Source organism: Luteimonas dalianensis, from assembly GCF_049339425.1.
GTDB classification, from domain to species: Bacteria; Pseudomonadota; Gammaproteobacteria; order Xanthomonadales; family Xanthomonadaceae; genus Luteimonas; species Luteimonas dalianensis.
In genome coordinates this window covers 224,184-279,039 of the sequence record NZ_JBMPPO010000002.1, presented here as the reverse complement: position 1 = coordinate 279,039, position 54,856 = coordinate 224,184, and the positions used below count along the sequence as shown (strand labels likewise).

55 protein-coding genes, 1 tRNA gene, 2 pseudogenes and 1 riboswitch (2 of these 59 only partly in view) are annotated in these 54,856 nt (G+C 71.1%); of the genes and pseudogenes, 34 read left to right on the top strand and 24 right to left on the bottom strand.

Annotated features, from left to right (window positions below):
- On the bottom strand, window positions 1-657 hold the 5' portion of the coding sequence (locus ACOZ90_RS03515) for a hypothetical protein (RefSeq protein WP_422892245.1). Its footprint begins 21 nt before the window's first position; 657 of the gene's 678 nt are visible here — the first part of the coding sequence; its start codon is at window positions 655-657; its stop codon lies off the left edge, out of view.
- A gap of 120 nt (window positions 658-777) precedes the next feature.
- On the opposite strand from ACOZ90_RS03515, the gene ACOZ90_RS03510 reads away from it, so the two are divergent.
- Together ACOZ90_RS03510 and ACOZ90_RS03505 are read left to right on the top strand one after the other, a co-directional pair.
- Entirely contained in the window at window positions 778-1,749 is a 972-nt protein-coding gene (locus ACOZ90_RS03510) for a pyridoxal-phosphate dependent enzyme (protein WP_422892244.1), read from the top strand.
- 35 nt (window positions 1,750-1,784) lie between these two features.
- Window positions 1,785-2,366 (top strand): YdcF family protein, encoded by a 582-nt coding sequence (locus ACOZ90_RS03505; protein ID WP_422892419.1) that lies wholly within the window; start codon window positions 1,785-1,787, stop codon window positions 2,364-2,366.
- Here the strand turns inward: ACOZ90_RS03505 and ACOZ90_RS03500 are convergent.
- The 6 genes from ACOZ90_RS03500 to bioB all read right to left on the bottom strand — a co-directional run bounded on the left by ACOZ90_RS03500 (window position 2,363) and on the right by bioB (window position 7,446).
- Entirely contained in the window at window positions 2,363-2,968 is a 606-nt protein-coding gene (locus ACOZ90_RS03500; protein WP_422892243.1) for a periplasmic substrate-binding domain-containing protein, read from the bottom strand. The genes ACOZ90_RS03505 and ACOZ90_RS03500 overlap by 4 nt on opposite strands.
- Before the next feature lie 91 nt (window positions 2,969-3,059).
- Complete coding sequence (bioC, locus tag ACOZ90_RS03495) at window positions 3,060-3,956, bottom strand: malonyl-ACP O-methyltransferase BioC (RefSeq protein WP_422892242.1); 897 nt, start codon at window positions 3,954-3,956, stop codon at window positions 3,060-3,062.
- A 93-nt stretch (window positions 3,957-4,049) separates the two neighbouring features.
- The gene (gene bioH, locus ACOZ90_RS03490; RefSeq protein ID WP_422892418.1) at window positions 4,050-4,829 is read right to left on the bottom strand and encodes a pimeloyl-ACP methyl ester esterase BioH; all 780 of its coding nucleotides are present in this window, start codon (window positions 4,827-4,829) and stop codon (window positions 4,050-4,052) included.
- Window positions 4,830-4,839: 10 nt separating this feature from the next.
- A complete protein-coding gene (bioF, locus tag ACOZ90_RS03485) occupies window positions 4,840-6,039 on the bottom strand; it encodes an 8-amino-7-oxononanoate synthase (protein WP_422892241.1) in 1,200 nt (399 codons plus the stop codon).
- Window positions 6,032-6,394, bottom strand: a complete 363-nt coding sequence (locus ACOZ90_RS03480) for a hypothetical protein (RefSeq protein ID WP_422892240.1) — start codon at window positions 6,392-6,394, stop codon at window positions 6,032-6,034. The genes bioF and ACOZ90_RS03480 overlap by 8 nt, the downstream gene beginning before the upstream one ends.
- Window positions 6,391-7,446 carry a biotin synthase BioB gene (gene bioB / locus ACOZ90_RS03475; RefSeq protein WP_422892239.1) on the bottom strand — a complete coding sequence of 352 codons (1,056 nt, stop codon included), beginning with the start codon at window positions 7,444-7,446 and terminating at the stop codon, window positions 6,391-6,393. The genes ACOZ90_RS03480 and bioB overlap by 4 nt, the downstream gene beginning before the upstream one ends.
- Before the next feature lie 49 nt (window positions 7,447-7,495).
- Between bioB and ACOZ90_RS03470 the strand changes: the two genes are divergently transcribed.
- Window positions 7,496-8,257, top strand: coding sequence for a ComF family protein (locus ACOZ90_RS03470; protein WP_422892238.1), 762 nt, complete (start codon window positions 7,496-7,498; stop codon window positions 8,255-8,257).
- 51 nt (window positions 8,258-8,308) lie between these two features.
- Complete coding sequence (locus tag ACOZ90_RS03465) at window positions 8,309-8,863, top strand: HdeD family acid-resistance protein (RefSeq protein WP_422892237.1); 555 nt, start codon at window positions 8,309-8,311, stop codon at window positions 8,861-8,863.
- Between the two features lies 1 nt (window position 8,864).
- Here ACOZ90_RS03465 and ubiA read toward each other — a convergent pair whose 3' ends face one another.
- On the bottom strand, window positions 8,865-9,761 hold the full coding sequence (ubiA, locus tag ACOZ90_RS03460; protein ID WP_422892236.1) for a 4-hydroxybenzoate octaprenyltransferase: 897 nt from the start codon (window positions 9,759-9,761) through the stop codon (window positions 8,865-8,867).
- A 92-nt stretch (window positions 9,762-9,853) separates the two neighbouring features.
- On the opposite strand from ubiA, the gene ACOZ90_RS03455 reads away from it, so the two are divergent.
- From ACOZ90_RS03455 to ACOZ90_RS03405, 11 genes and pseudogenes are all read left to right on the top strand, one after another.
- Window positions 9,854-9,930 (top strand) — tRNA-Arg (locus ACOZ90_RS03455).
- Between the two features lie 41 nt (window positions 9,931-9,971).
- Entirely contained in the window at window positions 9,972-11,108 is a 1,137-nt protein-coding gene (locus ACOZ90_RS03450; RefSeq protein ID WP_422892235.1) for a Fic family protein, read from the top strand.
- 281 nt (window positions 11,109-11,389) lie between these two features.
- Window positions 11,390-11,905, top strand: coding sequence for a c-type cytochrome (locus tag ACOZ90_RS03445; RefSeq protein ID WP_422892234.1), 516 nt, complete (start codon window positions 11,390-11,392; stop codon window positions 11,903-11,905).
- Window positions 11,889-13,349, top strand: coding sequence for an ExeM/NucH family extracellular endonuclease (locus ACOZ90_RS03440; RefSeq protein ID WP_422892233.1), 1,461 nt, complete (start codon window positions 11,889-11,891; stop codon window positions 13,347-13,349). Before ACOZ90_RS03445 ends, ACOZ90_RS03440 begins: the two co-directional genes overlap by 17 nt.
- Window positions 13,350-13,528: 179 nt before the next feature.
- The gene (locus tag ACOZ90_RS03435; protein WP_422892232.1) at window positions 13,529-14,197 is read left to right on the top strand and encodes an alpha/beta hydrolase; all 669 of its coding nucleotides are present in this window, start codon (window positions 13,529-13,531) and stop codon (window positions 14,195-14,197) included.
- The gene (zapE, locus tag ACOZ90_RS03430; RefSeq protein WP_422892231.1) at window positions 14,190-15,341 is read left to right on the top strand and encodes a cell division protein ZapE; all 1,152 of its coding nucleotides are present in this window, start codon (window positions 14,190-14,192) and stop codon (window positions 15,339-15,341) included. The genes ACOZ90_RS03435 and zapE overlap by 8 nt, the downstream gene beginning before the upstream one ends.
- 73 nt (window positions 15,342-15,414) lie before the next feature.
- A riboswitch (cobalamin riboswitch) is annotated at window positions 15,415-15,647 on the top strand.
- 233 nt (window positions 15,648-15,880) lie between these two features.
- The gene (locus tag ACOZ90_RS03425) at window positions 15,881-18,364 is read left to right on the top strand and encodes a ribonucleoside-diphosphate reductase subunit alpha (RefSeq protein ID WP_422892230.1); all 2,484 of its coding nucleotides are present in this window, start codon (window positions 15,881-15,883) and stop codon (window positions 18,362-18,364) included.
- Window positions 18,365-18,589: 225 nt separating this feature from the next.
- Window positions 18,590-19,651, top strand: coding sequence for a ribonucleotide-diphosphate reductase subunit beta (locus ACOZ90_RS03420; RefSeq protein WP_422892229.1), 1,062 nt, complete (start codon window positions 18,590-18,592; stop codon window positions 19,649-19,651).
- A gap of 3 nt (window positions 19,652-19,654) precedes the next feature.
- Window positions 19,655-20,125, top strand: a pseudogene (locus ACOZ90_RS03415) (flavodoxin); the annotation flags it as partial.
- Window positions 20,126-20,137: 12 nt separating this feature from the next.
- A complete protein-coding gene (locus ACOZ90_RS03410) occupies window positions 20,138-20,479 on the top strand; it encodes a thioredoxin family protein (RefSeq protein WP_422892417.1) in 342 nt (113 codons plus the stop codon).
- On the top strand, window positions 20,476-20,877 hold the full coding sequence (locus ACOZ90_RS03405; protein WP_422892228.1) for an acyl-CoA thioesterase: 402 nt from the start codon (window positions 20,476-20,478) through the stop codon (window positions 20,875-20,877). The genes ACOZ90_RS03410 and ACOZ90_RS03405 overlap by 4 nt, the downstream gene beginning before the upstream one ends.
- 103 nt (window positions 20,878-20,980) lie before the next feature.
- On the opposite strand, the gene ACOZ90_RS03400 is transcribed toward ACOZ90_RS03405, so the two are convergent.
- Window positions 20,981-21,874 carry a fructose bisphosphate aldolase gene (locus ACOZ90_RS03400; RefSeq protein WP_431472825.1) on the bottom strand — a complete coding sequence of 298 codons (894 nt, stop codon included), beginning with the start codon at window positions 21,872-21,874 and terminating at the stop codon, window positions 20,981-20,983.
- A gap of 439 nt (window positions 21,875-22,313) precedes the next feature.
- Here ACOZ90_RS03400 and ACOZ90_RS03395 point away from each other — a divergent pair, with 439 nt between their 5' ends.
- From ACOZ90_RS03395 to ACOZ90_RS03375, 5 genes are read left to right on the top strand one after another with little or no spacing between them, the layout of a single operon-like run.
- Window positions 22,314-22,997, top strand: a complete 684-nt coding sequence (locus tag ACOZ90_RS03395; RefSeq protein ID WP_422892227.1) for a DUF3348 family protein — start codon at window positions 22,314-22,316, stop codon at window positions 22,995-22,997.
- A 10-nt stretch (window positions 22,998-23,007) separates the two neighbouring features.
- A complete protein-coding gene (locus ACOZ90_RS03390; protein WP_422892226.1) occupies window positions 23,008-24,966 on the top strand; it encodes a DUF802 domain-containing protein in 1,959 nt (652 codons plus the stop codon).
- Window positions 24,963-25,604, top strand: a complete 642-nt coding sequence (locus ACOZ90_RS03385; RefSeq protein WP_422892225.1) for an OmpA family protein — start codon at window positions 24,963-24,965, stop codon at window positions 25,602-25,604. The genes ACOZ90_RS03390 and ACOZ90_RS03385 overlap by 4 nt, the downstream gene beginning before the upstream one ends.
- A complete protein-coding gene (locus ACOZ90_RS03380) occupies window positions 25,537-26,013 on the top strand; it encodes a DUF2894 domain-containing protein (protein ID WP_422892224.1) in 477 nt (158 codons plus the stop codon). Before ACOZ90_RS03385 ends, ACOZ90_RS03380 begins: the two co-directional genes overlap by 68 nt.
- Window positions 26,014-26,052: 39 nt before the next feature.
- Window positions 26,053-28,071 (top strand): alpha/beta fold hydrolase, encoded by a 2,019-nt coding sequence (locus ACOZ90_RS03375; RefSeq protein WP_422892223.1) that lies wholly within the window; start codon window positions 26,053-26,055, stop codon window positions 28,069-28,071.
- A 135-nt stretch (window positions 28,072-28,206) separates the two neighbouring features.
- On the opposite strand, the gene ACOZ90_RS03370 is transcribed toward ACOZ90_RS03375, so the two are convergent.
- Both ACOZ90_RS03370 and ACOZ90_RS03365 read right to left on the bottom strand, forming a co-directional pair.
- Complete coding sequence (locus ACOZ90_RS03370) at window positions 28,207-29,592, bottom strand: amino acid permease (protein WP_422892222.1); 1,386 nt, start codon at window positions 29,590-29,592, stop codon at window positions 28,207-28,209.
- Window positions 29,593-29,735: 143 nt separating this feature from the next.
- Window positions 29,736-29,879 (bottom strand): annotated as a pseudogene (locus ACOZ90_RS03365) (3-oxoadipyl-CoA thiolase); the annotation flags it as partial.
- A 44-nt stretch (window positions 29,880-29,923) separates the two neighbouring features.
- On the opposite strand from ACOZ90_RS03365, the gene ACOZ90_RS03360 reads away from it, so the two are divergent.
- The 10 genes from ACOZ90_RS03360 to ACOZ90_RS03315 all read left to right on the top strand — a co-directional run bounded on the left by ACOZ90_RS03360 (window position 29,924) and on the right by ACOZ90_RS03315 (window position 37,610).
- Window positions 29,924-30,556, top strand: a complete 633-nt coding sequence (locus tag ACOZ90_RS03360) for a mechanosensitive ion channel domain-containing protein (protein WP_422892221.1) — start codon at window positions 29,924-29,926, stop codon at window positions 30,554-30,556.
- 52 nt (window positions 30,557-30,608) lie between these two features.
- The gene (locus tag ACOZ90_RS03355) at window positions 30,609-31,940 is read left to right on the top strand and encodes an amidohydrolase (protein WP_422892220.1); all 1,332 of its coding nucleotides are present in this window, start codon (window positions 30,609-30,611) and stop codon (window positions 31,938-31,940) included.
- A 48-nt stretch (window positions 31,941-31,988) separates the two neighbouring features.
- Window positions 31,989-32,807, top strand: a complete 819-nt coding sequence (queF, locus tag ACOZ90_RS03350; RefSeq protein ID WP_422892219.1) for an NADPH-dependent 7-cyano-7-deazaguanine reductase QueF — start codon at window positions 31,989-31,991, stop codon at window positions 32,805-32,807.
- Between the two features lie 92 nt (window positions 32,808-32,899).
- Entirely contained in the window at window positions 32,900-33,268 is a 369-nt protein-coding gene (locus tag ACOZ90_RS03345) for a LysM peptidoglycan-binding domain-containing protein (RefSeq protein ID WP_422892218.1), read from the top strand.
- A gap of 39 nt (window positions 33,269-33,307) precedes the next feature.
- Window positions 33,308-33,805, top strand: a complete 498-nt coding sequence (locus tag ACOZ90_RS03340) for a lipoprotein (protein ID WP_422892217.1) — start codon at window positions 33,308-33,310, stop codon at window positions 33,803-33,805.
- Window positions 33,806-33,986: 181 nt separating this feature from the next.
- Window positions 33,987-34,448 carry a DUF2231 domain-containing protein gene (locus ACOZ90_RS03335; RefSeq protein WP_422892216.1) on the top strand — a complete coding sequence of 154 codons (462 nt, stop codon included), beginning with the start codon at window positions 33,987-33,989 and terminating at the stop codon, window positions 34,446-34,448.
- Window positions 34,445-35,851, top strand: coding sequence for a PQQ-dependent sugar dehydrogenase (locus ACOZ90_RS03330; RefSeq protein ID WP_422892215.1), 1,407 nt, complete (start codon window positions 34,445-34,447; stop codon window positions 35,849-35,851). Before ACOZ90_RS03335 ends, ACOZ90_RS03330 begins: the two co-directional genes overlap by 4 nt.
- A gap of 33 nt (window positions 35,852-35,884) precedes the next feature.
- Window positions 35,885-36,721, top strand: a complete 837-nt coding sequence (locus tag ACOZ90_RS03325; protein ID WP_422892214.1) for a prolipoprotein diacylglyceryl transferase family protein — start codon at window positions 35,885-35,887, stop codon at window positions 36,719-36,721.
- A gap of 2 nt (window positions 36,722-36,723) precedes the next feature.
- Entirely contained in the window at window positions 36,724-37,128 is a 405-nt protein-coding gene (locus tag ACOZ90_RS03320; RefSeq protein WP_422892213.1) for a sigma-70 family RNA polymerase sigma factor family protein, read from the top strand.
- Window positions 37,129-37,280: 152 nt separating this feature from the next.
- Window positions 37,281-37,610 carry a putative hemolysin gene (locus ACOZ90_RS03315; RefSeq protein ID WP_422892212.1) on the top strand — a complete coding sequence of 110 codons (330 nt, stop codon included), beginning with the start codon at window positions 37,281-37,283 and terminating at the stop codon, window positions 37,608-37,610.
- A gap of 9 nt (window positions 37,611-37,619) precedes the next feature.
- Here ACOZ90_RS03315 and ACOZ90_RS03310 read toward each other — a convergent pair whose 3' ends face one another.
- The 8 genes from ACOZ90_RS03310 to arsH form a co-directional block, all read right to left on the bottom strand.
- A complete protein-coding gene (locus ACOZ90_RS03310) occupies window positions 37,620-38,759 on the bottom strand; it encodes an ABC transporter permease (RefSeq protein ID WP_422892211.1) in 1,140 nt (379 codons plus the stop codon).
- Complete coding sequence (locus ACOZ90_RS03305) at window positions 38,756-39,946, bottom strand: ABC transporter permease (RefSeq protein WP_422892210.1); 1,191 nt, start codon at window positions 39,944-39,946, stop codon at window positions 38,756-38,758. Before ACOZ90_RS03305 ends, ACOZ90_RS03310 begins: the two co-directional genes overlap by 4 nt.
- Window positions 39,931-40,962, bottom strand: a complete 1,032-nt coding sequence (locus ACOZ90_RS03300) for an HlyD family secretion protein (RefSeq protein ID WP_422892209.1) — start codon at window positions 40,960-40,962, stop codon at window positions 39,931-39,933. Before ACOZ90_RS03300 ends, ACOZ90_RS03305 begins: the two co-directional genes overlap by 16 nt.
- Window positions 40,959-42,401 carry a TolC family protein gene (locus ACOZ90_RS03295; RefSeq protein ID WP_422892208.1) on the bottom strand — a complete coding sequence of 481 codons (1,443 nt, stop codon included), beginning with the start codon at window positions 42,399-42,401 and terminating at the stop codon, window positions 40,959-40,961. Before ACOZ90_RS03295 ends, ACOZ90_RS03300 begins: the two co-directional genes overlap by 4 nt.
- A gap of 67 nt (window positions 42,402-42,468) precedes the next feature.
- A complete protein-coding gene (locus ACOZ90_RS03290) occupies window positions 42,469-42,825 on the bottom strand; it encodes an HVO_A0114 family putative DNA-binding protein (RefSeq protein WP_422892207.1) in 357 nt (118 codons plus the stop codon).
- Between the two features lie 223 nt (window positions 42,826-43,048).
- Window positions 43,049-43,405, bottom strand: a complete 357-nt coding sequence (locus tag ACOZ90_RS03285; protein ID WP_422892206.1) for an NAD-dependent epimerase/dehydratase family protein — start codon at window positions 43,403-43,405, stop codon at window positions 43,049-43,051.
- A 7-nt stretch (window positions 43,406-43,412) separates the two neighbouring features.
- The gene (locus ACOZ90_RS03280; RefSeq protein WP_422892205.1) at window positions 43,413-44,072 is read right to left on the bottom strand and encodes a 2-hydroxychromene-2-carboxylate isomerase; all 660 of its coding nucleotides are present in this window, start codon (window positions 44,070-44,072) and stop codon (window positions 43,413-43,415) included.
- Window positions 44,069-44,812, bottom strand: coding sequence for an arsenical resistance protein ArsH (arsH, locus tag ACOZ90_RS03275; protein ID WP_422892204.1), 744 nt, complete (start codon window positions 44,810-44,812; stop codon window positions 44,069-44,071). The genes ACOZ90_RS03280 and arsH overlap by 4 nt, the downstream gene beginning before the upstream one ends.
- Window positions 44,813-44,851: 39 nt before the next feature.
- Here arsH and ACOZ90_RS03270 point away from each other — a divergent pair, with 39 nt between their 5' ends.
- Window positions 44,852-45,148, top strand: coding sequence for an ArsR/SmtB family transcription factor (locus ACOZ90_RS03270; RefSeq protein WP_422892203.1), 297 nt, complete (start codon window positions 44,852-44,854; stop codon window positions 45,146-45,148).
- Between the two features lie 69 nt (window positions 45,149-45,217).
- Here the strand turns inward: ACOZ90_RS03270 and ACOZ90_RS03265 are convergent, their stop codons facing one another.
- On the bottom strand, window positions 45,218-45,574 hold the full coding sequence (locus tag ACOZ90_RS03265) for a DMT family protein (protein ID WP_422892202.1): 357 nt from the start codon (window positions 45,572-45,574) through the stop codon (window positions 45,218-45,220).
- Window positions 45,575-45,760: 186 nt separating this feature from the next.
- On the opposite strand from ACOZ90_RS03265, the gene ACOZ90_RS03260 reads away from it, so the two are divergent.
- Window positions 45,761-47,980 carry an NADP-dependent isocitrate dehydrogenase gene (locus tag ACOZ90_RS03260; protein ID WP_422892201.1) on the top strand — a complete coding sequence of 740 codons (2,220 nt, stop codon included), beginning with the start codon at window positions 45,761-45,763 and terminating at the stop codon, window positions 47,978-47,980.
- A gap of 112 nt (window positions 47,981-48,092) precedes the next feature.
- On the top strand, window positions 48,093-48,983 hold the full coding sequence (locus ACOZ90_RS03255; protein ID WP_422892200.1) for a class I SAM-dependent methyltransferase: 891 nt from the start codon (window positions 48,093-48,095) through the stop codon (window positions 48,981-48,983).
- 27 nt (window positions 48,984-49,010) lie between these two features.
- On the opposite strand, the gene ACOZ90_RS03250 is transcribed toward ACOZ90_RS03255, so the two are convergent.
- The 4 genes from ACOZ90_RS03250 to folE all read right to left on the bottom strand — a co-directional run bounded on the left by ACOZ90_RS03250 (window position 49,011) and on the right by folE (window position 53,220).
- Entirely contained in the window at window positions 49,011-50,216 is a 1,206-nt protein-coding gene (locus tag ACOZ90_RS03250; RefSeq protein WP_422892199.1) for a lytic murein transglycosylase, read from the bottom strand.
- Window positions 50,217-50,293: 77 nt separating this feature from the next.
- On the bottom strand, window positions 50,294-51,274 hold the full coding sequence (gene egtD / locus ACOZ90_RS03245) for an L-histidine N(alpha)-methyltransferase (RefSeq protein WP_422892198.1): 981 nt from the start codon (window positions 51,272-51,274) through the stop codon (window positions 50,294-50,296).
- Window positions 51,271-52,560, bottom strand: a complete 1,290-nt coding sequence (gene egtB / locus ACOZ90_RS03240) for an ergothioneine biosynthesis protein EgtB (RefSeq protein WP_422892197.1) — start codon at window positions 52,558-52,560, stop codon at window positions 51,271-51,273. Before egtB ends, egtD begins: the two co-directional genes overlap by 4 nt.
- Window positions 52,561-52,614: 54 nt before the next feature.
- Window positions 52,615-53,220: a GTP cyclohydrolase I FolE gene (gene folE / locus ACOZ90_RS03235; protein WP_422892196.1), complete on the bottom strand. Its 606-nt coding sequence runs from the start codon at window positions 53,218-53,220 to the stop codon at window positions 52,615-52,617.
- Window positions 53,221-53,385: 165 nt separating this feature from the next.
- Here folE and ACOZ90_RS03230 point away from each other — a divergent pair, with 165 nt between their 5' ends.
- A protein-coding gene (locus ACOZ90_RS03230; protein ID WP_422892195.1) for a DUF885 domain-containing protein crosses the window boundary here: on the top strand, window positions 53,386-54,856 show its 5' portion. Its footprint extends 380 nt past the window's final position; the window shows 1,471 of its 1,851 coding nt (coding positions 1-1,471); its start codon is at window positions 53,386-53,388; its stop codon lies off the right edge, out of view.

The following is a 54,856-nucleotide window of genomic DNA, read 5'->3' as shown; positions in this document are numbered from 1 at the left end:
GCGGTCACTGTCTCGCGCACGCGACCGCGGTGCCGGGCGGCTGGGCGCGGCCCGGGTGCGCTGTACCGGCGCGGACTGACGCGCAGGGGCAGGTGCTGCCCGGCTGCGCTCGCTGCTGCGGGCAGGCCCGGCGCGCCACGGCGAGTTGCTGCTGCGCTGGGTGCCTCGGCGGTTGCCGGGAACGGCCGGCTGGATGCGCTCGCGCTGGCCCTGGGTGCGCAGCCCGGCCGGATTGCGCTCGATGCGCTCGGGCCGCTCGCGATGCTCCACCCGGGTCACGCCCTGCAGGTTGCGCCACGGCGCGTTCGGGCGGTTGTCCGGCCGGCTGTTGTCCGGGCGCGGGCGCACGATCGGGCGGCCGTGGTAGTACGGCGGGTAGTAGCTGCCGTAGTACGGGTAGCGCGAGCCGTAGTAGCTGCGCGGCCAGTAGCTGTAGCGCGAATAGCCCGGATAGCCGTAACCGACGCTGCCGTAGACGCCGCCATAGCGGCCGTAGCCCACGCTGCCGTAGGGCGCGCCGTAGTAGCCGGAGCTGCTGCTGCGGCCGTAGTAGTAGTCCCCGCTGCCCCCGCGATACCCGTCCTTGTAACCGTAGGTGGCACAGCCGCCGAGCAGCAGCGCGGCCAGCGCAGTGACGATGAGATAGCGAACCTTCATTTGATCGCCCCTGTGTGATATGAGCCCCAGCATCGGCCCAAGCCATTGAATCATCGCTTAATTCAGCCTGCTCAACCTGACCATGGCTGAACCGCTCAGGCTTGCGCTACGCTTTTGGCGATGCCTTCCCCCTTCCCCGTTCCCGTCTTCCAGGACGTGCTGGCCGCGGCCGCGCGCATCGCCCCGCTTGCGCACGCCACGCCGGTACACCGCTCGCAGACGCTGGATGCAATGGCCGGCTGCGAACTGCATTTCAAGGGCGAACACCTGCAGCGCGGCGGGGCGTTCAAGTTCCGCGGCGCCTGCAATGCGGTGTGGTCGCTGGACGAAGAACAGGCCGGGCGCGGGGTGGTCACGCACTCTTCCGGCAACCACGGCGCGGCGCTGGCGCTGGCGGCGCGCACGCGCGGCATCGCCTGCCACGTGGTGGTGCCGGACAACGCGTCGCCGGCCAAGACCGCCGCGATCCAGGCCTACGGCGGCGCGCTGCACCGCTGCGAGCCGACCCAGGCCGCGCGCGAAGCCGCCTGCCTCGCGCTGCAGCAAAGCACCGGCGCGCAGCTGGTGCACCCCTACGCCGATGCGCGGGTGATCGCCGGCCAGGGCACCGCGGCGCTGGAGCTGATCGGTTCCACCGGGCCGCTGGATGCGCTGGTGGTGCCCGTCAGCGGCGGCGGGCTGGCGGCAGGAACGGCGATCGCGCTGGCGGGTGCTTCACCGGCCACGCAACTGTTCCTGGCCGAGCCGGCGGCCGGCGCCGACGCGGCGGCCTCGTTCCAGCGCGGCGAGCTGGCCCCGGACGTGGTGGCCGACACCCTCTGCGACGGCCTGCGCGCCACCATCGGCGCGCCCAACTTCCAGATCCTGCGGGCGGCCGGAGCGCGGGTGCTCACGGTTGAAGACGATGCCACCCTGGCCGCGATGCGCCTGCTCTGGCAGCGGCTCAAGCAGATGGTGGAGCCGTCCTCGGCGATCGCGTTTGCCGCGGTGCTGGGCAATCCGGAGCTGTTTGCCGGCAGGCGCGTGGGCGTGGTGCTCAGCGGCGGCAACGTGGCGCCCGAGGTGCTGCGGATGGCCGGGGAGCAGGGGTGAGCCGGGCCAGGCGACGCAGCGGCGCGCGGCGCCTGATGGGGCTGCTGTTCCGCCTCGGCGTGGTGCTGGCGCTGTGGCTGGCGGGCGTGGCGGCCTACATCACCTGGGTCGGCGCGCGCGACGAGGCCGCGCCGGCGGACGCGATCATCGTGCTGGGCGCGGCGGCCTACGACGCGCGGCCCTCGCCGGTGTTCGAGCAGCGCATCGTGCACGGCATCAACCTGCATGAGCGCGGGCTGGGGCCCTGGCTGATCTTCACCGGCGGCTTCGGCGGCGAGGGCGCGCGGTTCGCCGAGTCGGAGGTGGCGCGCCGCTATGCGATCGACAAGGGCGTGCCGGAGGAGCGGATCCTGATCGAAACGGTCTCGCGCACCACCCGCGAGAACCTGGAGCAGGCGGCGATGCTGATGCGCGAACGCGACCTGCACAGCGCAATCCTGGTGAGCGATCCGCTGCACATGGCGCGGGCGCTGCGGCTGGCGCGCGGCGAGGGGATCGAGGCGCTGGGCTCGGCCACGCCGACCACGCGTTTTCGCAGCCTGGAGTCACGCTGGCGGTTCCTGCTGCGCGAGGTCTACTTCTTCCACCGCGACCGCTGGGAAGCGGTGCGCGCCTAAAGCTCGCGGCCGTAGCGGGTCAGGCCTTCGAGCATGAGGTAGCGGGTGGCGGCGGCGCGCTCGTGCAGCTCGAAATCCTGCAGCACGTCGACCAGCTGGCGGAACGAGCGGCAGCGGGCCTCGCGGCTGCCGGGGTCGTCGCCGGTGGCGGCGATGCCGATCGAGAAGCCTTCGTGGATGAGCATCGCGGTCACGCCGGCGCGGCGCAGCACCTGGTCGGCGGCGGCCGGGTCGTAGGGCTGCAGCGGGTTCTGCATGCCGGCCATGGCGATCGCCAGCACCGCGTCCGCAAACCGCACCCGGCTCTGCGGGCCCAGCGCGTTGGCGGCGCGCTGCAGGCCGGCCAGGCTGCGGTCGGCGGACGGATCGAACAGCCGGCACAGCTCGCGCGACTCCTCGTCCGACCGGGACGCGTCCAGCAACACCTGGTAGAGGCCGTCCACGTCGCGATCGCCCGCGCGCAGGATCACGTCCTCCGCCCCGGCCAGCACCATCGCCGCATCGATGCCGGACAGGTCGATTTCATACGCCTGCCGCTGCTGCGCAATGGCGGGCAGCGGCGGCAGGCAGGCCAGGATCAGCAGGAACAGGAGTGCGCGCATGGCTGCGAGTGTAGGATCCCGGCCCTGAATCATCCTGTAGGAGCGCGCATGGCGCACTCCTACACGGAAACGGGGTCTGCGGAGGCGGGAATCACCCGCGCTTGCGGATCGGGATGCGGTTGGCGGGGAAACTGATGATCTCCTCGCCGCCCAGCCGGATCGGCGCGCCGGGCTCGGGGGCCCAGGCCATGGCGGTGATCACCTCCCAGCTCGCCGGCAGCTGGCCGCCGGCCGCGCGCAGCGGCTCGTAGGCCGCCGCCGCGCGGGCAAAGCGGGCGCGGCCGGTCAGCGTGCGCCGGCGCGTGGCCATCGCGTTGGTGGCGCCGATCGCGCGCAGCTCGCGCATCAGCGCGGGCAGGTCGTCGTAGCCGCGCACCAGCATGTCGCGGTCGATCACCGGGTCGCGGAAGCCGGCGTGCATGAGCGCGTCGCCGAAGTCGGCAATGGTCACGAACGGGCTCACGTGCGGCGCCTCGTCGGCCCCGGCAAACGCCGCGCGCAGCTCGTGCAGGGTGTCGTGGCCGAAGGTGGACAGCAGCAGCAGCCCGCCCGGGCGCAGCACGCGGCGGAAGCCGGCCAGCGCCGCCTGCAGATCCTCCACCCACTGCAGGCACAGATTGGAAAACAGCACGTCCACGGTGCCGTCGGCCAGCGGCAGCGCCGCGGCGTCGCCGCACACCCGGTCGATGCCCGGGCGCAGGCCCAGCCCGCCGGCCAGCCCGCCGCCCGCGCGCGGATCGATCCGCCGCAGCATCGGCAGCGCCATGTCGACCGCGACGATCCGCGCCTTCGGCCAGCGCTTGCGCATTGCCACCGTGGCATGGCCGGGGCCGCTGCCCAGATCGAGCACCGTGTCGGGCACGGTGTCGTCCAGGTACATCAGCGATTCAAGCAGCCAGCCCTCGACCTCGCGCTGGAGGTCGGCGGCGCCGGCGTAGGAGTCGGCGGCGCGGCCGAAGGCGTGGCGGATGTGGTGCGTATCGAACATGACGTCCTATTATCCCGGCAAGCCGGCCCCCGTCACCGCGACCCCCGGGGCAGGAGCGCGCCATGCGCGCTCCTGCCCGGGAGGGGGCGAGGCTCATGGGGCGAGCGTGGATTCAAAGCGGCGCAGGGCATCGGCGACTTCGTCGGCGTGGGTGAGGAAGGGCGCGTGGCCGGCGTGCTCGACCTGTTCGAAATGCGACCGCGGGGCCAGCGCCGCCGCCTCGCGCATCGCCCGCGGATCGACCACGCGGTCGCGGCGGCCGGCCAGCCACAGGCTGGGCACCGGCAGGCCCGGCAGCGCCGCGCGCAGATCCACGTCGTGCAGCAGGCGCAGGCCGCTGGCGAGCACGCCGGCAGCCGGCTCGCCGCGGGCAAACAGGCTCTCGCGCAGCGTGCGCAGCTCTTCCTTCGCATGGTCGGAGCCGAACGCCTCCAGGGCGATGAACCGCTCCAGCGTGCCGCGCCAGTCATCTCGCAGCCCGGCGGCGAAATCCTCGAAGATCTCCGGCGACATGCCGTAGCGCCACGCGCCTTCGCCCGCCGGCTCGCGCACGAAGCGCGGGCTCGAACACAGCAGCGCCACCCCGCGCACCGAAGGCGTGCGCGCCAGCGCCGCCTGCAGCGCGAACAGCCCGCCCAGCGACCAGCCCAGCCACAGCGCCCGCGGCAGGCGTTTCACCAGTTCCTCCACCACCGGCCCCATCGCCAGCGGCAGCCCGGCATCCGCGCTGTGGCCGTGGCCGGGAAGATCCACCAGATGCAGCCTGTGGTCGCCGGCCAGGCGCTCGACCAGCGGCGCGAACACGCCGCCGTGCATGGCCCAGCCGTGCAGCAGCACCACGTCCGGCCCGCTGCCGGTGGTTTCGATGTGCAGGGTCGTCATCTCATGCTCCCGTGTCGTCGCGCGCGCGCTCCAGCGCCGCCACCAGCCCGTCCACGTCGGCTTCCGAATGGGCGGCGGTCAGCGTGATCCGCAGCCGCGCGCGGCCCTCGGGCACGGTCGGCGGGCGGATCGCCGCGACCCAGTAGCCGGCGGCCTCCAGCGCCCGCGACAGCGCCAGCGCGCGCGTGTCGTCGCCACAGAGCACGGGCTGGATGGCCGTGTCCGAATCCATCAGTTCGAACCCCGCGCCCGCCAGCCCGCGCCGCAGCCGGTGCACCAGCGCCGCCAGCTTGCCGCGCCGCCAGTGCTCGCGCCGGGCCAGCTGCACCGCCGCCAGCGAGGCGGCGGCCAGGGCCGGCGGCAGCGCGGTGGTGTAGATGTAGGGCCGCGCGGTGGCGGCCAGGTGATCGACCAGCGCCGCCTCGCCCACCACCGCCGCGCCGTAGCCGCCCAGGGCCTTGCCCAGGGTGACCAGCTGCAGCGGCACCTGCGAAGCGTCCAGCCGCGCGGCGGCGACGCTGCCGCGACCCTCCGGCCCGAGCACGCCCACGCCGTGGGCATCGTCCACGTACATCAGCGCGCCTTCGGCGTGTGCCACCGCCGCCAGTTCGCGCAGCGGGGCCACGTCGCCATCCATGCTGAAGACGCCGTCGGTGGCCAGCACCGCCGCCCCGCCGGGCGCGGCGCGCAGCTGGCGCAGCGCGCCTTCGGCATCGTTGTGCGGATAGCGGCGCAGGCGGCAGCCGGCCAGGTGCGCGGCGTCGATGAGGCTGGCGTGGTTGAGCCGGTCCTGCACGCACAGGTCGCCATCGCCCAGCAGCGCCTGCAGCACCGCCAGGTTGGTCGCGTAGCCGCTGCCCAGCAGCAGCGCGCGCGGCATCTGCAGCCAGTCGGCCAGCTCGCGCTCCAGCGCCTCGTGTTCGGCCGCATGCCCGCACACCAGGTGCGAGGAAACGCCGCCAGCACCCGTGCGCGCGGCCGCGTCGGCCAGCGCGTTGGCCACCGCGAACTGCTGCGACAGCCCCAGGTAATCATTGCTGCAGAAGTTCACCAGCCAGCGCGGCGCGCCATCGGCGCCGGCCACCTCGCAGCGCACGCCGTCGCGGCGCAGCACCGTGCGGCGCACGCGCTCGCGCGCCTGCAGCTGGCGGCGGGTACGCAGGGCGGCCACGCGGGCGCGCAGGTCTTCGCGCTCAGACACCCTGGCGCACCCACACCGCGATGGCGCCCATGCCGATGGCCGGCAGCGTCGCCAGCCCGCCCAGCGCGGTGGCAAGGCGCTCGCGCACGGGGACGGGCTGCTCGCGCACGCGATGGGCGGCGGCCACCGAGGCCTGCGCCAGCACCAGCACCGCCAGGAACAGCAGCAGCATGTACAGCATCCCCGCGCCCTGGCCGCGATGGAAAAACACCACGCCCGTCATCACCACCACCATCGCCGCCAGGCGCAGCAGCATGGCCTTCGGCCGCGCACGCGCGCGCAGCCCGGCGAGCAAGTCGTACCCCGCGATCAGCGCCAGCAGCAGCAGGTACGCCCAGGCGTACCAGGGGATCACGCCGCGCAGGTTCCGGCCGGGGCCACGATGTCCGCGTGCACGGTGCCGCCATGGTCGTGGTCGGCGGCGTCCACTTCAACGTGCATCGGGCGCAGGCCCAGGCGGTCGAACAGGGCCTGGTCGTGGGCGGTGTCCGGATTGCCGGTGGTCAGCAGCTTCTCGCCGTGGAAGATCGAGTTGGCGCCGGCCAGGAAGCACAGCGCCTGCAGCTCGTCGCTCATCTGCTCGCGCCCCGCGGACAGGCGCACCATCGATTTGGGCATCAGGATCCGGGCCACGGCGATCGTGCGCACGAACTCGAACGGATCCAGCGCGGCCACCGTGTCCTTCTCCGCCAGCGGCGTGCCGGCCACCTGCACCAGGCGGTTGATCGGCACCGAGTCCGGGTGCGCCGGCAGGGTGGCCAGCGCATGCAGCAGGCCGGCGCGCTGGGCGCGCGATTCGCCCATGCCAACGATGCCGCCGCAGCAGGTCTTGAGCCCGGCATCGCGCACGTGGCCAAGCGTGTCCAGGCGATCCTGGAACTGGCGGGTGCCGACGATGTCGCCGTAGTACTCCGGATCGGTATCGATGTTGTGGTTGTAGTAGTCCAGCCCGGCCACCTTCAGCGCCTCGGCCTGGCTGCCGGTGAGCATGCCCAGGGTGGCGCAGGTCTCCAGCCCCAGCGCCTTCACCTCGCGGATCATCTCGGCCACCCTGGGGATGTCGCGATCCTTGGGCGAGCGCCAGGCCGCGCCCATGCAGAAGCGGCTGGCGCCGGCGGCCTTGGCCTGGCGCGCCTTTTCCAGCACCTCGTCCGTTGCCATCAGCTTGGTCGCGTCCACGCCGGTGTGGTAGCGCTGGGCCTGCGGGCAGTAGGCGCAGTCCTCCGGGCAGCCGCCGGTCTTGACCGAGAGCAGGGTGCTGACCTGGACTTCGGCCGGGTCGAAGTGCTCCCGGTGCACGTTGCCTGCGCGATGCAGCAGCTCGGGGAACGGCAGGTCGAACAGGGCCTGGATTTCCTCGCGGCTCCAGTCGGTGCGCGGGGCGGGGGTTTCACTGACGGCGGGCATGGCGGTTTTCCGACTGCTATGGCGGGACAGACCGGCCAGTCTGGAAAGCATGTCAACGGCTGTCAACCAAACCGCCGCCGCGAAAGTTGACGGCCTGCGCCGCAGGATCGGCTTCTGGCTGCGCAACGACGCCGCCGCGCTGCTGTGGCCGGGCCGCTGCCTGGCCTGCGGCGAGGACGCCGGCGAGGCCATCGACCTGTGCGGCCGGTGCCTGTCCGGCCTGCCGTGGCTGGGCCCGGCCTGCCCGCACTGCGCGCTGCCGCTGCCCGCCGGCCATCCGCCGGGCGTGGCCTGCGGCGCGTGCCAGGCCACGCCGCCGCCGCTGGATCGGGTGCACGCCGCCTGCCTGTACGCGGCCCCGCTCGACCGCCTGCTGCCGCGCTTCAAGTTCCACCGCGACCTGGCCGCCGGGCGGCTGCTGGCGCAGCTGATGGCCGAACGCTTCGACAGCCTTGCCCGCCCCGACGCGCTGGTGCCGGTGCCCCTGCATCGCGCGCGCCTGCGCCAGCGCGGCTACGACCAGGCGCTGGAGCTGGCGCGCCCGCTCGCGCACACGCTGCAGGTTCCGCTGCGGCCCGAACTGTTGCGGCGCACGCGCGCCACCGCCCCGCAATCCGAACTGGACAGGGCCGCACGCGCACGCAACCTGCGCAATGCCTTCAGCGCCGAGCCGTGCCTGGCCCTGCCCCGGCACGTGGTGCTGGTCGACGACGTCATGACCACCGGCGCCACCCTGCACGCCGCCGCCCGCGCCCTGCGCGCGGCCGGCGTGGCCCGCGTGGATGCCTGGGTCTGCGCGCGGGCGCCTTGACGCTGCAACATGCGTGGCGTATCCAGAACCGCACATCCCACGGAGCGCGCCATGGACTCCCGCCTGAATAAGGGCATCCGCCGCAGCTGGTGGGTGTTCCTGCTGTACGGACTTTCCGCGATCGTCTTCGGCGTGGTGCTGCTGGTCTGGCCCGAGTACTCGGTGATCGCGCTGGTGATGGCCTTCGGCCTGCTGGCGCTGGTGGACGGCGCGGTCAGCCTGCTCAGCGCGGCCCGCCGCGACCTGGCGCTGCCGCGCTGGCTGCTGGTGGCCTATGCGCTGGTCTCGATCGGCTTCGGCCTTGCCGCCCTGGTGTGGCCGCTGCAGATGGCCACCGCGATGCTGTGGCTGATCGCGCTGTGGCTGGTGGTGGCGGGCCTGGCCCGCATCGTCTTCGCCATCCAGGTGCGCAAGCTGATCAACGGCGAGTGGCTGCTGGCGCTCAGCGGCGCGCTGGCGATCGCGCTGGGCATCCTGTTCCTGGTGCGCCCCGACCTGGGGCTGCTCGCCCTGATGGTGTGGATCGCGATCGGCGCGATGCTCTACGGCGTGCTGCAGGTGATCGTCGCCCTGCGCCTGCGTGCCCGCACCCGCATGCTGGTGTGACTCAGCCCAGCGCGTAGTCCAGGGCGATGCCGGCGAACACCGCCATGCCGACCCAGTGGTTGTGCAGGAAGGCGCGGAAGCAGGCCTCGCGGTCGCGATGGCGGGCGAGCATGAACTCCCACGCCACCAGCAGCAGGGCCACGCCCAGCCCAGCCCAGTAGATCGCACCCAGCCCGGCCTGTCGGCCCACCAGCGCCAGGGCCAGGAAGAACAGGGTGTACAGCACGCCCTGGGCCAGCAGATCCATCTCGCCGAACAGGATCGCGGTGGACTTGCTGTTGACCTTGATGTCGTCGTCGCGGTCGACCATCGCGTACCAGGTGTCGTAGGCCGTCGTCCAGAAGATGTTGCCCACGTACAGCAGCCAGGCCAGCGGCGGCACCTCGCCCTGCACCGCCGCGAACCCCATCGGGATCGCCCAGCCGAACGCCAGCCCCAGGTACACCTGCGGCAGGTAGGTGTAGCGCTTCAGGTACGGGTAGCTGGCCGCCAGCACCACCCCGACGAAGCTCAAGTAGATGGTCAGCCGGTTCATGGTCAGCACCAGCGCGAACGCCACCAGCATCAGCACCGCAAACAGCGCCAGCGCCTCGCGGCCGGACACCGCCCCGGTCGCCAGCGGCCGCTCGCGGGTGCGCTCCACGTGCGGATCCAGCCAGCGGTCGGCGTAGTCGTTGATCACGCAGCCGGCCGAGCGCGTCAGCCACACGCCGGCGGTGAACACCACCAGGACCCACGGCGGCGGGAAGCCGTCGGCCGCCAGCCACAGCGCCCACCAGGTCGGCCACAGCAGCAGCAGCCAGCCGATCGGCCGGTCGGCGCGCATCAGCTTCCAGTACAGGGACAGCCGCGAGGGCCGGGACGGGGGGGCGGGATCGGCGTAGCGTTCGTAACTCACCGGGAAAGCGTAGCAAGAAGCCGGCACCACGGAGCCGCCTCCAACGAAAGGCTCGCGTCTTTCGGCGGAATGGTGGAAAATGGCCGGTCTGCGCGCCTGTAGCTCAGCTGGATAGAGTAGTGGCTTCCGAAGCCATTGGTCGGGGGTTCGAATCCCTCCAGGCGCGCCATTCAAATTGCCCCTGCGGCGAATCGGGGCCACAATCGCCGCATGAAACGCGGCGATTACCGCTACATCTGGGAAGCCCCGGACTGGCCCGTCTGGCGGTACGACATGCGGGCACTTGCGGGCCCCCTCGCCGACGCAAGCCACGCCCAGGGCCTGCTGCTTGGGCGACTGGCGGACGTCAGGCTGGGCCTGCGGGATCAGGCCAATCTGTCGATCCTGACCGACGATGTGGTCAAGACCAGCGCAATCGAAGGCAAAACGCTGGACATGGATTCAGTCCGTTCTTCCATCGCCCGACGACTTGGCATGGACATCGGCGCGCTGGCACCCGTGGATCGCCACGTCGAAGGCATCGTCGAGATGATCCTGGATGCGACCGGCCGTGCGCCCGAGCCACTGACGGCCGAACGCCTGCATGGCTGGCACGGCGCCCTGTTCCCTACCGGACGCAGCGGGCTGGCCAGCATCAGGATTGGCGCCTGGCGCGACGATGCGACGGGGCCCATGCAGGTGGTGTCCGGCCCGCATCACCGGCAAAAGGTGCATTACCAGGCGCCCCCGGCTGATCGGCTTGCCCGGGAAATGCGGTGCTTCCTGGACTGGGCCAATCGCGACAGCACCGACCCGCTGCTGATCAAGGCCGGCCTCGCGCATCTGTGGTTCGTCACCGTGCACCCGTTCGATGATGGCAACGGTCGCATCGCGCGCGCGGTCGGCGATCTTTTCCTGGCCCGCGCCGACCGCAGCCCGCAGCGCTTCTACAGCCTCTCCGCGCAGATCCAGCGTTCGCGAAAGACGTACTACGACATCCTGGAGCGCACCCAGAAGGGAACGCTCGACGTGACCGATTGGCTGGCCTGGTTCCTGGAGAACCTCCTGCAGGCGATCGGCAATGCGCAGCTGGCCCTGGATGCCACCCTGTTCAAGGCGCGTTTCTGGCAGCACTGGGCCGGCCGGCCGATGAATCCACGGCAGGCCAAACTGATCAACCGCCTGCTCGATGGCTTCGATGGCCCGCTCACGACCGGCAAGTGGGCGCGCATCGCCAAGTGCTCGACGGACACCGCGCTGCGCGACATCAATGAACTGGTGGCGCTGGGCATGCTGCAAAAGACCGGGGGGCGTGGGCGAAGCACCGCCTACGAACTGGCGCCACTGGATCCGGACACTGCGCCGTAACCGCAGTGGATCGGCCCCGCCGCGATCAGCGGATCCCCTGCACCGCCGCGGCAATTGCCGCCAGCTTGCCTTCCGCCATGTCGGCCCCGCAGATGGCCCCGCCTCATCCCTGGCAGGCAGCCAGCCCGCACGGGGCATGACGCGTCGGTAAGGGGCCGCTCACCGGGCACCTTACCAGAGCCTCGGCGAATCCATCATCCGCCGGGCCTTCGAAGCTGCGCCCGCGTGCTCTATACTTCCGGCCCAGCTGTGGCCGGGCGGCCACGCCAAAGGGTGTCCCCGTGCGCAACTACGATCTCGACTTCCTGAAGAAATTCTCCCTGGTGATCCTGTTCCTGGTCGTGGTGACGGGCGGGTTGATCTGGCTGTCCGCAGCGCTGCACAAGGCGGTGCCGCCGCAGGAGTCGCAGACCGCCATCCAGGCCCAGCTCAACCGCATCGCTCCGGTGGCCGATGTCTATGCCGGTTCCACCGGCGCCGCGGCGCAGGCCGCCGCAGCCGCTGCGGCCCAGGCCCAGGCCGCCTCGCAGGTCGCCTACGGCGGCACCCTGGACGGCGGCGAGATCTACAGCAACCTGTGCGCGGGCTGCCACACCGCCGGCGTCGCCGGCGCGCCCATGCTGACCCAGGCCGACTGGGCCTCGCGCATTGCCCAGGGCAACGACGTGCTCTACACGCACGCGATCGAGGGCTTCACCGGCTCCACCGGCTTCATGCCGGCGCGCGGCGGCAACCCGGCGCTGAGCGACGAGCAGGTGATCGCCTCCGTGGACTGGATGCTTGACAACCTCCAGTAGCCAGCCGCCGGGCAAGACCATGAAGCGCCGCCTCCGGGCGGCGTTTTCGTGCCGGTGGGCGCTGCCACTGGCGCTCGCCCTGCTGGCGGCCGGCTGCGTCCATCCGCCGACCGGCCCCGATGCGCTCGAACTGGCGGCGCCGCCGCAGGACTGGGCGCAGCTGGAAGGCAGGCGGGTACGGATCAGCGCCCCGCTGACGGTCAGCGGACATTACCGCCTGGCCCGCGACGGCGAACTGGTAGCGAGCTTCGACGGCCGCCTGGCCACGCCCACCGAGGTCGCCGCGCCCGGCCCGGACGCATCGGCGGTCGCCGCGGACAACGCGCGCCGCAGCGTGACCATCAGCGGCGCCGCGCTGGACACCGGCGACGGCACGCCCTGGCACCAGCCGGCCGGCGCGCCGTCCCTGCGCACCGGCAGCGTGCTGACCGGGGTCGAGGCGCTCGTGGAGCGGCGCGAGCACGGGTTCCACCTGCAGCTGCTGCAGGCGCCGACGCTGCAGCCGGCGCCCCGGCCCGCGGTGCCGGAGGTGGCGGGCGACGTGCGCGTCGCGGTGCTGAACCTGGAGAACCTGTTCAACGGCGACGGCCGCGGCGGCGGCTTCCCCACCGCCCGCGGCGCCCGCACGGCAGGCGAGCTGGCCGCGCAGCTGGCGCGCCTGCGGGCCACGGTGCTGGCGCTGGAGCCGGATATCGTGGCGGCGATGGAGCTGGAGAACGACGGCTACGGGCCGGACTCGAGCATTGCCGGACTGGCGCGGACGCTGGGCCCGGACTGGGCGTTCGTGGACGCGGGCGAGGGGCCGGGCGGGGACGCGATCCGGGTGGCGCTGCTGTATCGCACCTCCGCGCTGCGCACCGTCGGCGAGGCGGCGGTGCTGGAAGGCGGCCCGTTCGGCACCCGCAGCCGGGTGCCGCTGGCGCAGGCCTTCCAGGCCGGCGACGGCCCGGCGTTCACGGTGATCGCCAACCACTTCAAGTCCAAGGGCTGCAGCGAGGCCGAAGGCCCCGACCGCGACCAGGGCGACGGCCAGGGCTGCTGGAACGCGCTGCGAACCGATGCGGCGCAGCGGCTCGGCGCCTGGGCCGCCACCGACCCCACCGGAAGCGGCAGCGATCTTGTGGCGATCGTCGGCGATCTGAACGCATACGGCAAAGAAGACCCCGTGCGCACGCTGCGCGAGTCGGGCTGGCAGGATGCGCTCGCCGGTCGCGATGACGTCCACACCTACGTGTACTCGGCCCAGGCCGGCCGCCTGGATCACGCGCTGCTCAGCCCGGCTCTGGCCGACCGCCTGCGCGGCGCGCGCGTCTGGCACAGCAACGCCGATGAGCCGGCAGCCATCGGCTATCGCGGCGCCGGCGCCGGCGCCGCGCAGGAAACCCCTTGGCGCAGCTCGGATCACGATCCGATCCTGCTCGGCTTCGACCTGTCCGGCCGCTAGCGCGTCCCGCGCCGGGATCCACTCGCCACAACTTCCTCCATCATGCGGCCAACGGCGTCGAATCACCGGCATCGTGCGCCATAAAACCGGCCATAATCCGCTCCTGATCGGCTTCAATCCGCCCCTGATCGCCGAACATGAACGCTTGGCAAAGGCCTGATCGCCTATCATGCCGCCCCATGGATACCCCCACTTTCCCCACCGAATCGACCACCCTGACCCTGCCCGGCCCGGCCGGCGGACTCGAGGTCGCGGTCGACTTTCCCGATGACGACGTGGCGGCGTTGCCGCTGGTGGCGATCATCTGCCATCCGCTGCCCACCGAGGGCGGCACCATGCACAACAAGGTCGTGACCATGGCCGGCCGCTCGCTGCGCGAGCTGGGCGTGACCACGGTGCGCTTCAACTTCCGCGGCACCGGCGCCTCGGACGGCGAGTTCGACGAGGGCCGCGGCGAGGTCGAGGATCTGCGCGCGGTGGCCGCCTGGGTGCGCGCGCAGCGCTCCGGGCAGCGGCTGTGGCTGGCCGGCTTCAGCTTCGGCGCCTACGTCAGCCTGGCGGCCTCGGCCGGCATCGAGCCGGGGATGCTGATTTCGATCGCCCCCCCGGCCGGGCGCTGGGACTTCGACTCCATCCAGCTGCCCGACTTCCCCTGGCTGGTGATCCAGGGCGAGGAGGACGAGATCGTCGATCCGCAGGCGGTGTACGACTGGCTGGATCGGGCCGACGCCCGGGCCGAGCTGGTGCGCATCCCCGACAGCGGCCACTTCTTCCACCGCAAGCTGATGGATCTGCGCGGGGCGATCAAGAACGGCGTGCGCCAGTACCTGCCCGCCGCGGATGCCTGAGCAAACCCGGACGGCGGCGCCTTCGCAGGCCTACGCCGCCGGCGTGGCGGCGGGCGAGTGGCTGGACGATGCCGCCCAGCGCGCGGTGCTGGTGGAACTGGATCGCATCCACGCCGGGCTGTCGCGACCGCCCGAGCGCCGCGGGCTGCTGCAGCGCCTGCGCGGCGCGGACCCCGCGCCCGCCATCGACGGCCTGTACCTGTGGGGCGGCGTGGGCCGCGGCAAGACCTTCCTGATCGACCTGTTCCACGACGGCCTGCCGCTGCGCACGCTCAAGGGCAGCGACCTGGCGGGCGGCGCGGGCGGGGACGGCAAGTACCGCACCCACTTCCACCGTTTCATGCGCCAGGTGCACGACCAGCTCCAGGCCCACGGCGGCGAGCGCGACCGGCTGGCGCTGATCGTGCGCGGCTGGCGCCGGGCCGGGCTGCGGGTGCTGGTGCTGGACGAGTTCTTCGTCGGTGACATTGGCGACGCGATGATCCTGGCGCGGCTGCTGGAGTGCATGTTCGACGAGGGCATCGTGCTGGTGACCACCTCCAACGTGGATCCGCCCGACCTGTACCGCGACGGCCTGCAGCGCGCGCGCTTCCTGCCGGCGATCGACCTGATCCAGCGGCACTGCAGCGTACTGCGCATCGACAGCGACACCGACTACCGCCTGCGCGCGCTGACCCGCTCGCCGGTCTACCGCACGCCGCTGGACGACGGCGCCGACGCCTGGCTGGAGCAGCGCTGGCACGCGCTGGGCGGCGACGACGGCCACCGCGGCGCGGGCATCGTGCTGGAGGGACGGCGCATCGCGGTGCGTGCGCGCTGCCCCGGCATGGCCTGGTTCGACTTCGACGCCCTGTGCGAGGGCCCGCGCGGCTCCGGCGACTACATCGAGATCGCGCGCGAGTTCCACACCCTGCTGCTGGGCGGCATCCCGGTGCTGGACGACCTGCGCAACGACGCCGCCCGCCGCTTCGTCACCCTGGTCGACGAGCTCTACGACCGCAACGTCAACCTGGTGTGCACCGCCGCGACCGAGCCGGTGGCGCTGTACGCCGGGGAACGCCTGACCGGCGAGTTCGAGCGCACCGCCTCGCGGCTGATCGAGATGCGCAGCGCGGAGTACCTGGCCAGCCCGCACCGGCCCTGAGCCGGGGGAACGGCCGTGGAACCCGAGCCTGCGGATGTTCCACAACATTTTGCGTTGACAAAATCTGTTGCCACGATATGTTGTGCCTGTCGGTTCCGGCGGGCGCTACCCACCGGATGAAAAGGGAAGCCGGTGACGCCGTTCCATCCAGGATCGGCCATTCCGGCGCTGCCCCGCAGCGGTAACTGGGAACGACCCCGCCACGAAGCACTGGAGCCACCACGGCTCCGGGAAGCGGCGGACAAGGTGGAGACGCAAGTCTCCGTGCCCATGAGCCCGAAGACCTGCCGACAGCCGCGCGCATGCACGCCGCGCGGTGCCGGCTGCGGAATCTCCGGGGGGAGATGGCTGGCGAAGCACGCGGGGCCGCCTCCGGCACGGAGCGCAGTCGCCGCCGGTGCGACGCCGCTATTCCATCCTGTGACGAATCCGCCCGCCCGAGGGGGCGAGGCCGCGACGACGCCCCGCGTCGGCGCGCGCCCGTGCCTTCATCGCCTGCCGGGGACGGGCGAGCGTGCGCAACCGATCCGGGAGGAACCATGAGCAGCCACGACACCACCGCCACCGCGCCAGACACGCCCCGGACGCTGACGCCGGACGCCCCCGCCCCGGATGCGTCCACGCCCCGTGCCGCCCGGCCGGCTGCTTCCGATTCCGGGGACAGCGTTCCCTCTCCACCCACTGCCCAGTCCATGCCTATCGACACCGCCCCGCCCGCCGATGCCAACGTCGCCACCTGGATCACCAAGGAGGCCGGCAACCGCCGCATGCCCTACGAGCGTGCGCGCCTGGAGCGCGCCATCGACCGCGTCCACGCCGAGTTCCCGCAGCTTGAAATCGCCGACTACAAGCAGAGCGTGTTCGGCTTCGTGGAGCGCAAGCAGGCGGTCAACGCCGACGACCTGGTCGACCACCTGATCCGCGAGGCCGAGGCGCGGGTGGACGTGGCCGCGCCGGAGTGGGAGCTGTTCGCCGCGCGCATCTACCTGCACCGCCTGTACAAGCGCGCCAGCCGCAACCGCTTCTACGACACCGAGCAGAAGTACGGCTCCTACGTCGGCCTGCAGGAAAGCCTGGCCGACCGAAACGTGTATTCCAACGACATCCTGCGCGCCTACTCCAAGGAGGAGCTGGTCGAGGCCGGGAAGATGATCGAGCCCGAGCGCGACCGGCTGTTCAACTACAACGGCCTGTACCTGCTGGCCACCCGCTACCTGGCCACCGACACCTCGCGCGAGGTGTACGAACTGCCGCAGGAGCGCTGGCTGACGATCGCGCTGTACCTGATGCAGGATGAAAAGCCCCGAGAGCGGCGCATGCAGCTGGTCGGCGAGGCCTACTGGGCGCTGTCGAACCTGTACATGACGGTCGCCACGCCGACGCTGCAGAACGCCGGCAAGACCGGCGGCCAGCTGTCGAGCTGCTTCATCGACACGGTGGACGATTCGCTGCAGGGCATCTACGACTCCAACACCGACATCGCGCGCGTGTCCAAGGGCGGCGGCGGCGTGGGCGCCTACATGGGCTACGTGCGCGCCTCGGGCTCGGCGATTCGCGGCGTGCCGAACTCGTCCGGCGGCGTGGTGCCGTGGATCAAGCAGCTCAACAACACCGCCGTGTCGGTCGACCAGCTCGGCCAGCGCAAGGGCGCGGTGGCCGTGTACCTGGATGTCTGGCACCGCGACATCGAGGCCTTCCTCGACCTGCGCCTGAACAACGGCGACCAGCGCCTGCGCGCGCACGACGTGTTCACCTCGGTCTGCATCCCGGACATCTTCATGGAGGCGGTGGAGCGGCGCGGCGACTGGTACCTGTTCGACCCGCACGAGGTGCACCGGATCAAGGGCTGGTACCTGCAGGACTTCTTCGACGAGAAGAAGGGCGAAGGCACGTTCCGGAAGAAGTACGAGGAGGTGGTGGCCGACGAGCGCATCAGCCGCAGGACGGTCAAGGCGATCGACATCTTCAAGCGGCTGATGGTCAGCCAGCTGGAGACCGGCAACCCCTTCATGTTCTACCGCGACGAGGTCAACCGGAAGAACCCGAACAAGCACGCGGGCATGGTGTATTCGTCCAACCTGTGCACCGAGATCCTGCAGAACATGAGCCCGACGAAGCTCATGCAGGAGATCATCAGCGGCAACCAGATCGTGACCACGAAGCAGGCCGGGGATTTCGTGGTCTGCAACCTGTCCTCGATCAACCTCGGCCGGGCGATCGTGCCGCAGGACGGCCAGGGCGACCTGATCACCGACGTGCTCGAACGCCTGGTGCCGATCCAGGTGCGGATGCTCGACAACGTGATCGACCTGAACCTGCTGCCGGTGCCGCAGGCGACGATCACCAACCGCAAGTACCGGGCGATCGGCCTGGGCACCTTCGGCTGGCACCACCTGCTGGCGCTCAAGGGCATCCACTGGGACACGCCCGGGGCCGAGGACTACAGCGACGCACTGTACGAGCGCATCAACTTCCTCACCGTGCAGGCGAGCATGGAGCTGGCCAAGGAGAAGGGCAGCTATCCCGCGTTTGCCGGCAGCGACTGGCACAACGGCAGCTACTTCCGCGACCGCGACTACAACAGCACCCGGTGGCTGGATCTGTCCGCGCAGGTGGCGGTCAACGGCCTGCGCAACGGCTGGCTGCTGGCGGTGGCGCCGAACATGTCGACCGCGCAGATCGCCGGCAGCACCGCGTCCATCGACCCGATCTACTCGGCCTTCTACTACGAGGAGAAGAAGGACTACCGCCGCCCGGTGGCCGCGCCGGGGCTGTCGCTGGAGACCTGGCCGTACTACGAGAAGGGCGCGTACAAGGTCGACCAGTTCGCGAGCGTGCGCCAGAACGCGCGCCGCCAGCGCCACGTCGACCAGTCGATCAGCTTCAACTACTACGTGCCCAGCACCATCCGCGCCAGCACCCTGCTGGAGCTGCACATGACCGCCTGGCGCGAGGGGCTGAAGACCACCTACTACGTCAGGTCGAACGATATCGACATCTCCGAATGCGAGTGGTGCACGTAACGCGCAAACCCAGCCACACACAGCCTGCAGGAGCGCGCCATGCGCGCGAAGCCGCGTGACACATGAATCGCCAGGGAAGGCACCGCCACGGACGGCTTTCCATGGACGGCCACGGAGCTCCCCCCCACGGACGGGGTCACGCGGCTTCGCGCGCATGGCGCGCTCCTGCCAATGAATTCAATCCGCGTCGGGCGCAATGCCGGCGCAACACGCGAGATCACGCACATGTCCGCTTCCGCACCGCTTACCTCCACGCCGCTCGACCGCATCCGCATCCTCGAGCCGCGCCACCCCAACCGCTCCACCGGGATCATCAACGGCCGCACCTCCGGCATCCTCAACTGGAACGACATCCCCTACCCGTCGTTCTACCGCGCCTACAAGGAGCTTTCGACCAACTTCTGGATCCCGGACGAGGTCGACATGAAGGCCGACTCGCGCCAATACGGCGAGCTGTCGGCACGCGAGAAGAACGCCTACGACGCGATCATCGGCCTGCTGGCCACCCTGGACTCGCCGCAGACGCGTTTCATCTACAACGTCGCCGAGTACATCACCGACCCGGCCGCGCACGCCAACGCGGCGATCATCGGCCAGCAGGAGGTGATCCACAACGAGAGCTACAGCTACGTGCTGTCCTCGATCACCAACCTGGAGAACCAGAAGCGGATCTTCGAGATCGCGCGCACGCACCCCACGATCCTCAAGCGCAACGCGCCGATCATGGAATCGTATGACGACTTCATGCGCGAGAAGACCGCCGAGACCCTGCTGCGCTCGCTGATCCAGTCCTCGATCCTGGAGGGCATCAACTTCTATTCCGGCTTCGCCTACTTCTACAACCTGGTGCGCCAGAACCGGATGGCCGGCACCGGCAAGATCATCAGCTTCATCAACCGCGACGAGCTGGCCCACACCAAGTTCATCAGCGAGGTGATCCGCGCCATCGTCGGCGAGAACCCGGAGCTGCAGACCGGGGAGCTGACCGAGTACGTGCACCGCGCCTTCGAGCACGCGGTGGAGCTGGAGATGGAATGGACGGGCGAGGTGCTGGACGGCATCGACGGCATCAACGTGGACGAGATGGTCCGCTACGTGAAGTACCGCGCCAACAAGATGGCCGGGATGCTCGGCATCGAGAGCCTGTACCCGGACACCACCGACAACGTGATGCCCTGGATCCGGGCCTACGCCGACAACTTCACCGAGACCAAGACCGACTTCTTCGAGATGCGGAACGCCTCGTACAAGAAGACCAATGTCGACAACGGCTTCGACGATCTCTGAACCATGCGCGTCCTGATCGCCTTCGCCTCCCTGAGCGGCAACACCCGCGACGTCGCCCGCGCCGTGCGGGCGCGCTGCGAGGCGCGCGGCCACGCGGTGACCTGGATCGAGACCGATATCCAGGGTCTGGACGCTGTGGGCGACGACCCGCGCCACGACCTCTACCTGCTCGGCGCCTGGAGCGACAACGGTGGCCGCACGCCGCCGGAGATGAAGCGCTTCATCGCGGAGCTGGTCGAGGCCGTGGGCAGGCCGGAGCGGGTGGCCGTGTTCGGCACCGGCGAGACCCAGTGGGGCGAGGAGTACTGGTGCGGCGCGGTGCGGCGCATGGCCGCGTTCTTCGACACCGGCTACCCGCGGCTGGAGATCGAGCAGATGCCGCACGGCGAGCGCGACGCGCTGAAGATCGAACGCTGGGCCGACCACGTGCTGGCGATCGCCGCAAACGGCCCCAACAACAACCCCGACACCGACAAGGCTCCCACCATGCAGACCCTGCACGCCGCCTCAGCCGAGGATTACCACGCCGCCATCGCCGCACACCCACGCCTGCTGGTCGACTACTTCAAGGACGACTGCCCCGGCTGCCGGATGCTGGACATGTCGCTGCAGAAGTTCGCGGCCACGCCCGACGCCGAAGCCGTCGTGCTGCTGAAAGTGAAGCTGGAAACCGTAGGCGAAGACTTCTTCCGCGGCCTGGGCCTGCGCCAGACCCCGACCCTGTCGCTGTTCGCCGACGGCGCGGAGGCCGCCCGCCTGCCCGGCTTCCAGAGCCCGGCGCAGATCACCGGCGCCGTCCGGGCGCACTTCGCCCTGGCCCCGGCATGACGCCGCCCGCGCCCGGCGCGCCCACCGAGGCCCGCCTGCTGGAAATGGTCTTCCCCGACCACACCAACCACCTGGGCACCCTGTTCGGCGGCCAGGCGCTGGCATGGATGGACAAGGCGGCCTTCATCGCCGCCTCGCGCTACGCGCGCCGCACCGTGGTCACCGCGCGCTCGGAGCAGGTCGACTTCAAGCTGCCGATCCGCCAGGGCCAGCTGGTGGAAACCATCGCCCGCGTGGTCGGCGTCGGCCGCACCTCGATGCAGGTGGACGTGGAGCTGGTGGCCGAAGACCTGCTCAGCGGAGAGCGCGAGCTGTGCACCCAGGGGCGCTTCGTGATGATCGCGCTGGACGGGGACGGCCGCCCCACCGGCGTGCCGCCGCTGGCGGCCAGCCAATGAACAGCCCGGAGAAGGTGCCGGGCGGCTGCGCCCGCCGCCTTCGGCGAGCGTGGCGCAGGATCGCGGGGGGCCCGGAACGGCCGCGCCCCCCGGATCGCCGGGCTCAGGCGATCGAGGCCCGGTAGATCGACTCGATCGAGTCGTCCAGCGCGCTGTTGAACGCGTCGTCGTCGTGCTGGGCGGTCAGGCCCTCGGTCAGGGCGCGGCTGAAGCTGGCGATCACGCCGGGGTTCCTGGCCAGCTTGTCGTTGGCGTCGGCGCGGGTGTAGCCGCCCGACAGGGCGACGACCTTGAGCACGGCGGGGTGGTCGACGATTTCCTGGAAGTAGCCGTCAACGCTGGGCAGGGTGAGCTTGAAGATCACCGGGTTGTCGGCGCTGTAGCGCGCCAGGCGCTCGAGGATGCCCTTCTTCAGTTCGACCTCGATGGCTTCCTTGTCGGCGGCCTTGATGTCGACTTCCGGCTCCAGGATCGGCACCAGACCGGCGTCGAGCACCTGCTGGCCCACGTCGAACTGCTGGTCGAGCACGGCGGCGATGCCTTCGGCGTTGTTGGACTTGATGACGGAGCGCTCCTTGGTGCCAAAGACGCCCTTGGCCTTGGCCCGCGCCAGCAGGTCGGCCAGGCCCGGGATGGGCTTCATCAGCTGCGCGCCGTTGGCTTCGTCTTCCAGGCCCTTGTCGATCTTGAGGAACGGGACGACGCCCTTGGTCTCCCACAGGAATGCGGCGGCATCCTGGCCGCCGAAGCTGCCGTCCAGGGTGCGTTCGAACAGGATGGCGCCCAGGACGCGGTCGCCGTTGAAGGCGGGGCTGGTGACGATGCGGCTGCGCATCTGGTGCACGAGGTCGAACATTTCCTCGTCGTTCGACCACGCCGAGGCTTCAATGCCGTAGAGGCCAAGCGCCTTGGGGGTGCTGCCGCCGCTCTGGTCGAGCGCCGCGATGAAGCCCTTGCCCGAGGCGATCCTGTCACGCTGCTGCTGATTCACTGCCACGTCGATGTCCTGTCGTCTGGTGAGTGGAAGGCGGGATTCCGCAACCCGTAATGATACCCGGTGGCGGGGTTGCCTTCCGGCGCGCCGGGGCGCCCGGCTGGGGCTTCGGAAGGACGCCCCACTGGGCTTCGGTGAGACGCCCTGCCCGGGGAGCGGGGTATATCGCTTTTCGCGCGGCAGGGCGTCCTGCCCTGACGCGCGCGCAATACATCCATGTATTGCTTGTCGCGATATACCCCGCTCCCCGGGCAGGGCTCACTCCAACGGTGGTGGCGGTTCTCCGGATGCCGGACGCCGGGTGCCCATGGCGTTTTCCGACGGCGGCGGCATTGCTCCTGTAGGAGCGCGCCATGCGCGCGAAGCCGCGTGACATCCGTGGGGGATCGCATTCGCGACTCCGGGGCACGGTAGAATGGCGGTTTTTTCGCCAGACACCCCAGTGCACGCCTCCCCTCCGGCGCCCGTCGACGCCCCCACCCTCGCCCTCCTGCTCGCCCGCGCCACGGGCGCGGCGCCGGCGGCGCCTGCCATGGCGCCGGGTGCGCGGCTGGGCGAATGGATCGCCTGGTCGCAGGCGGTGGCGCTGTCGCGGGCGCTGGATGCGCCGCCGGCGGAGCCCGCTGAAGGGGGTGCGCCGGACGCCGGCCGACTGGTCGATGAGTGCGCCGGCGCACGCGCGGCGCTGGCCGCCGACATCGAGCGTGGCCCGGCTGCAGCCCCGGCTTCGGCCGGTTTCACGCCCTTCCAGCAGCACATCCAGTCCATCCAGCGCGCGATGCACGGGACCACGGGCCGCCTGCGCGGCGAGCTGCGCGAGTGCCTGGCCGCCGGTTCTGCGGAGCAGGCCCGGCTGGCCGCGGTGGATGCGGCCATGGAGGCGGCGCTCAGCCCGCGCGAGGCGGGGTTGCTGGCCTCGCTGCCAGCCGCGGTCGCGGTGGGCTTCGAGCGGCTGCAGCGGCCGGCTTCCGCGGACGGCGAGGACGCTCCACCCCCTTCCCCCGACGACGGCGAGCCAGCCTGGCTGCCGCTGTTCCGCCGCGAAGTGCGCGACCTGCTGCTGGCCGAGCTGGATCTGCGCTTCCAACCCGTCGAAGGCCTGCTCGCGGCCCTTCGCAGCCCCTGACAAGGACAAGATGAAAACCACTCCCCTGGGCATTTTCGTATTCGTGCTCGGCCTCGCCGCGGTGTGCTGGGTCGGGCTGGGCTATCTGGGCAGCAACCTGCCGGCGCTGCTGGTGACGCTGCTGATCGCGGCGCTGTACCTGCTGGGCGCGTGGGAGCTTTACCGCTACCGCCAGGCCACCGGCTCGCTGCGGCAGGCGCTGGACGCGCTGGACGGCGAGGCGCCGCCGGCCCTGCCGCAGTGGCTGCAGGGGCTACATCCGTCCCTGCGCAGCGCGGTGCAGCTGCGGGTGGAAGGCGGGCGCGCCGGGCTGCCCACGCCTGCGCTCACGCCCTATCTGGTGGGCACGCTGGTGCTGCTGGGCATGCTGGGCACGCTGCTGGGCATGGTGCTGACGCTGCGCGGCACGGGCATGGCCCTGCAGACCGCGACCGACCTGCAGGCGGTGCGCGATTCGCTGGCCGCGCCGGTGAGCGGGCTGGGCGTGGCCTTTGGCGCGTCGATCGCCGGCGTGGCCAGTTCGGCGGCGCTGGGCCTGCTGTCGGCGCTGGTGCGGCGCGAGCGGATCGAGGCGGTGCAGGGCCTGGACACGCATATCGCCACCACCCTGCGCGGGCATTCCCAGGCCCACCAGCGCGAGCAGGCGCTGGATCTGCTGCAGCGGCAGGCGTCGGCGGTGCCGGCGCTGGTGGAACGGCTGGAGTCGATGATGGCCGCGCTGGAGCAGCAGGCGCAGGCCGCCCACGAGCGGCAAGCCACGCAGCAGGAGGCCTTTCACGCCAGCACCGAAGCGGCCTATCGCGAGCTTGCGCAGTCGGTCGGCCGGTCGCTGCAGGCCAGCGCCGCCGAGGGCGCGCGCATTGCCGGCGAGACCCTGGCGCCGGTGGTCGAGTCCACCATGGCCGGCCTGTCGCAGCAGGCCCGGGCCACCCACGGCGCGGTGCTGCAGGCGTCGGAGCAGCACCTGCAGGCGGTCAGCGAGCGCGGTTCGGCCGCGATGCAGGCGCTGGACGAAGGCTTCGACCGGCGCAGCCGCGAGCTCATCGATCGGCTGGATGCACACACCCGGGCCTCCAGCGATGCCATGGCCGCCGCGTGGGCCGAGGGCCTGGCCGGGCAGCAGGCCAGCCACGAGGCGCTGGCCGCCCGCAGCGAACAGGCGCTGGCCGCCGCCACCGAGGGCTTCGCCCGCCACGCCGCGGCCCTGCTCCAGGACATCGGGAACGCGCACGCGCGCCAGCAGGAGCAGCAGGCCGGGCGCGACGAGGCGCGGCTGGCCGCCTGGCACGAGGGCCTGGCCACCCTGGGCGAGGAACTGCGCACGCAGTGGAGCGAAGCCTCCGCCCAGGCCCGCGCCCACGCCACCGACACCATCGCCGAAGTCTCCACCCTGGTGCAGGCGGCCGCCGAAGGCCCGCGCGCCGCGGCCGAGACCATCACCGCGCTGCGCCAGGCGCTGGACGAAGGCATGAAGCGCGACAGCGCCATGCTGGAAGAGCGCACCCGCATGCTGGAAACCCTGGACACCCTGCTGGCCGCGGTGAACCGCGCTTCGGGCGAGCAGCGCGAGGCGATCGATGCGCTGGTGACCACTTCGGCCGACCTGCTCGAACGCGTCGGCGCCCGCTTCGACGAGCAGATCGACGCCGGCGGCGGCAGGCTCGAACAGGCCGGCGAGCGCCTGGATGCCGGCGCCGGCGACGTCGCCGCCCTGGGCCAGTCGCTCGGCGGCGCGGTGCAGGCCTTCGCCGATTCCAGCGGCGGGCTGGTCGAACGCCTGCAGGCCATCGAAGCCGCACTGGAGCGCTCGCTGGCCCGCAGCGACGAACAGCTCGCCTACTACGTGGCCCAAGCCCGCGAGGTGGTGGATCTGAGCGTGCTGTCCCAGCGCCAGATCATCGGCAGCCTGCAGCAGCTCGCCGGCCAGGACGACACCGGCGCCGGGGCCGGGGGAGCCGGCGCCGCATGAGCGCCGCGCTGGAAGAGGGCGACGGCTCCGCCACCCCCATCTGGGCCGCCTTCGGTGACCTGATGGCGGTGCTGCTGGGCGCGTTCGTGCTGATCCTGGTGGGCGTGATCGGCGTGCAGCTGCACATGGAGATCCAGCTGCAGGAGGAGGTGGCCCAGCGCGAGGCGGAGCGGCAGCGCCGGCAGACCCTGGAGCAGGCGCTCGCCGCGCCGCTGGCGGCCGGGCGCATCACCCTGGCCGATGGCCGCATCGGCATCAGCGGCAGCCTGCTGTTCGCCCTCAACTCGGACCGCCTGCAAGCCGAAGGCGAGGCGCTGCTGGACTCCCTGGCCGGACCGCTGTCGCAGTACCTGGCCGGACGCGGGGAGATCCTGATGGTCAGCGGCTTCACCGATGACCGCCAGATCCACGCCGACAACCTGCATTTCGACGACAACTGGGACCTGTCCGCCCAGCGCGCGCTCACCGTGACCCGGGCGCTGGTGGAACGCGGGGTGCCGGCGTCGTCGCTGTTCGCCGCCGCCTTCGGCGACCGCCATCCGGTGGCGTCCAACGAGGACGCCGAAGGCCGTGCCCGCAACCGCCGGGTGGAGATCGCACCGGTGCCGCGGCAGGCGCCGGTGCCGGCCGATGGCTGAGCAGGAGACCCTCGCCTCGGTGCTGGAACTCCTCCAGCGCAACGCGCGCGAACGCGGCGCTGCGCTGCGGGCCATCGGCCTGGCCGCCGGCGACTACCCGCACCTGCCCGCGCTGGAGGAATTCCGCCACCTGCGCTCACGGCAGCGCGCCAGCGAACAGGTGCGCGCCGCCCTGCAGCCGCCGCCCGCCGGCGCCGGCCCGCTCAATTCGGCCAGCCTCGCCCACCGTGCCCTGGCGCTGATGCGCACCGTCTCGCCGGGTTACCTGCAGCACTTCATGGGCTACCTGGACACGCTGTCGTGGCTGGAGCGGATGAACGCCGCGGGCCTCCTGCAGCCCGGCGACGAATCCAAGCCCGCCGGAAAGGCCAGGCGCGCCGGCACCGGGAAGCGCAGGGCGTCCGGGTAGAATCCCGGCACGCGATCCGCACCCGGACCCAATGCCACGATGACCCCCCAAGCGTTCGGCCCTTGGCATGCGACACGGCGGCTGGTCATCGCCTGCCTGCTGGTCTGCTTCCTCGGCGGCTGCACGATCCTGCGCGAGTTCAGTCCGTCGGTGGCGGTGGAGCCGATGTCACCGGGCGAGTACATCGCGCTGCAGCGCGGCGACATCCTCACCACCGGCGAGCTGAGCGCGCAGACCGCGCAGGCGATCCGCGTCTCCGGCCTGGACCAGGACGGCTGCGCAGCGCCTTCGGTCGCGTGCATCGAGGCGATGGGCGAAGCCGTGGGCCTGGGCGACGAGCGGCGGCTGTCGGCGCTTGCCGAGCTGTGGCTGCAGCATGCGATCTCGCTGGAAGCCGGCGACCAGGACACCCGCCTGCAGGCGTTGATGGAATCCGTCCGCCACGCGTATGCCTACCTGTTCTTCACCGGACGCATGCCGGGCGAGCGCGCGTTCGAGGACCGCCAGACCCAGGTACGCGACTGGTACAACTACGCCGTCCAGGAGGCCTCCACCCTGCTGTTCAAGGAGAACATGGTTCACCAGGCCGATGACGACGTGGACACGCTGCTTGAACGCGACATGCGGCGCGCCGGCTGGACGTTCCACGTCGACCTGGACAGCGTGCGCCTGCCGCAGGATGCCGGCCCGCCGCAGGAGCTGCTGCCGGCGGCGTCACTGGCCTTCACCGGACTGCGCAGCATCTGGCGCCGCGACGGCTTCGGTGCCGAGCTGGTGGCGGTCATGGACGGCGCTTCGACGACGGTTTCCGCGCCGGCACCCGACCACGCGCCCGCACATGGCCCCGCCGCCGGCGAACGCCCCCGGCAACGCCCGCGGCCGCCCGCGTGGAGCGAAATGCCTTCGCCGGGCATCACCGTGCTGTTCCGTTTCGACAACGACGACCTGGACGCGGTGATGGCCTCCAACCAGGTGCGGGTGGAAGTCCACGACCCCTACGCCAGCGACAGCATCGTCGTGAACGGACAGCGGGTGCCGCTGGCGGCCAACTTCACCGCCGGCTACGGCCTGTGGCTGGCGCGCTCGGGCTTCAACCTGGAGTCGCTGCGCACGCTGTTCGGCCGCGAGGACGGCATCGACCGCCCGCACCTGTACCTCATGCAGCCCTACGACCCGGACCGGCGGATCATCCTGATGCTGCACGGGCTGGCCAGCAGCCCGGAGGCGTGGGTCAACCTGGCCAACGAGATCCAGGGTGACGAGGCGCTGCGGCGCGATTTCCAGATCTGGCAGGTCTACTACCCCACCAACATGCCGGTGGTGCTCAACCACGCCGCGATCCGCGCCCTGCTGGAGGACACGCTGGATCATTTCGACCCGGATCGCACCGCGGCCGCATCGCAGGAAATCGTGCTGATCGGCCACAGCATGGGCGGGCTGATCTCCCGGCTGATGGTCTCCAGCGCCGATACCGAGCTGTGGGAATGGTTCCAGGCCGCACGCGACCCCGATCCGGAGCGCCTGGCGCGGATCCGGCCGCGGCTCGAGCCGATGCTCCGGTTCCAACCGTTCCCGGGGATTTCACGCGCGGTCTTCATCGCCACGCCGCACCGGGGAACCGAAGTCGCCGGTCACACCCTCGGCCGCTGGATCTCACGCCTGGTACGCCTGCCGCTGACCCTGGTCGAAGAGCTGGGCGATGCCCTGCTGTTTCCGGAGGCCCACGCCGGCGACGGGGACGGCCCCGGACACATGCCCAACAGCATCGACAACCTCGATCGCAACAACCCGTTCGTCCGCGCCGCCGCGGATCTGCCGATCTCGCCGACGCTGCCCTACCACTCGATCATCGCCCGGCTCGACCCCGACGTTGCCCTGGAGCAGTCCGACGACGGCCTGGTGCCCTACGCCAGCGCGCACCTGCCCGGCGCACTGTCGGAGGAGGTCATCACCTCCGGCCACAGCGTGCAGCAGACCGCGCTGGCGATCCTGGAGATCAGGCGCATCCTGCACCTGGATCAGCAGCAGCGCGCGCAGCCCGGGGCCGGGGACAGGTAAAGAACCAAAAAAGAATGCCCGGAGGAGAGGTCCGGGCATTCGATGCAGGCGGATGGGGAGAGAGAGACATCGTGTCTGCGGCTGCCATTGTCCGGCGGCCTGGTTACGCCGTGATGTCGATCCCGTTTCCGGTTGTCACGAGCTTTCCGCCTGCGGCGCCGCGGGGCGGCCCCCGCCCTGGCGCTTGCGCAGCCAGTACATCGCGCTGAGCACCAGCAGCCATGCCGGCATCAGCAGGATCGCGGTGCGGATGCCCGGGGTGAACCACATCACCACCAGGATCCCGGCCAGGAACACCAGGCACAGCACGTTGGTCACCGGCGCGCCGGGGCTGGGGAACGCCGGGCTGCGGCCTTCGGCCCGCATCCGGCGGCGGAACATCAGGTGGGTGATGGAGATCATCGCCCAGTTGATCACCAGCGCCGCCACCACCAGCAGCATCAGCATGCCGAACGCGCCCTCGGGCATGAAGAAGTTGATCGCCACCACCGCCGCGGTGGCCGCCGCCGACACCGCCAGCGCCGCCACCGGCACCCCGCGCCGGTTCACCCGGGTCAGCGATTTGGGCGCGTTGCCCTGCAGCGCCAGGCCGTAGAGCATGCGGCTGTTGCAGTACACGCAGCTGTTGTAGACCGACAGCGCCGCGGTCAGCACCACCACGTTGAGCACCGTCGCCACCGCGGTCGCGTCCAGCGAGTGGAAGATCATCACGAACGGGCTGCTGCCCTCTTCCACCAGATCCCACGGGTACAGCGCCAGCAGCACGCCCAGCGCGCCGATGTAGAAGATCAGGATCCGGTAGATGATCTGGTTGGTGGCCTTGGGAATCGTGCGCCCCGGGTCATCGGCCTCGGCGGCGGTGATGCCCACCAGCTCCAGGCCGCCGAAGGAGAACATGATCACCGCCATCGCCATCAGCAGCCCGCCCACGCCGTTGGGGAAGAAGCCGCCGCGATCCCACAGGTTGCTGATCGACGCGTCCGGCCCGCCGCTGCCGCTGGCCAGCAGCCACGCGCCGAACCCGATCATGGCAATGATCGCCGTCACCTTGATGGTCGACAGCCAGAACTCCATCTCGCCGAACAGGCGCACGTGCAGCATGTTGATGCCGTTGACCAGCACGAAGAACGCCAGCGCCGACGCCCACACCGGGATCTCCGGCCACCAGTACTGCACGTAGATGCCGATCGCGGTCAGCTCGGCCATGCTCACCAGCACGTACAGCGCCCAGTAGTTCCAGCCCGACAGAAAGCCCGCGAAATCGCTCCAGTAGCGGAAGGCGAAGTGGCTGAACGACCCGGCCACCGGCTCCTCGACCACCATCTCGCCGAGCTGGCGCATGATCAGGAACGCGATCACCCCGGCCACCGCGTAGCCCAGCAGCATCGACGGCCCGGCCAGGCCGATGGCGGTGGAGGTGCCCAGGAACAGGCCGGTGCCGATCGCCCCGCCCAAGGCGATGAGCTGGATGTGGCGGTTCTTCAGCCCGCGCGAGAGGGTGTTGCCTTCTGCCTCGTTCATGACACCTGCCGTGACTGGATTGCTGCCGCCACCGGCGGCAGGAAGTGGGCAAGCATAACGGACTGCCCGGGCCGGGGGCCCGGGTCGAAGGTCAGCGCAGGATCAGCGCAGGAAATCCACCAGCGCAGCGTTGAAGGCGTCGGCCGACCGGCCACGTTCTCGCCGGTCTGCGGCATGGATTCGGTGCCGTAGCGCTCTTCCAGGGCCGGATTGGGGAAGCGCCAGCCCATGGTGGTGTCCTCCAGCTGCTGGCCGCGCCCGTAGGCCCGGTCCGCCTTCGGCCAAGGGGGCGGGCAAAACCGGGCGCCGCGGGCGCGGATAGAATGCGCCGATGAAGGCATACCTACCGGTCTGGACCCATGCGTGGCTGGGCGTGGCGATCCCGCTGCTGCAGATCACGCTGATCGTGCTGGCGGCCTGGCTGCTGCGGACCCTGGCAGTGCGGGTCATCCGCCGCCTCAGCGCCCGCTACGAACTGCCGGCCGAAGTGGTCCTGGGCACGCGCAAGCTGGTCACGTTCCTGGTCGGCACCGGCGCGCTGCTGCTGGTGCTCGAAGCGCTGGGCGTGTCCGGCGCGGTGCTGTGGACGGCCTTCACCGGCTTTGCCGCGGTCGCGGCGATCGCCTTCTTCGCCGCCTGGAGCGTGCTGTCCAACATCTTCTGCGCGGTGCTGCTGCTGGTGACCCGGCCGTTCCGCCTGTACGACCACATCGAGCTGCTGGACGGCAACGAGGCGCGCGGCGTGGGCGGGCAGGTGGTGGACATGAACCTGATCTGCGTGATCCTGCGCGAGACCCGCGAGGACGGCGCCACGGCGAACCTGCGGGTGCCCAACAACCTGTTCTTCCAGCGCGTGGTGCGGCGCTGGCACGAAGCCCCGCCCCCGCGGCCCGAGCCCGACCCCGACGCCCCGCGCAACAAGCGCAGCCGCCCCGCCGGCGGCGGCGGCGCCGGCCTGTTCTAGCCACCCGCGGGGCCTGCGCTAGGATGGGCCGATCCGGAACAGGAGCATGCCGATGTCGCGATTCCGCCCCGCCTTCGCCGCCGCGTTTGCGGCTCCCGCGCTGCTGCTCTCCGCGGCCCTGGCCGCCCAGGACGCGCCGGCGCCGCAGCAGCGTACCGAAGTCACCGCCGCCGCCGCCGCGCTGCAGGACAAGGTGATCGCCTGGCGCCGCGACATCCACCAGCACCCGGAGCTGGGCAACCGCGAAGTCCGCACCGCCGGGCTGGTCGCCGAGCACCTGCGCGCGCTCGGCATGGAGCCGCAGACCGGCATCGCCCACACCGGCGTTACCGCGGTGCTCAAGGGCGGCCTGCCCGGCCCGCGCATCGCCCTGCGCGCGGACATGGACGCGCTGCCGGTGACCGAGCAGACCGGCCTGCCGTTCGCCTCCACCGCCACCACCGAATTCAACGGCCAGCAGACCGGCGTGATGCACGCCTGCGGCCACGACGCCCACACCGCGATCCTGATGGGCGTGGCCGAGGCCCTGGCCGACATGCGCGCTGAGCTGCCGGGCGAGGTGCTGTTCGTGTTCCAGCCGGCCGAGGAGGGCGCGCCGGAGGGCGAGGAGGGCGGCGCGAAGCTGATGCTGGAAGAGGGCATCTTCGAAGGCTTCCGGCCCGACGCGGTGTTCGGCCTGCACGTGTTCAGCACCCTCAACGCCGACACGCTGGCGGTGCGTGCCGGCCCGACCATGGCCGCCTCGGACACCTTCGACATGCGCGTGATCGGCCGCCAGACCCACGGCTCGCGGCCCTGGGGCGGGGTGGATCCGGTGGTGGCCGCAGCCCAGATCGTGACCCAGGCACAGGCCATCGTCAGCCGCCAGATGGACATCAGCCACCAGCCGGCGGTGCTCACCTTCGGCACCATCCACGGCGGCATCCGCCACAACATCATCCCCGACGAAGTCGAGCTGACCGGCACCATCCGCACCTTCGACGACGCCATGCGCACCGACATCCTGGCGCGCCTGGGGCACGTGGCCGAACACGTGGCCGCGGCCAACGGCGCCACGGTGGAAGCGCGCATCCCGGTGCGCGAGGGCTACCCGGTCACCTTCAACAACGTGGCCCTGACCGAACGCATGCGGCCGAGCCTTGCCGCGGCGGCGGGGGAGGGCAAGCTGATCGAGATGCCGCTGGTGATGGGCGCGGAGGACTTCTCGATGTATGCGCGCGAAGTGCCGGGCGTGTTCTTCTTCCTCGGCGCCACGCCGGTGGGCGAAGACCCGGCCGAAGCACCGAGCAACCACTCCCCGCACTTCGACGTCGACGAATCCGCCCTCGACCTCGGCCTGCGCGCCATGCTGCAACTCTCCCTCGACTACCTCCACACCCCGTAGGAGCGCGCTTGGCGCGCTCCTACGGCGGGGCAGCCGTAAAATGCCGGGATGAACACTCCGCAGGATTCCGGCCTGGGCCGCGCCACCGCCTATCCCACGCGCTACGACCCGGGCCTGCTGTTCCCGATCCCGCGCGCGCAGGGCCGGGCGGCGATCGGGCTGGTCGATACGCGCCTGCCCTTCACCGGCCACGACCGCTGGCACGCCTACGAGCTGGCCTGGCTGGACGGGCGCGGCAAGCCCGTCGTTGCCACGGCCACTTTCCTGGTGCCGGCAGGCTCGCCGAACCTGGTCGAATCCAAGTCCCTCAAGCTCTACCTCAACTCGCTCAACGCCGCCCGCTTCGACAGCGCCGAAGACCTGCGCGCACGCATCGCCGCCGACCTGTCCCGCGCCGCCGGCGCGCCAGTCGAAGTGGCCTTCGGGCTTCCGCCCATGGAGACGGATGTCGGCACCGCCGAATCCATCGACGCCCTCGACGTCACCATCGACAGCTACGGCCCACCCGACCCCACGCTCCTGCACGCCGACCCCGACGCAACGGTGGAAGAGACCCTGCGCTCGAACCTGCTCAAGTCCAACTGCCCGGTCACCGGCCAGCCGGACTGGGCCAGCCTGCACGTCCACTACCGCGGCCCGCGCATCGACCGCGCCGGGCTGCTGCGCTACCTGGTCTCCTTCCGCGACCACTCCGGCTTCCACGAGCAGTGCGTGGAACAGGTCTTCTGCGACCTGATGGCCCGCTGCCGGCCGCAACGCCTGTCGGTGGAAGCGCGCTACACCCGCCGCGGCGGCCTGGACATCAATCCCTGGCGGGCCACGCCGGGCCACCCGCCGCCGGCCGCGCTGCGCGATGAACGCCAGTAACGCCGCACGGCCGGTTCACGGCACCGCGATCTTCGCTTAACAACCCTCGTGAGACTCTGCAACCTGCCCGTACCACAACCACGGAGCCAGGCATGAGTCCTCCATCCAAAGATCCGAGCGAACTCTCGCTCAACCCCGGCAGCAGCGGCAGCGGCAACGACGCCCCGAAAAAGGCCGACTTCAGCAAGGTCACCGGTGGCTCGGACAGCACGGCCAGGAAGGTCGATGCCGAGCCGAAGGCCGATTTCAGCAAGGTCAGCGGATCCTCCGACACCAGCGCCAGGCGCGTGGATGACGGGGGCGCGAGAACCTACACCGTCGAGAGCGGGGACAACCTGTCGGCCATCTCCAAGAAGCTCTACGGCAACGCCAACCGCTGGCAGGAGATCTTCGAGGCCAACCGCGACCAGCTCGACGACCCGGATCTGATCCACCCCGGCCAGACCCTGAAGATCCCCTGAGCCGCGCCCCCAGCCATGACAGCCGAAGGAACCGCACGCATGAAAAACAGCTACCTGATCACCGCCCTGCTCGCCGGCACCGTCGCCCTGGCCGCCTGCGGCCGTGACGAACAGCCGGCCGCCACCGAACCGGCCGCCACCGGCGCGCTGGAAACCCCGCCGGCAATGACCGAATCCGCACCCCGCACCGCCATCGACACCGTGCGCGTAACCGACGTGCAGTTCGGCACCGAGGTCGGCGACGACCGCGCCGTCACCGAGCCACTGACCACCTTCAGCGCCGACACCGAGACCATTTTCGCCGCCGTCAGCACCAGCCACGACGCCGATGGCGAAACCACCGGCACCCTGGGCGTGCGCTGGACGTACCAGGACGGCCAGCTCGTGGACGAGCGCACCGAATCGATCGCCTTCCGCGGCAACGACGTGACCAACTTCCGCGTCAGCAACCCGGACGCCTGGCCCACGGGCACCTACACCGTGGACATCAGCATCGACGGCCAGGCGGTCGAAAGCCGCGAGTTCACCATCCAGTAGCCACGTCCGCGGGCCCCGGCCCGGCGGTACTTCCATCGCAACGCCCCGGCAAGCCGGGGCGTTGCGCGTTTACGGGCGCGCGTTGGCGCCCCCTACGCCCGATGTCCGCGTGCACGCTGCCGTCAGGCCGGTCGTGGCAGGGTCGAGCCGAGTCCCCCGGCTCCACCCAAGGAGGAGCATCATGGCCCAGGCTGCCCAAGCGGGGCGGGACGTCCCCGCGGCCCACGCCGGCCCGGTTCGCCCGTCCCATCCGATCCATCCAGTCCACGCGGTGTTCCTGGCAGGGGTCATCCCGCTGTTCGCCGGCGCGCTGCTGAGCGACATCGCCTATTTCCGCACCTACCAGATCCAGTGGCAGAACTTCGCCTCCTGGCTGATCGCCGGCGGCCTGGTGCTGGCCGGGGTGGCCCTGGTGTTCGCGCTGTTCAACCTGGCGCCCGCGCGCCGCACCCGCGGCGGCGTGCTTTACCTGCTGGTGCTGGCCGTGGCCTGGGTCGTCGGCTTCTTCAATGCCTTGCACCACGCCCGCGACGCCTGGGCCAGCATGCCCGGCAGCCTGGTGTATTCGGTGATCGCCACCGCATTGATCATCGCCGCCACCTGGATCGCCTTCTGCCCTCCCCGCCTGGGAGCGCCACGATGAACCGCCGCCACCTGATGCCCGCCACGCTGGCCGCCGGCCTGGCGCTCGCGCTGGCCGCCTGCAACCCGTCTCCGCAGCCGATCGAACGCCAGTTCGGTTCCGACCCGGAGCTGCCCGAGCCGCGCCGCGGCGTGCTGCCCAACATGACCATCGCCGAACCGGACGAGTGGGGCGACCTGCTGCCGGTGGTGCCCGAAGGCTTCGAAGTGCGCGCCATCGCCACCGGCCTGGGCATCCCGCGGCAGATGCTGGTTCTGCCCAACGGCGACATCCTGGTGGCCGAGGGCCGCGGCGGCAACGCGCCCGCGCTCAAGCCCAAGGACGTGATCGCCAACGTAATCAAGGCCCGGGGCACCACCTCGGTGCCCAGCGGCGACCGCCTGACCCTGCTGCGCGACGCCGACGGCGACGGCGACTACGAGCTGCAGACCGTGTTCGCCGAAGACCTGGACGCGCCCTACGGCCTGGCCCTGGTCGGCAGCGACCTGTTCGTGGCCAACCAGGACGCGGTGGTGCGCTTCGACTACCAGCCCGGCATGACCCGGGCCGCCGGCGAGCCGGAAGAGCTCACCCCGCTGCCCTCGGAGATCAACCACCACTGGACAAAGGCCATGACCGCCAGCGCGGACGGCCGCTTCCTGTACGTGGGCATCGGCTCCAACAGCAACATCACCGAGCGCGGCATGCTGGCCGAGCAGGATCGGGCGATGATCTGGGAGATCGATGCCCAGACCGGCCTGCATCGCCAGTACGCCACCGGCCTGCGCAACCCCACCGCGCTGGCCGTCCAGCCCGGCAGCGGCCAGCTGTGGGCGGTGGTGAACGAGCGCGACGAGTTCGGCCCCGACCTCACTCCCGACTACCTCACCACGGTGCAGGAAGGCGGCTTCTACGGCTGGCCCTGGGCCTACTGGGGCCGGAACGTGGACGTGCGCGTGCGTCCCGAAAACCCGGAAAAGGTGGCGCAATCGATCACTCCGGATTACGCCCTGGGCTCGCACGTGGCGGCGCTGGGACTGGACTTCTCCAGCGCGGTGATGGGGCCGGAGTTCGCCGAGGGCGTGTTCATCGGCCAGCACGGCAGCTGGAACCGCGCCGACCCGGTCGGCTACAACGTCATCTTCGTGCCCTTCAGCAACGGCCGCCCGTCCGGCGACCCGATCGAGTTCGCCGGCGGCTTCCGCGACGATGACGGCACCACCCGCGGCCGCCCGGTGGGCGTCACCGTGGATCCGCGCGGCGCGCTGATCGTGGCCGACGACCTGTCCAACACGGTCTGGCGGATTTCACGGATCGGCGGGCCGGCGGTGGAGACCCCGCCGGATGCGGGGCTGGTTCCGGAAGCGCCGGATGCCGGGCCGGATGCGGCCGGCCAGGAAGAGGACAGCAACGGCGAGGAGTAAGCGCGCCCGGGTGTGATCCAATAGCGCCGCATGATGAGCGTTGGGCCATTTCCGATCCGTGCGGTGCTGGTAGTGCTTGCCGCGCTGGTGGCCTGGGGCGTGGCCCGCTGGCTGGCCCGACGGCTGCCGGGCGCGCCGTACAAGCCGGCCGGCGCGCTGGTCGTGGATGCATTGTTCGTCGGCCTGCTGGTCGCGCGCGCGGCCTACGTGGCGCTGTGGTGGCGCGAGTACGCCGCCGCGCCAATGGCGATCATCCAGATCGGCGACGGCGGCTTCATCTGGTGGGCCGGCGTGCTCGCGGGCATCGCATTCGCGCTCTGGCGCACCCGGGCAGCGACCGTCCTGCGCCGGCCGGTACTGGCCGGCATCGCCGCAGGCCTGCTGGCCTGGGCCGCCGCCGGGGGCGCGCTGTGGTGGATGCAGCAAAGCGCACCGCCCCTGCCCGACATCGCACTGACCACGCTGGACGGCAGCCCGGTGGGCCTGGACCAATACAGTGACGGCCCGATGGTCGTGAACCTGTGGGCCACCTGGTGCCCGCCCTGCCGCCGCGAGATGCCCGTGCTCCAGCGCGCGCAGGCCGCCTACCCGGACGTCGCCTTCGTGCTGGTCAACCAGGGCGAGGACGTGGACACGATCAGCCGGTTCCTGCTCGAAGAGGGGCTGGACCTGCGCGACATCCTGCGCGACCCGCACTCGCGAACCATGGCCGAAACCGGCGCCCGCGCCCTGCCCACCACGCTCTACTTCGACACCGACGGCCGCCTGGTGGACACCCACCTGGGCGAGCTCACCGGCGCCAGCCTCGCAGACACCCTGCGCCGCCGCTTCGGCGCGCTCCCCCAGACCGATACCGACCCGACGGAGTAACCATGTCCCCACACATCCAGCTCGCAGCGCTGTTCCTGGGCGCCACCGCCCTGGCCACCACCGCCTGCAGCCGGGCGGACACCGGCGACCCCGCCGCGCTTGGCCAGCTGGGCGCGATGCTGGCCGAGGACGTCGAGATCCACACCGACGGCGGCGGCAAGCGGCCCGCGGCCATCAAGCCGCTGCTTGGCCACGAGCGCGTCCTGCGCCTGCTGGGCGTGTTGGCGGGCCACTACGCGAAGAACGGCTCCCACCTGGTCCGCACCGCATTCATCAACGGCCTGCCCGGCTTCGTCACCCGCGAAGCGGACGGCGTTCTGCAGACCACCGCGCTGGACATCGAGGATGGCAGGATCACCGCCATCTACGTGGTCAGGAACCCGGACAAGCTGCGGCACCTGGACTGACCGCACGGAGACGCACGCCGTCCTTCGCCATCATCGCCCCGTCCCGGGCGCCTGCGATATCCTCGGCCGTCCGGAGCGCGCGCGGCGGTTGACGGCAGGCATCCGGCGGCCGCCCCGGGCCACCTTCCACTTGTCCCAGCTGGAGCAGCGCCTTGAACGGATACGCAGGGATCACCGCCGCAGTCTTCGCCACCCTCCTGTTCGCCACGGGCTGCACACCCGCGCCGAAGCCGGAGCCGGCGCCGGAACCGGCGGCGGCTCCGGAAGCGACCGAAGAGGCCGGCGCGCCCGCCCGGATGGCCAACCCGGCGTCGGAATACTGCGTCAGCCAGGGCGGCACGCTGGAAATCGTCACCGGCGACACCGGCGACCAGGGCGGCATGTGCCACCTGCCGGACGGCACCGTGATCGAGGAGTGGGAGCTGTTCCACCGCGACCACCCGCGGCCGGAAGCGGACGAAGCGCCTTCCGGGGACGCCTGACCGGGCGGTTCACCGGCTTTCCGCGCGGGCGCCGGGCAGCCCGGGCCCCGCGGCCGGCCGGTAGCGCCAGGCGGCCAGCGCGGCGTACAGCACCGCCAGCAGCGCGAGGTTGCACAGTTCCGGCGCCGCCTCGCCGAGGCTGGCGCCCATCTGGTTGAGCTTGACCATGGCGTTGATGCCGGGCGTGGACGGCACCAGCTTCGACAGCCACGCCAGCGGCTGCGGCATCGCCGCGTGCGGCCACGACAGCCCGGACAGGAAGAACAGCGGCAGCGAGGTCACGATCAGCAGCTGGAACGGCCGCTCGCGGGTGCGGAAGAAGCTGCCCACGAACAGCGCGAAGGCCACCACCGCGGCCACGAACAGCGCCCCGCCCAGCAGCACCCCGGGCGGATTGCCTCCGCGCGGGTAGTCCTGCAACCACATCACGAAGCCGTTGTAGTACAGCATGCTGCCCAGGCCGATCAGCGCGAACGCCGCGGCGACCCCGAGCAGGCCCGGGCGCGAGAACGCCAGCCGGCCCATGCGTTCGCGGCGGGTGCCGGCCATCACCAGCATCCCGATCAGCAGGGTCTGCTGCACGATCAGCTGCGCCACCCCCGGCACCACCGCGCTGCCGTAGCCCTCGCGGGTGTTGAACAGCGGCCGCGCCACCAGCCGCAGCGGCGGGGTGGCCGGCGCGCCGGCAAAGCGCGCCTGCTCCAGCGCCGCGTCGCGGCCGAAGGCTGTGGCCGCTTCGCCCAATCCTTCCAGCACGCTGCCGGCGCGGCCGAGGAAGGCGCCGCTGCCCAGCAGCGCCAGCCCGCCCTGGCCGCCGCGCCCGATCTCGCGTTCGAACCCGGCCGGCACCGCCACGATCCCGTCCGCCTCGCCGCGCACGATCCATTCGCGCGCCTGCGCCATCGAATCCGCATGCCCGGCGACCCGCACCGCCGGCGCCGCGTCCACCTTGCGCAGCAGCGCGCGGCTGGCGGCGGTGCGGTCCAGGTCCACCGCCACCACCGGATAGCCGGTGGCCACCTGGTGCCGGTAGGCCAGCGGATAGAACACCGAATACAGCAGCGCCGCGCCGATCAGCGTCACCAGCGCGTAGCGGTCGGTGAACACCGCGCGCAGGGTCTGTCCGAACGCATCAACGGCCCGTCTCATCGCTGCCCCCAGGCGGCCGGATCGCGGGCCGCGCGGCCGTACAGGAACAGGCCAGCGCCCCCGGTCACCGCCGCGAACAGCAACAGCCCGCCCAGCAGCGGCAGCGACACCGTCCACGCCGCGCCCAGCTCCAGCTGCTGCGCCTGCAGCTTCAGGTAGGACGTATACGGCAGCAGGTGGCCCCAGGCCCGGGCGAAGGCGGGCGCGCCCTGGAGCGGGAACGTGGCCCCGGAAAACGCCAGCGACGTGCCCGCGTACAGCCCGGTCAGCGACAGCGCCGTGCCCAGGTTGCGCAGCGCGCCGACCAGCAGCAGGGCCACGCCGGCATAGGCCAGCAGCATGGCCGCATACCCGGCCAGCAGCAGCACGGCGCTGCCGGCCACGCCGCCGCCGCGCACCGCCGCCAGCCACACCAGCCCCAGCGTGGCCCAGGCGGTGAACAGCAGCAGGTACGGCACCAGCTTGCCCGCCACCGCAGGCAGCAGGCGGCCGCCGCAGCCGTCCAGCCAGGCGCCCGCGCTGCCGTCGCGTAGCTCGCGCCCGAGCGCGACCACCATGGCCAGGCAGGCGGCCAGGTGCAGCACCGCCGGGAACAGCAGGCCAAGCAGGAAGTGTTCGTAGCTGCGGGCCGCGTTGCCCAGCACCGAGGCCTGCACCCGCAGCGGCGGCGCGCGCACCGCGCCCGGCCCCTGCAGCCGCGCCTGGTCGGCCACCGCCGCCTGCGCGCCGGCCGCCTGCACCACGTCGCCGATCGCCCGCAGCGCGGCCTGGCCGGCGGTCTGGTGGCTGGCGTTGTACCAGGCGGGCACGGTGGCCTCTTCCCCACGGCGGACTGCGCGCTCCGCGCCTTCGGGCACGTACACCACCGCGAACGTGCGCCCGGCACGCACGCCCGACCACGCCCGCTCCAGATCGGTCGGCCGTTCGGCCACGCGCAGCCCGGGCGAGGCGTCGAGCATGCGCACCAGGCTGCGGCTGGTGCCGCTGTGGTCATGGTCGACCACCGCCACCGGCAGCTCGCGCGGCACCCCGGCGAAGAACGCCCAGGCCAGCAGCGCCAGCGCCAGCAGCGGGATCCAGGTGGCCAGGGCCAGGTCCCAGGGGTCGGCGCGCAGCCGCGCGCACTCGCGCAGCGCCGAACGGACGAAGGCTTCGCGCGCGCCCGGCGGCGTCAGCGCTGCGGCCATGCGAACAGCACGCTCATCCCCGGCCGCAGGCCTTCCACCGCTGCCACCGGGCGCGCGTGCACCTCGAAGCTCCTGACGTCGTAGCCCGCCGACTGCCGGGTGGCGCGCCAGGTGGCGAAATCACCGGCCGGGCTGATGAAGCCGACCTCGAACTCCACCCCCTCCAGCGCCAGCGCCGGGATGTCGCCGCGCAGCCTGTGGCCGGGCTCCAGCCCGGCGAACTGGTCCTCGCGCAGGTGGAAGGCCACCCACGGGTGGTCGATGTCCACCAGGGTGTAGACCGGGTAGCCGGCCGGCACCAGCTCGCCCACCCGCACCAGCCGCCGCGACACCTCGCCGGCCACCGGCGCGTGCCCGCGCACTTCCGCCTCGGCCGCCTCCACCTCGGCCACCGCGGCCTCGGCCTGGCGCAGCTGCGCCTGCGCCGCTTCGCGATCCTCTTCCCTGGCCCCCGCCAGCGCCTGTTCGTACACCGCGCGCGCGGCGCGGGCCTGCTCGCCGGCGTCGATCGACTTCGCCCGCGCCTCGTCGCGCTGCTGCCGGGTCACCACGCCCTCGGCGTACAGACGGTCCAGGCGCTGGAAGGTGGACGCCGCCAGCTCGCTGCCGGCCCGGGCCCGCCGCCAGTTGGCCTCCGCGGCACGGATGTCCTCCTCGCGCGCGCCGGCCTCGGCCTTGTCCGCCTGCGCCCGGGCCGCATCAGCCACCGCCCGCGCCTGCCGGCGCTTGGCCTCCACCTCCGGGCTGTCGAGTTCGAACAGCAGCTCGCCCGGCTCCACCCGCGCGCCCTCGGCCACGTGCAATGCCGCCACCCGGGCGGTGACCTTGGCGGCCACGTCCACGCTGTCGGCGTCCACCGTGCCCTGCACCAGGTCGGCCGGGCTGCGGAACGCCAGCCACAGCCCGCCCAGCACCACCACCGCGACGATCGCCAGCAGGGCCGCGCGCAGGCCGCGGCGCGAGGGCGGCGGCGCGTCTTCGGGCAGGGGCGTCGGGGCGGGCGCGGTGTCGTTCATGGTGGCAGTACCTGTCGGTCCGCGATGCGGATGTAATCGCCGAAACGCGCCGACTGGCCGCTCATCTCCAGCAGCCGGGCCAGCGCGAGGTCGTATTCGTAGGCGGCCTGGGCGTGTTCCACCAGCGTCGCGCCCAGGCCCAGGCGCGCGTCGATCACGTCCAGCGAAGTGGACTGCCCCTCGCGGAAGGACAGCTCCTGCAGGCGCAGGTTCTCGCGCGCGTGCTCGATGTTGGTATCGAGCTGCAGGAACTGCCGGCGCGCGCTGTCCATCGCGCTCCAGGCCTGGGCCACGCCGATCGAGACCCGGTTCTCCGCCTCGCGCAGCCCCGCCAGCGCCTGCTCGTGCTGCGCGCGCGCGGCCGACACCCGGCGCGGGCGGGCCTGGCCGGAGAACAGGCTGTAGCGCAGGCCCACGCCCACCGCCCAGTCGGTGTCGGTGATCAGCGCGTCATCGCGGTACAGGTCGTACTGGCCGAACAGGAACACCTGCGGCTTGAGCGCGGCCTGCTGCACGCGCACGCCCTCGGCCGCCTGGTCGCCCAGCGCGCGCATGCGCGCGATCTGCGGGTGGCGTTCGAGCGCGGTGCGGGTGAACGCCTCCAGCGGCTCGGGCGGCGCGCTCACCACGAACAGCGGCGTGGACGGCGCCACCGGCCCGCCGCTGCGCAGCATCAGCGCCAGCGCCTCGGCGGCCGCGGCGTGGTCGTTGACCGCCTTCGCATGTTCGCGCTCGGCTGCATCGCGCGCCACCGTGGCCTGCAGGCGCTGGGCGCGGGTGGCGAAGCCCTCTTCCTCCAGCCGCTGCGCATGGGCCAGGTGCCGGGCCATGCCGTCGCGCACCTCGCGCCGCACCTCCAGCACCCGCGCGGCCAGGATCTGGCCGAAATAGGCCTGCACCAGCTCGGAAGTCAGCGTCTGCGCCTGGTCGGTGCGCTCGGCCTCGGCCTGGCGCACCGCAGCGTCCGCCGCCGCCTGCGCGGCCGGGATCTGCCCGCCGGTGTACAGCGGCAGCACCGCGGTCAGCACCGGGCGCATGCGCCGGTCGCGCTCGCGGAATCGCAGCGGGCTCTCGATGCCGAACGCCTCGGCCACCGGCGCAAGCGAGCCGAGCGGCAGGTCGAGCGTCTTCTGGAACTCCAGGTAGCGCGCCTCCAGCGACACCTCCGGCACCCGCAGCCGCCGCGCCGCCGCCGACAGTTCGCGGCTGCCGCGCACCCCGGCATCGGAGGCGGCCAGCGCATCGGACACCTGCCCGAGCCGCTCGCGGGCCTGCCCGAAGCTCAGCGCCACCGCTTCCGGAGCGTGCCCGGGGGCAGGTCCGAGGGCAGGTTCGAGCGCAGGCTCCTGCGCCGGCAGCGCCTGCATCGGCAGCAGCAGCAGGCACAGCGCGATCCCGCGCCGCCGCCACCGCCTGCCCTGTTTCGAACGTCCGGCCATCGCCCCGGTCACTCCTCCATGGCGTTCGGCCGCCGTGGGCCTGTTGCAACCAGCACCCGCGCCACCGTCAGGCCGCCCGTGCGCGGGCTTCGAATTCCACATGCACACCCTGGTAGGGAAACAGCAGCGCGCCGGCCTCGGTCCTTTCCAGCAGGCCACAGTCCACCAGCGCCGCGGCATCGGTGTGCACGCCCTTCACGTCGCGATCGACCCGACGCGCCAGCTCACGCACGCCCAGCGGACCCGCGCCCGCCAGTGCCGCCAACAATCCCCAGCGGTTGGGATTGAGGGTACGCAGCAGGTCTTCGCCGCTGGTGAAGGTATAGCGCGGCATGGCATCGCGCTTGCCGCGCCCAGCAGCTTTCGTGCGGGCCTTCACTTCGGCCACGCTGGCCACGCCGATGGTCAGGATGTCTTCGTTCATGATGCCCTCACAGCTGGGCTACATCCGCCCAGAAATCTTCGATCAGTTGATCCAGCGTGGTGAAGGTGTAGGCCTACCACGTAAGCCAGCCCGTACTTGTAGCCATGTGCACTGCCGCGCACAGGGGCCGGGACGTCCCAGATCATCAGGTCGGCAAACGCGTCGTCGTCCAGCTTTACTCGTTCCTTGATGACAAGCCGGGATTTCCTTTTCATGTTGTAAACTATACAACACCCGCTGGCGTTGTCAACAGAACAACAGTGCTCGAAGGGTCTCCAGGCAGGCGGGCAACGACCCCTATGGAACGTCTGATCAACTCGCCTTTGCTCGTCATTCCCGCGGCAACACCGGCCCCAAGGCACATGGTGGTGCCGAGCGCGCAGATGACGGCGTCGACGCGCCACCAGGTGGCGTCTTCGGGCAGGCGGTCGAAGTCGACCCGCGGCGCGAGCAGGCCCGGCCGCTCCGGAAGCGGGCGGCGAACCGGGGCGATGACTTCGTGGATGCGCCCGTCGGCAATTGCCAGGTCGAGCACGTGGCTGCCGACGAGGCCGGTGGCGCCGAGCACGAGGAGCTTCATGCCCGCCTCATTCCCCGCCGGCCTCGCGCCTGGCCGTGGCCACCGGCAGCGTTTCCAGCCGCCGCATGGCGGGGGATTCAAACAGGGCGGGGTCGGCCATCCAGGCCTGGAACATGCCGGTGGCGTCCTCGCCCCAGAAGAGCTGGCCGTCGGCGAGCAGGGTCGGCACCCCGAAGACGCCGGCCTGCACGGCGGCGTCGAAGTTGCCGCGCAGACGGTCCTTGACCTCCGGCCGGCGCAGCGCTTCGTCCACGTCGGCGATTCCAAGCTGCTCCGCAACCGGCGCCAGGTCGGCGGCGGTTTCAGCGGCGCTGCCTTCGCGCCAGATGTGGTTGAAGACCGCATCGACCGCGGCCGCCGTGGCGCCCGCCGCCAGGCACAGGCGCAGCGCCGCCAGCGGGTTGAACGGGTGCGCCGGCGGGAAGCGCATGGGGATGCCGGCCCGGTCCGCGCGCCACTGGGCGTGGCGGTAGGTGAACAGGCGCTTGGCCGGGATCTCGGCCGGCCCCTTGTGCCCGTGGCGGGACAGCAGCCCGGCGAACAGGATCGGGCGGTACCGGATGCGCAGCGCGTCGAGGTTCTTCAGCTCCTGCCACTGCAGGTAGGCGAACGGGGAGATGAAGTCGAAGAACCACTGGATGGGGCGGTCGGGATCGGCTTGTGTCATGCGGGCGTGCTCCGATGCGGTTGCCCGGGCCATTCTGCATCCTGCGCCGGGGCGCGCGCGGCCAGGTCGCCCTTGCGTTCGCTGTAGCGGCTGGTCAGGTAGTCGCTGCGGTCGCGCACCAGCAGAGTGAACTTCACCAGCTCCTCCGTCACGTCCACCACGCGGTCGTAGAGGGCGGAGGGCTTCATGCGCCCCTGCTGGTCGAACTCCTGCCAGGCCCTGGGCACGGAGGACTGGTTGGGGATGGTCACCATGCGCATCCAGCGGCCGAGCACGCGCAGGGCGTTGACGGCGTTGAACGACTGCGAGCCGCCGCTGACCTGCATCACCGCCAGGGTGCGCCCCTGGGTGGGCCGCACGCCGCCCTCTTCCAGCGGCAGCCAGTCGATCTGGTTCTTGAACACGGCGGTGAGGGTGCCGTGGCGCTCCGGGCTGACCCACACCTGGCCTTCCGACCACTGCGACAGCGCGCGCAGCTCCCGGACCTTCGGGTGGTCCGCACCGCAGCTTCCCTGCACCGGCAGGCCGTGCGGATCGAACACCCGGGTCTCGGCGCCGAAGTGGCGCAGCAGACGCCCGGCCTCCAGCGCGAGCTTGCGGCTGTAGGACTCCGGCCGTAGCGATCCATAGAGGACCAGGATCCGCGGCGGGTGCGCGGAGCCGGGCACGCCGAGGCTGTCCAGGTCCGGCGTTTCCAGGGCGGCGTGGGTCACGTTGGGCAGGTCTTCGAGGGCGCTCATCGGTTGCCTTGGCAATTTTAATTCGACTATTCTAGAAATATGGAACTGTCTGATGCAAGCAACGCGCTCGCCGCGCTGGGGCACCCCACGCGGCTGTCCGTCTTCCGCCTGCTGGTGGAGGCCGGCCCGGAGGGGCGCCGGCCGGGGGTGATCGCCGAGGCGCTGTCGCTGCCAGGGGCGACGCTGTCGTTCCACCTCAAGGAGCTCGGCGCGGCCGGGCTGATCGAAGGCGAGGCGCACGGCCGGCACATCTGCTACCGCGCCGACTACGCGGCGATGAACGGGCTCATCGAGTTCCTCACCCGCAACTGCTGCGGCGCCGGTTCCGCGGATTAAGGCCGGAGGCGATCTCCAGCGCGACGGTGTCGCCCGGCGCGGCGCGGGACGCTTCCTCCTTTCCGGCGGCTAGTTGGTACCCAACCCACCCCGGAACATGAAAAACACCGCCCCCATGATGCACAGCCCCGCCCACAGGTAGTCCAGCTTCAGCGGCTCCTTCATGTAGAAGAAGGCGAAGGGGACGAACACGCCCAGGGTGATCACTTCCTGCAGGATCTTGAGCTGGCCCAGCGACATCACGGTGTAGCCGATGCGGTTGGCGGGCACCTGGAACAGGTATTCGAGCAGGGCCACGCCCCAGCTGGCCAGGGCGGCGACGATCCACGGCTTGGCGCTGAGCTCCTTGAGGTGGGCGTACCAGGCGAAGGTCATGAATACGTTGCTCAGGGTGAGCATGAGGATGGTGAGGCCGACTTCGCGCATGGGGCACCGGGCGGGTTGGGGGGCGGCGGCGGTATTTCAGCATGGAAGGCTGTGTTTCTTTGCCCGGTCACGCCCGAACCGCGACAATGGGCGGGATGAGCGCCGCCCCCGCCGGGGCGGTTCCCGTGCGCCGGCCCGGCCCCCTGCCGCGGCGCGCCCTTCCGCTTGACCGAGGAATCCCAGCCCATGTCCAACGCCCCCAAGATCATCTACACCCTGACCGACGAAGCCCCGTTCCTGGCCACGCAGTCGCTGCTGCCGATCGTGCAGTCCTTCGTCCGCACCGCGGGCGTGACGGTGGAAACGCGGGACATCTCGCTGTCGGGGCGGATCCTGGCGCAGTTCCCGGAGCGGCTGACCCACGAGCAGCAGATCGGCGACCACCTGGCCGAGCTGGGCGAGCTGGCCAAGACGCCCGAGGCCAACATCATCAAGCTGCCCAACATCAGCGCTTCGGAGCCGCAGCTGCGCGCGGCGATCCGCGAGCTGCAGGACAAGGGCTTCAACCTGCCCGACTACCCGGAAGACCCGCAGGACGACGCCGAGCGCGAGATCCGCGCCCGCTACGACAAGGTCAAGGGCAGCGCGGTGAACCCGGTGCTGCGCGAGGGCAACTCGGATCGCCGGGCGCCCAAATCGGTGAAGGACTACGCGCGCAAGCACCCGCACCGCATGGGCAAGTGGAGCGCGGATTCCAAATCGCACGTGGCGCACATGGCGGACGGCGATTTCTACTCCTCCGAGCGCTCGGCCACGATGGGCAAGGCGGGCGAGCTGAACATCGAGTTCGTCGGCAGGGACGGCCAGGCGCACGCGCTGCGCGGGCCGGTGAAGGTGCAGGAAGGCGAAGTGGTGGACGCGGCGCGCATGTCGCGCGCGGCGCTGGCGGCGTTCATGGCCGAACAGATCGAGGACGCCAGGGCGCAGGGCGTGCTGTTCTCGCTGCACCTGAAGGCGACCATGATGAAGGTCTCCGACCCGATCATGTTTGGCGTGGCGGTGGATGAGTTCTATCGACCCGTGCTGGAGAAGCACGCCGAGGCGCTGAAGGCGGCGGGCTTTGACCGCAACAACGGCATCGGCGACCTGTACGCGCGCCTGGACGAGCTGCCCGAGGCCATCACCGCCGACATCGACGCCCTCTACGGCGAACGCCCGGGCGTGGCAATGGTGAACTCGGACAAGGGCATCACCAACCTGCACGTGCCCAGCGACATCATCGTGGACGCGTCGATGCCGGCGATGATCCGCGACTCCGGCCGCATGTGGAACGCGGCCGGCGAGCTGCAGGACGCCAAGGCGGTGATCCCCGACCGCTGCTACGCCGGCGTGTACCAGGCGGTGATCGAGGACTGCAAGGCCAACGGCGCGCTGGATCCGGCCACCATGGGCAGCGTGCCCAACGTGGGCCTGATGGCGCAGAAGGCCGAGGAGTACGGCAGCCACGACAAGACCTTCCAGGCGCCGGGCGAAGGCACCATCCGGGTGACCGACCAGGACGGCAATCTGGTGTTCGAGCACGAGGTGGAGACCGGCGACATCTGGCGCATGTGCCAGACCAAGGACGCGCCGATCCGCGACTGGGTGCGGCTGGCGGTGGAGCGGGCGCGGCTGAGCGAGACCCCGGCGGTGTTCTGGCTGGATCCGCAGCGCGCGCACGACGCGCAGATCATCGCCAAGGTCGAGACCTACCTGAAGGAGCACGACCTGGCCGGCCTGGACATCCAGGTGCTGGCGCCGGTGGAGGCGACCAGGCACTCGCTGGCGCGCATCCGCAGGGGCGAGGACACCATCTCGGTGACCGGCAACGTGCTGCGCGACTACCTCACCGACCTGTTCCCGATCCTGGAGCTGGGCACCAGCGCCAAGATGCTGTCGATCGTGCCGCTGATGGCCGGCGGCGGGCTGTTCGAGACCGGCGCCGGCGGCTCGGCGCCCAAGCACGTGCAGCAGTTCACTTCGGAGAACTACCTGCGCTGGGATTCGCTGGGCGAGTTCCTGGCCCTGGCGGCGTCGCTGGAGCACCTGGGCCAGCGCTACAACAACCCGCAGGCGCGGGTGCTGGCCAAGGCGCTTGATGCGGCCACCGGCAGGTTCCTGGACAACAACAAGTCGCCCTCGCGCAAGCTGGGCGGGATCGACAACCGCGGCAGCCATTTCTACCTGGCGCTGTACTGGGCGCAGGCGCTGGCCGAGCAGGAGGGGGATCCGGCGCTGAAGGCCGTGTTCTCGCCGCTGGCGGCGGCGCTGGCGCGCGACGAGGAGACGATCGTCGCCGAGCTGATCGAGGTGCAGGGCGAGCAGGCCGACATCGGCGGCTACTACCGCCCCAGCCTGGGCAAGACCAGCGCAGCGATGCGCCCGAGCGCGACCCTCAACGAGGCCCTGGGCAGACTGGGCAGCTGATCCGCCACGCCGCCCACTGACAGGAGCGCGCCATGCGCGCTCCTGCAGGCACCGTACCGGGGCGGGCGACTTTTTGCGTTAGGCTGTTTTCCCCGCTTACGGAGAACCGCCGATGAAGCCCGCCCTGTCCGTCGCCCTGCTTCCCCTTGCCCTGGCCCTGGCCGCCTGCGCGCCGTCCGATGGCGACGCCCCGGCCAGCGCCGAGCCGGCCGCGGATACGATCACGCCGGCCCCGGCCGAGGCCGCCGCGCAGGCGGAGGCCACTTCACTGGATGCGGTGATCGGCGGCGACTGGCGCACGCCGGAGTTCGTCGAGCGCGACCGCTACCGCAACCCCGCTGAAACGCTGGAGTTCTTCGGCCTGCAGCCCGGCCACACCGTAGTCGAGATCACTCCGGGCGGCGGCTGGTACGCCGAGATCCTGGCGCCGTACGTGCGCGACAACGGGCAGTACGTTGCCGCCGTGGTCGACCCGGAGACGCTGCCCGAGGATCGCCGCGGCTACTCCCAGCGCAGCCTGGACTCGCTGCAGGCGAAGTTCGCCGGCGCGCCGGCAACGTTCGACCGCGCCGAAGTCGTCCGCTACGACCCCGCCGCGCCCGGCTTCGGCGAGCCCGGCAGCGCCGACCTGGTGGTGACCTTCCGCAACGTCCACAACTGGCTGGGCAGCGGCCAGGCCGAGGGCATGTTCCAGGGCTTCTTCGAGGTGCTGAAACCTGGCGGCGTGCTCGGCGTGATCGACCACCGCGCCGCCGACGGCATGGCCGACTACGACGACAGCGGCTACGTCGGCCAGGATCGCATGATCGCGCTGGCCGAAGGCGCCGGCTTCCAGCTCGACGCCAGCAGCGAGATCAACGCCAACCCGGCCGACACCAAAGACCACCCCAACGGCGTGTGGACGCTGCCGCCCAGCAACAACCACGACGAAGCGGACGCCGCCAAATACGCCGGGATCGGCGAAAGCGACCGCATGACCCTGCGCTTCGTAAAGCCCGAGTAACCGCCAGGCGCCGCCTGCACGGGGCGGTCAGGGCACGGCTGCGCGGGGCTGGTCTTGCAGCGCGCGCAGGATCTTCTGGCCTGCGCGGCCGTCGGCGGGGGTGATGCCCAGGCGCTGCTGCTCGGCGCGGATGGCGCGGCGGGTATTGGTGCCGATCAGGCCGTCAACTTCGCCGATTTCATGCCCATGTTCCAGCAACAGCGTCTGCAGCTCGCGGCGCTGGACGCGGGAAAGCCCCGGGTCGTCGGTGGGCCAGGACGCCACAAGCCCGCTCCCGCCGCGCAGGCGGTCGGACAGCAGGGCGATGGCCAGGGCGTAGCTTTCGGCGGCGTTGTACGAATAGATCGCGTCGAAGTTGCGGAACACCAGGAACGCCGGCCCCTGGCGCCCGGTCGGCAGCAGCACCGCCGAACGGGTGTTGCCGGGCAGGTCGATCGGCGCGCCGTCGATGCGCTCCACGCCGTGCTTCATCCACTCCGACAGCGTGCGCCTGTTGGTACGCCCGGCCAGCCCGGCGTTGAAGCCGGCCGGCAGCTTCACCTCGTAGCCCCACGGCCGCCCGGTCTGCCAGTTGGAGCGCTTCATGTAGTTGGCGGTGGAGGCCAGCGCGTCGGGGATGCTGCCGACCAGGTCGCGGCGGCCGTCGCCGTCGAAGTCGACCGCGATGCGCGCATAGGTGCTGGGAATGAACTGGGTGTGGCCGAAGGCGCCCGCCCAGGAGCCGGTGAGCCCCTCGGCGCGGATGTCGCCGGACTGCAGCAGCTTGAGCGTGGCGATGAACTCGCCGCGGAAGAACGACTGCCGCCGGCCCTCGCACGAGAGCGTGGACAGCGAGGTCAGGATCGGGCGCTTGCCGAAGATGCGGCCGTAGTCGCTTTCCACGCCCCAGATGGCGACCACGGTGGCCGGATCCACGCCGTACTCGGCGGATACGCGCGCCAGCAGGTCGGCGTGCTCAGCCAGCATCGCCTTGCCGTCTTCCACCCGCTGCTCGTCGACCAGCCCGGCCAGGTAATCCCAGATGTCGGTGCTGAACTCGGGCTGGAAATTGAGCAGCTCCAGCACCGAGCGGTCGGGCTCAAGATCGGCGGTGTAACGCTCGAACGTCGCCGCGCTCACGCCCTGCTGCGCGGCCGTGGGCTTGAGGTTGGCCAGGCAGCGCTGGAACGCCGGATCGGCCTGGGCAGCGAAGGCGGGGGCAAGCAGCAGGGTCAGGCAGGCAAGACGTTTCATGGCCATGAACATGATGGGGAGCCTCCATTGTAGGAGCGCGCCGTGCGGGCGTTGCAGGCACGGACGCGTAGCGCCGGTCATGCCCGGCGCAGCAGGCGCAGGCCGAACCAGTCGTCGGGGTCGTTCCAGGCTTCGGCCACCTGCCAGCCGGCCTCGGCGGCCATGGCGGCGAAATCGGCGTCGGTGTACTTGTGGCTGGTCTCCACCTGCATCGCCTCGCCGGCGGCGAAGTGGAAGCCGCGGCCGTCCACGTGCACGTCCTGGTCGCGCTGGCTGACCAGGAAGGTCTCGATGCGCCGCCGCTCGCGCGAGTAGGTGGCGCGGTGGCGGAACTGGCCCAGGTCGAAATCACTGCCGATCTCGCGGTTCAGCCGCGCCAGCAGGTTGAGGGTGAACTCCGCGGTGACCCCGGCGGCGTCGTTGTAGGCGGCCTCGATCAGCGCCGGATCCTTGTCCAGATCGATGCCCACCAGCGCCAGGCCGTCCTCGCCCACGGTATCGCGCATGGCGGCCAGCAGCCGCACCGCCTCGCCGCGTTCGAAGTTTCCCAGTGTGGAGCCCGGGAAGAACGCCAGCCGCGCCCGCGCACTGCGCGCGGGCCGGGGCAGCGCCACCGGGCGGGTGAAGTCGGCGCACACCGGCAGCATCTCGATGCCGGGGAAGCGCCCTTCCAGCCGCGCCACGCTGTGCAGCAGCGCCGCGCGCGAGATCTCGATCGGGGTGTAGGCCACCGGATCGTCGATGCCGGCCAGCAGATCCTCGGTCTTGCGCCCGCTGCCGCTGCCGTACTCCACCACGTGCAGGCGCGGGCCCAGCGCGGCGGCGATGTCGGCCATGCGCGCTTCCAGCAGCGCGATCTCCACCCGGGTCGGGTAGTACTCCGGCTGCCGGGTGATCTGTTCGAACAGCTCCGAGCCGCGCGCATCGTAGAAATACTTGGACGGCAGCCGCCGCGGGCTGGCCGACAGGCCGGCGACCACGTCGGCGGTGATCCGCTCCGGGCCGGGCTGCAGATCCACCAGGTCGGCGTCCGGCGTGGCGGGCGCGGACAGGCTCATCCGGCATCCCTTGCCAGCCGCAGGCCGGTGAACTGCCAGCGCGCCGGCGAGGGGAAGAAGTTGCGGTAGCTGGCCCGCGCGTGGCCCGGCGCGGTGGCGCAGCTGCCGCCGCGCAGCACCCACTGCGCGCACATGAACTTGCCGTTGTACTCGCCGATCGAGCCCGCCCACGGGCGATAGCCCGGGTAGGCGGTATAGGCGCTGGACGTCCACTCCCAGACCCCGCCGAACAGCTGGGCGAAGCCGCCGATGCCCGCCGCGCCGGGCGCCCACGGGTGCAGCGTGGGCTCGCCGGCGTCGCCCGGATCGGCCTGCGCGGCCACGTGCTCCCATTCGGCCTCGGTCGGCAGCCGCGCGCCCGCCCAGCGCGCGAACGCGTCGGCTTCGAAATAGCTCAGGTGGCAGGCGGGCGCATCCGGATTGGCAGGCTGCCAGCCGTGCAGGGTGAACACCTGCTCCAGGTCCTCGTGCCAGTACAGCGGCCGGCTCCAGCCTTCGGACTGGATCTGCGTCCAACCGTCGCTCAGCCACAGCCCGGCATCGCGATAGCCGCCGTCGGCGATGAACGCGCGGAACTCGCCGTGGGTGACCGGCCGGTTGGCCAGCGCGAACGGCTGCAGCAGCACCGGGTGCCGCGGCGACTCGTTGTCGTAGGCGAAATCGTCCGAGTCATCCGGCCAGCGCGCGGCGCCGATGTGCGCCGTCTGCGCCGGCACCTGCACCCACCGCAGCGGCAGCCCGGCGCCGTCGGCCGGCGGCGGCCCGTCGCAATACGCCGGATGCAGCGGATTGCTCCAGAACGCATGCTTGATGTCGGTCAGCAGCAGCTCCTGGTGCTGCTGCTCGTGGTGGATGCCCAGCAGCAGGCGCTGCAGCGCCTGTGTATCCAGGTCCCCGGCCGTGGCACGCGCGGCGATGCGCTCGTCCACCTGCGCGCGGTAATCGAGCACCTGCTGCAGCGACGGCCGGGTGAGCATGCCCCGGCGCGGCCGCGCGTGCATCGGCCCGACGCTCTGGTAGTAGCTGTTGAACAGGAAGTCCCAGTCCGGGTTCACCGGCCGGTAGCCGTCGTCGCCGGCGAGGATGAAGCGTTCGAAGAACCAGGTGGTGTGCGCCAGGTGCCACTTGGCCGGGCTGGCGTCGGGCATGCTCTGCACCATCGCGTCCTCGGCCGACAGCGGCGCGGCCAGGGCGACGGTGCGCGCACGCGTGCGGGCAAAGCGCTCGGGCAGATCCTGGCCGGAAGCCGGGACGGGTTCGGGCGCGAGGGGAGACACGGACGCCATCGCCGCATGGTTGCGCGGCGGACGTGACAAAGCCGTTAAACGCGGCCCCGGCGGTTACGGGCCGCGGGCGCCGACCTGGATGAAACGCAGGAATTCGGCGCGGGTGCGCGCATCGTCGCGGAACGCGCCGAGCATGGTCGAGGTCACCATGCTCACCCCGCGCTTGTGCACGCCGCGGGTGGTCATGCACTCGTGCACGCCCTCCACCACCACGCCCACGCCCATCGGCTGCAGCGCGCGCTGGATACAGTCGGCGATCTGCGCGGTCATCTTTTCCTGCACCTGCAGGCGCTTGGCGTAGGCCTCCACCACCCGCGCCAGCTTGCTGATGCCCACCACCCGGCCGGCCGGCAGGTAGCCCACGTGCACCTTGCCGATGATCGGCGCCATGTGGTGCTCGCAGTGGCTCTCGTACTCGATGTCGCGCAGCACGATCATTTCCTCGTAGCCGCCGACTTCCTCGAAGGTGCGCGCCAGGTACTCGTCCGGATCCAGCGCGTAGCCGCTGAACCATTCGCGATAGGCCTTGGCTACCCGCTTGGGCGTATCCAGCAGGCCTTCGCGCGACGGATCGTCGCCGGCCCAGCGCAGCAGCGTGCGCACGGCCTCTTCGGCCTGGTGGCGGGAGACGCCGTTCGCGTCGTCGGGATTTTCTGCCATGGCTTGCGGGTCAGGATGGACAAGCGGCCATGTTACCGCGCCGACGCGGGCGGGCCGGGCCACGGCGCCGTTCAGCGCCCGGACATCCGACCGTGACAATTCGCAGTGGGCGGCGGGCAAACGCCGGCGGCACAATGGACGCCCCTTTTCCAAGGAGCCGCCCCCGTGCGCCCCATCCTTGCCTGCAGCACCCTCGCGATCGCCCTGGCCCTGGCCGCCTGCTCCCCGCAGCCCGCCGGCGAGCCGGCCGCCGTTACCACCCAGCAGGCCGAGGCCGAGTCCGCGCGCCTGAACGCGTGGTTCGACGAGCAGTACCAGGCCTTCCTGCAGTTCAGCCCCACCACCCTGACCTTCCAGGGCAGCAAGGAACTCTACGACCAGCTCGACGACGCCTCGGAAGCGGGCATCCGGGAGCGCCTGGACTGGATGGCCGCCTCGGTGGCGGAGATGGAGTCCGGCTTCGACTACGACAGCCTGGACGCCGACGCCCAGCTGTCCTGGCAGATCTGGAAGCGCCAGTACGAAAGCGCGCGCGGGCAGTGGGAGTTCCGCCACCACGCCTATGCGTTCGACCAGATGAACGGCATGAACAGCGTGCTGCCGATGTTCCTGATCAACTTCCACAAGGTCGATACCGAGCAGGACTACCTGGCCTATCTGTCGCGGCTGCAGGCGGCCGAGACCCTGCTCGACCAGCAGCTGGGGCACGCACGCGCCTCGGCCGAACAGGGCATCCGCCCGCCGCGCTTCGCCTGGGAGGGCGTGATCGAACAGTCGCGCAACATCATCACCGGCGCCCCGTTCGGCGAGGGCGCCGACAGCCCGCTGTGGGCCGACCTGCAGGCCAAGGCCGACGCGCTGGTGGAGACCGGCGAAATCACCGCCGAGCGCGCCGATGCCCTTAAGCAGCAGGCGCGCGACGCCCTGCTCGGCCACATCCAGCCCGTCTACGACCGCATCATCGCCTTCGGCCAGCAGGAGCTGCCCAACGCGCTGGAAAACCCGGCCGGCGTGGGCACCACCCACCCCGACGGCGCCGCCTACTACGCCTGGCAGCTGCGCGAAAACACCACCACCGACTTGACCGCGGATGAAATCCACCAGCTCGGCCTGGACGAGGTCGCGCGCCTGCGCGGCGAGATGGAGGCGGTGATGGAGCAGGTGGGCTTTGAAGGCGACCTGCAGGCGTTCTTCGAATTCATCAACACCGACCCGCAGTTCCGCTACCCCGACACCGACGCAGGCCGCCAGGCCTACATCGACGACGCCACCGCCGCGATCGACAACATCGAAAAAGTCCTGCCCGAATACTTCGGCCGCCTGCCGAAGGCGGATCTTGAAGTGCGCCGGGTTGAGGCCTTCCGCGAACAGCCCGGCGCCGCCCAGCACTACTACCCCGCCACCCCCGACGGCTCACGCCCGGGCATCTACTACGCCCACCTGTCGGACATGAACGCCATGCCGAAGACCGAGCTGGAGGTGATCGCCTACCACGAAGGCCTGCCCGGCCATCACATGCAGATCTCCATCGCCCAGGAGCTGGAGGACATCCCCACCTTCCGCACCCAGCAGTTCACCACCGCCTACACCGAAGGCTGGGGCCTGTACTCGGAGTGGCTGGCCAAGGAAATGCCCG

Excerpts from the sequence above, each read along its gene's own strand:
- ACOZ90_RS03510 (WP_422892244.1), top strand. The coding sequence starts at position 778 with ATGCCTTCCCCCTTCCCCGTTCCCGTCTTCCAGGACGTGCTGGCCGCG.
- ACOZ90_RS03505 (WP_422892419.1), top strand. The coding sequence starts at position 1,785 with ATGGGGCTGCTGTTCCGCCTCGGCGTGGTGCTGGCGCTGTGGCTGGCG.
- ACOZ90_RS03500 (WP_422892243.1), bottom strand. The coding sequence starts at position 2,968 with ATGCGCGCACTCCTGTTCCTGCTGATCCTGGCCTGCCTGCCGCCGCTG.
- bioC (WP_422892242.1), bottom strand. The coding sequence starts at position 3,956 with ATGTTCGATACGCACCACATCCGCCACGCCTTCGGCCGCGCCGCCGAC.
- bioB (WP_422892239.1), bottom strand. The coding sequence starts at position 7,446 with ATGCCCGCCGTCAGTGAAACCCCCGCCCCGCGCACCGACTGGAGCCGC.
- ACOZ90_RS03470 (WP_422892238.1), top strand. The coding sequence starts at position 7,496 with ATGTCAACGGCTGTCAACCAAACCGCCGCCGCGAAAGTTGACGGCCTG.
- ACOZ90_RS03465 (WP_422892237.1), top strand. The coding sequence starts at position 8,309 with ATGGACTCCCGCCTGAATAAGGGCATCCGCCGCAGCTGGTGGGTGTTC.
- ACOZ90_RS03450 (WP_422892235.1), top strand. The coding sequence starts at position 9,972 with ATGAAACGCGGCGATTACCGCTACATCTGGGAAGCCCCGGACTGGCCC.
- ACOZ90_RS03435 (WP_422892232.1), top strand. The coding sequence starts at position 13,529 with ATGGATACCCCCACTTTCCCCACCGAATCGACCACCCTGACCCTGCCC.
- zapE (WP_422892231.1), top strand. The coding sequence starts at position 14,190 with ATGCCTGAGCAAACCCGGACGGCGGCGCCTTCGCAGGCCTACGCCGCC.
- ACOZ90_RS03425 (WP_422892230.1), top strand. The coding sequence starts at position 15,881 with ATGAGCAGCCACGACACCACCGCCACCGCGCCAGACACGCCCCGGACG.
- ACOZ90_RS03420 (WP_422892229.1), top strand. The coding sequence starts at position 18,590 with ATGTCCGCTTCCGCACCGCTTACCTCCACGCCGCTCGACCGCATCCGC.
- ACOZ90_RS03410 (WP_422892417.1), top strand. The coding sequence starts at position 20,138 with ATGCAGACCCTGCACGCCGCCTCAGCCGAGGATTACCACGCCGCCATC.
- ACOZ90_RS03405 (WP_422892228.1), top strand. The coding sequence starts at position 20,476 with ATGACGCCGCCCGCGCCCGGCGCGCCCACCGAGGCCCGCCTGCTGGAA.
- ACOZ90_RS03390 (WP_422892226.1), top strand. The coding sequence starts at position 23,008 with ATGAAAACCACTCCCCTGGGCATTTTCGTATTCGTGCTCGGCCTCGCC.
- ACOZ90_RS03385 (WP_422892225.1), top strand. The coding sequence starts at position 24,963 with ATGAGCGCCGCGCTGGAAGAGGGCGACGGCTCCGCCACCCCCATCTGG.
- ACOZ90_RS03375 (WP_422892223.1), top strand. The coding sequence starts at position 26,053 with ATGACCCCCCAAGCGTTCGGCCCTTGGCATGCGACACGGCGGCTGGTC.
- ACOZ90_RS03370 (WP_422892222.1), bottom strand. The coding sequence starts at position 29,592 with ATGAACGAGGCAGAAGGCAACACCCTCTCGCGCGGGCTGAAGAACCGC.
- ACOZ90_RS03360 (WP_422892221.1), top strand. The coding sequence starts at position 29,924 with ATGAAGGCATACCTACCGGTCTGGACCCATGCGTGGCTGGGCGTGGCG.
- ACOZ90_RS03355 (WP_422892220.1), top strand. The coding sequence starts at position 30,609 with ATGTCGCGATTCCGCCCCGCCTTCGCCGCCGCGTTTGCGGCTCCCGCG.
- queF (WP_422892219.1), top strand. The coding sequence starts at position 31,989 with ATGAACACTCCGCAGGATTCCGGCCTGGGCCGCGCCACCGCCTATCCC.
- ACOZ90_RS03345 (WP_422892218.1), top strand. The coding sequence starts at position 32,900 with ATGAGTCCTCCATCCAAAGATCCGAGCGAACTCTCGCTCAACCCCGGC.
- ACOZ90_RS03340 (WP_422892217.1), top strand. The coding sequence starts at position 33,308 with ATGAAAAACAGCTACCTGATCACCGCCCTGCTCGCCGGCACCGTCGCC.
- ACOZ90_RS03335 (WP_422892216.1), top strand. The coding sequence starts at position 33,987 with ATGGCCCAGGCTGCCCAAGCGGGGCGGGACGTCCCCGCGGCCCACGCC.
- ACOZ90_RS03330 (WP_422892215.1), top strand. The coding sequence starts at position 34,445 with ATGAACCGCCGCCACCTGATGCCCGCCACGCTGGCCGCCGGCCTGGCG.
- ACOZ90_RS03325 (WP_422892214.1), top strand. The coding sequence starts at position 35,885 with ATGAGCGTTGGGCCATTTCCGATCCGTGCGGTGCTGGTAGTGCTTGCC.
- ACOZ90_RS03320 (WP_422892213.1), top strand. The coding sequence starts at position 36,724 with ATGTCCCCACACATCCAGCTCGCAGCGCTGTTCCTGGGCGCCACCGCC.
- ACOZ90_RS03310 (WP_422892211.1), bottom strand. The coding sequence starts at position 38,759 with ATGAGACGGGCCGTTGATGCGTTCGGACAGACCCTGCGCGCGGTGTTC.
- ACOZ90_RS03305 (WP_422892210.1), bottom strand. The coding sequence starts at position 39,946 with ATGGCCGCAGCGCTGACGCCGCCGGGCGCGCGCGAAGCCTTCGTCCGT.
- ACOZ90_RS03300 (WP_422892209.1), bottom strand. The coding sequence starts at position 40,962 with ATGAACGACACCGCGCCCGCCCCGACGCCCCTGCCCGAAGACGCGCCG.
- ACOZ90_RS03295 (WP_422892208.1), bottom strand. The coding sequence starts at position 42,401 with ATGGCCGGACGTTCGAAACAGGGCAGGCGGTGGCGGCGGCGCGGGATC.
- ACOZ90_RS03290 (WP_422892207.1), bottom strand. The coding sequence starts at position 42,825 with ATGAACGAAGACATCCTGACCATCGGCGTGGCCAGCGTGGCCGAAGTG.
- ACOZ90_RS03285 (WP_422892206.1), bottom strand. The coding sequence starts at position 43,405 with ATGAAGCTCCTCGTGCTCGGCGCCACCGGCCTCGTCGGCAGCCACGTG.
- ACOZ90_RS03280 (WP_422892205.1), bottom strand. The coding sequence starts at position 44,072 with ATGACACAAGCCGATCCCGACCGCCCCATCCAGTGGTTCTTCGACTTC.
- arsH (WP_422892204.1), bottom strand. The coding sequence starts at position 44,812 with ATGAGCGCCCTCGAAGACCTGCCCAACGTGACCCACGCCGCCCTGGAA.
- ACOZ90_RS03270 (WP_422892203.1), top strand. The coding sequence starts at position 44,852 with ATGGAACTGTCTGATGCAAGCAACGCGCTCGCCGCGCTGGGGCACCCC.
- ACOZ90_RS03265 (WP_422892202.1), bottom strand. The coding sequence starts at position 45,574 with ATGCGCGAAGTCGGCCTCACCATCCTCATGCTCACCCTGAGCAACGTA.
- ACOZ90_RS03260 (WP_422892201.1), top strand. The coding sequence starts at position 45,761 with ATGTCCAACGCCCCCAAGATCATCTACACCCTGACCGACGAAGCCCCG.
- ACOZ90_RS03255 (WP_422892200.1), top strand. The coding sequence starts at position 48,093 with ATGAAGCCCGCCCTGTCCGTCGCCCTGCTTCCCCTTGCCCTGGCCCTG.
- ACOZ90_RS03250 (WP_422892199.1), bottom strand. The coding sequence starts at position 50,216 with ATGAAACGTCTTGCCTGCCTGACCCTGCTGCTTGCCCCCGCCTTCGCT.
- egtD (WP_422892198.1), bottom strand. The coding sequence starts at position 51,274 with ATGAGCCTGTCCGCGCCCGCCACGCCGGACGCCGACCTGGTGGATCTG.
- egtB (WP_422892197.1), bottom strand. The coding sequence starts at position 52,560 with ATGGCGTCCGTGTCTCCCCTCGCGCCCGAACCCGTCCCGGCTTCCGGC.
- folE (WP_422892196.1), bottom strand. The coding sequence starts at position 53,220 with ATGGCAGAAAATCCCGACGACGCGAACGGCGTCTCCCGCCACCAGGCC.